Raw genomic sequence first — 57,671 nt, 5'->3', positions numbered from 1 at the left:
GGCTATATCAATTCAGTCATCTGTGCATTTTACGCCTTTGCCAAAGAGGCAAAGTTATTTGAGCTGGAAGAGCTTGGAGGTGAATATGAGTAAGCATTCACCCGCACCGAAAATCTACTTAATCAACTTAGATAAAAGCAAAGATCGGCTGCTCAATTGCCATACAATATTGGCAAGTCAACAGCTGTCATTTGAACGAATACCCGCCGTACTTGGTGATGCGCTGACAACAGCTCAAAAACACCAGCATTACAGTGAAACGTTAAATAACCGCAATTACTACCGACCGCTGAGTAACGGTGAAGTAGGTTGTTATTTGAGTCACCGAGCAGCATGGCAAAAAATTGCTGATGGCGATGCGCCATACGGCATAGTGCTAGAAGACGATATCGCTATTAACGGTAATATGCATCTGGCTATAGACACCCTAGATACACTGCACATGGACTGGCAGGTCATTAAATTATCAGCCTATCAAAGTAGAACAAGGCCAATTGTCTTTAGTCAGCCTATTGGCAACGGTTTTGATCTGGTGATACACAATAAACCGATGACAGGCTGTGCCGCGTCGGCCATCACCAAAGAAGCAGCTAAAAAATTGCTCGCACAGTCAACGAAATTCGGGCGACCTGTCGATGTTGATATTCAACATTTCTGGGAAAGTAATGTCGAAGTTTGCTCCTTGATGCCCTATCCCATATCGCAAGATATGTCTTACCAAAGCACGATAACACAGCGAAAAGGCAAAGCAGGTAAACGCTTTTGGCAGCGAAAAATACAGCAATTAACCACTTATTTTCTCAATAAAAGACACATCGCTCAGCAAGTTGCTATGGCAAAAAAATCCTGAGTTAAAAAGCTCAATAATTTTTAACAGCATTGGTTATTCAGCTAGTTCATTTAAGTAATTTCAGATTTAAATAACTCATGCACTAGCTGAGTAGCTGCTTACAAAACGCAAATTATTGCTTACATGCGCTTACGTAATCTACCAAGCCTTTACTCTATAGTGCTCACCGTCATTAGCTAAGTATTTTAGAGGTATATTAGAGATGTCCAGATTCAAAAAACTACAATGTGCAACCTTGGTAGCTGCCGCAACTTGCATAGGCCTAGCGGCCTGTGGCGGTAGCGGCAATGGCAATACCACGACGCCAGCTCCAGCACCGACACCAGCTCCTGCTCCTGCGCCAACACCGGCACCGACCGGGAATAGTGTTGAAAGTGTATTTCCAAAGTTTGTTAAAGTCTTTGGCGTTGAGGTACGGGCGTCTGCACAAGTACCTGATGCTAAACTGTTGCACGCGGCCACCATTATGGCGGAATACTTAGACAATGACGATGATGGCGTAGCCGACAACCAACAAGTGGTTGACGAATTAGTTCGCCGAAAAGCAACCATGATCATGTCGCGCGATGGAACCGAATCAGAGTCATTAGCTGAGCGTCTCGCTAATGTGGAAGATCAAGACAGATTTCAAGATTTACAAGCCACTGAAACCATCCCCAATGGCGCTGCCAATGGCCAGTTTGATGGCAGCTTGGAAGAAATTCTGCACTTGATAACGCATGTTGGCTACTCAGCCGTTTACCCTGAAATATTTGGTGAACGTGTTGACTCAGCGATTGCCGATGCTATGGATATTGCACGTGGTGGCCGCTTTGAAGCCGTACCTGCGCAATACCCAGAAGGTGCTTGGTATACCTACGACGACCAAACCTGTGACTATAGCTGCATGGTCACTGAGTACACCTACTGGGTACTTACCTCGATATTAGGTGGTCAGGAATTTAATGGCCGCTTAGCAGAAATTCAAACTGAGTGGCGCTTAAATACCCGAGAAAAAGTACGCTTGGGTGATCCTGCAGCATTCACCATACTAACCAATCAAGTGTATTTGCTGCCAACAACCTTACCTGATGGCACGTACAACTCGACGCAGTTTAGCGTTCAAAGTAGTGATACGGGCTCGACGCCAGCCCTAACACCAACGGCAGGGGTTATAGGTGCCACTTCGGAAGCTGCTTGTCGTCAAGCCGAAGAGAGCTTCAACGGCAGTGCCTGTTTTATTATCAATCAAGACAAAGCTGAAATGTACGGCGTTATCGGGCCAGGCATAGTGACTAAGGTCACTGAATTGACAAACAATTACCCTGCGGTAAAAAACATTGTGCTGATTAATGTGCCTGGCTCTGCTGATGACGACAGTAATCTACGCGCTGCGAAAATGGTTTACGACCGAGGCTTGAATACGGAATTACTATCAAACAGTGACATTGCCTCTGGCGGTGTTGATTTCTTCCTCGCCGGCAACCGTCGCGTAATTGCCGAAGGCGCCAGCATTGGCGTTCATTCATGGGGTACCGGCGATGGCACAGTAGCCGCGCAATTGCCTCGTGATCACGCTGACCACCGACCTTATATTGAGTTTTATCAACATATCCAATTAGCAGAGCCAACTGAATTCTACTTTTTTACCTTGAATGCAGCGCCCGCTGAAAGCATTCATATTATGACGCCAGAGGAAATTACTCGCTGGAAAATGGCGCGCTAATAACCAAGAGATTCACCGGGCGCTTAATTGGCACTGAGTCATGGATTTGCGTAGCACAGCGATATACCGATTACGAGCTTTAACGGTAACACGCTTTCGCGATCAATTGAGCTGTTCAGCTGCTCCTGTGCAACTCAATCACTCGTCGGTGAAGCGGTTAACACTTCTCAAATTTCAATGATCTGGTGGCCAATTTTCATTGGCCACTTCTAATATGTAGTTGTGTGATTACCAAGGGAGATTGAGGGTACAATTATCTAGCGATTTTGTAATAGCTACGTGACAGCCTCTGCCCAAGTTGGCAACACAGCTAGAGTGTTTCTATTTTTACCTGTACCACTAATTCAATTACTGTATTTTTATACCATTTTAATTAAATATCTGATCTAATAAGGGTTGTTATCATAATCTTCATTAACCGCCTTGAACTTAAAAACATCAAAACAGCTTTTAGCCCTCTCAAGAAAAGAGTCAAATGCACGAAAGCGTATACGCTTATTGGCAGTGTCATTATTTTTTGAAGGCGAAAATAGAGCCAATATCGCTCGAAGGCTAAATACAGCTAGAAGTAGCGTGAATAAATGGGTATCTAGTTATTTGGAAAAAGGGTTAACTGGCTTAGACAGCAAGCCTATTTCAGGTCGCCCAGCCAATTTAACTTTACATCAACAGCTTGAATTAAAAGCGTTCGTTTTAAAACACGCACAGTCCAGTGATGGAGGGCGACTGATTGCGGCTGATATTCAAACCTACATTAGCAACAACTTTAACGTTAACTATCAGATAGGCAATGTTTATCGGTTATTACACAGTCTTGAGCTAAGCTGGATAACGACTCGCTCCAAACACCCCAAGCAATCAGCAGAGGCTCAAGAAGTTTTTAAAAAAAGTTTCGCCTGTCAACGATCGTGAACACCCCATTTAATGTCATGCCTGAAGACATGGATATTTGGTTTCAAGATGAAGCAAGATTTGGGCAGCAGAACCAAACGACGCGAGTTTGGGCTGAATGTGGCACTCGACCTAGAGTGGTGAAACAGCAACAGTATGAATATGGGTACTTATTTGGGGCAGTTTGCCCAAGCAATGGAAAGACTGAAGCTTTAATAACACCGTGCGTTAACAAAGAAGCCATGACATTACATATGGAACAAATATCCAAGGCGACAGCGCCTGGCAGGCATGCAGTTGTTATTGTCGATGGTGCCGGGTGGCACACTGTTGATACTTCCGGCCATTTGACAACGTTACTCTTATCAAGCTCCCACCCTATTCTCCAGAGCTCAATCCAATTGAACAGGTATGGAGTTGGATACGCCAGCACTGTTTATCAAATCGAACATTTAAAGGTTATGACGATATTGTCGAGCAAGTATCAAAAGCATGGAACACATTTATATCAACTCCTAGCAGAGTGAAACAAATGTGCTCGAGAGGTTGGATTAAGGTGACTTAATACTTAATGAAATTGGTATTATAAGACTCTGTAACTAAATCTGTGTAACTGCCTATTATTAATACCCATATAGGGTTTAGGATAGGTAGTTATGAACAAGAAAGAACTTGAAGTCTTTGCCAAGCAAGCGGCTAAATCCATCAAAACGGAAGCAGATTTAACGAACTTTCGTAAAATGCTTACCAAGGTAACGGTTGAAGCTGCGCTTAATGCGGAGCTGGATGAACACCTTGGTTATGTTCGTCATGAGCAATCCATCAACGATAATTCACGCAATGGCTATTCGCCCAAAACTATACGAACAGAAGATGGCGAGATTGATTTAGATACACCTCGTGATAGAGATTCTAGTTTTGAGCCTCAACTGGTTAAAAAGAATCAAACCCGCTTTACGTCAATGGATGACAAGATTTTATATCTGTATTCCAAAGGCATGACGACTCGTGAAATCGTGTCCACATTCAAGGAAATGTACGATGCAGATGTTTCACCAACACTGATTTCTCGTGTGACTGATGCGGTTATCGCTCAAGTCGTCGAGTGGCAAGCCAGGCCGCTTGATGCTGTTTACCCAATCGTCTATCTCGACTGCTTGGTTGTAAAAATACGCCAAGATAAGCAAGTCATCAACAAAGCCATTTACTTAGCCTTAGGCGTGAATATCGAAGGCCATAAAGAACTTCTAGGTATGTGGATATCAGAAAACGAAGGCGCGAAGTTCTGGCTTAACGTATTAACGGAGCTTCAAAACCGTGGCGTCAAAGATATCCTTATCGCCTGTGTCGATGGCCTTAAAGGTTTCCCTGATGCAATTAATACCGTTTATCCTGACACACAAATTCAGCTTTGTATTGTTCATATGGTGCGTAATTCATTGAAGTTTGTGCCGTGGAAAGACTACAAAGCCATCACGGCTGATTTAAAGCGCATATACCAATCGGTAACTGAAGATGAAGCCTTAATGGCCTTAGAGCAGTTTGAGCAACGCTGGGACAGTAAATATCCCAATATCTCTCGCTCATGGCGAAATAACTGGCAAAACGTTAGTACCATCTTCAATTACCCTGAAGATATCAGAAAAGCTATTTACACCACCAACGCTATTGAATCGCTGAACTCAGTTATACGTAAAGCCATTAAGAAACGTAAGCTGTTCCCACATGACGATTCGGCGAAAAAGGTGGTTTACTTAGCTATTGAGCAGGCATCTAAAAAATGGACGATGCCGATAAGAAATTGGAAATCGGCCTTAAATCGATTTATGATCGAATTCGAAGACCGATTAAAAGATGTTATTTAAAACTGGCAGTTACACAAAATGTGTTACAGGGTCTATTATAACCAGTCAGGTACTCATCCTTTTGGCTTAAAATGCTTCTTCAAGTATCGTCGTTTGCAGTAGATATAACTTATCACCAATGCTGCTTTATGCTTATGGCTTTACACTGCGTTGTAGTGGGCTATGTACTACTCTTTATTTATCAACTTACCAGCCTAAAAGTATCGTTCGCTTTATTGAACTTTGTGGATATCAGTTATTTGCATTACAGGGCATTCATACAAAGGATTTATAATGATCAATAAATTAACTAAAAGAACAATATATATTGGGAGCTTTCTAAATGTAGTTCCCTTATGTGCAATGCTCCTCGTCAGTATCGGTATGGAATTTATTCCTTTTATAATTTTAATTTTGATCTGGGCTAACACTCCTTTTATGTTTGGCACAACTCAATTGTTTGGTTCGAACAACGTTTCCGTTCAAAAGTTCGGGGTTACAGATGCTTCATGGTCTGCCCAATTGTACTTGATTGCATTCTGGTTCCTAATTGGTTGGCTTGTAGCTTGTTGTTCAACCTTGTTTTCAAAATCGAAAAGCGATGCCAAAAAAGCTTCTCGCAAGTAGCTGTCAGCTCTGTGTTTGACAAAGCCATTACTTTGCGATTTAAAAAATTAAAAGGAAATTAACTATGAAAATGCTAAAAATCGAAGTTTTTGAAAACAATGTTAAGGACACAACGATTAAAATACCACTTGATGTGCTTAAAGCTATTTCTAGAGTATTCCCTAAAAAATATCTTTCTTTGCTAGAGGCCAAGTCTATGGGTATCGAAGACTTAATACTAGCCGCAACAAACCCAGATACATCAGGCACAATAGTTGAAATAGAAGATCATCAAGATAATGAACGTGTCATCATATCGGTAGAATAATCCACATAACCACACAAGCCAATATACTTGGAGATAAAGTCTTTATCACGCTAAATCTTAGCTAATTAATCTGATAATTTACGTCAACATGGCTGGTATCTTGTAAGCCCAAAATACGCTTTTGAGTGCTTTGAGTTCCAAACTATTTCTAGCCTTACAACTTGAGTGAAAAGGTAAATTTCGCACCTCCCCACCGTGATTCATCAACACGTAAACTGCCACCAATTTTGTGTGCTGAGGCTCTAGCAATCGCTAGCCCTAAGCCTAAGCCTCCGGTTTTTCTGTTGCGACTTTTATCTAGCCGATTAAACGGAATAAAAACCTTCTCGCGATCTGCAACTGCGATCCCTTCGCCATCGTCTTCTACTGACACGAAAAGCTCTCCGTCTTTTTCAGTTGCAAATACGCCGACCTTGTTGGCGGTATAGGCAAGCGCATTTTTTAACAGATTATCCATCAGCAGAATCAAGTGCACGGGATAGGCTGAAATTTTAATGGTGTTATCTACCTCAAAAAACATCTCATGCTTACGCTCCAGGTTTAACTGCTCCCCTCTTGAGCGAATAAAATGTTCAAGTTCGATAAGCTGGTGAGTATCATCTGAAAAGTGCTGGCCGTGATCCGTTAGCTTCATCAATTCCATCATTTGATTGATAAAGACATTGATATCTTCAATATAGTTGTCAATATCGTCAGCCAAATCTATGGTGTTAACCTCTTTAGAGCTTCGTTTGATAAGCCCTGAGGCTAGCTGTATTCTGCTCAACGGGGTGCGTATTTCATGTGGTATCGCTTGCGCAAAAACACTCCGCTCTTCAACGTTTTTTTCTATTGCATCAGCCATTTTATTGAAGCTAAGCGCAATTTCATTAAGCGGTTTGGGAATACTGTCACTTGCTCTTAATTGATGGTTGCCTCTGCCGTAATTGGCAAAACATTCCACCAGTGCTTTAATATCTGATTGCAATTGTCGAACCGGCCAGTACAACAAAGTGGCAATAATGACTAAGCAAAGCGATATCAGTAACAGAAAAGCGGCCTCTTCAACGTTAAGGTCAAACTCTTCATCCATGATGACCTCTAGCTTTTCGGTAATAATAAGCGTTGTATTTGGCCCATTTAGCGCAATAGCTGCATATCTCACACCTTGTTCGGTTTCGTAGTACGACGCCCTCTGAGCTTGACCTAACACAAGACATTGTACACACCCCATATCGGTATGGGGTATGTTAACGACCTTAGCTGAAAACCTATCTTCAAAATACGGGGACACTGTTAACGTAACATCAGCTGATACTGCACCTAACTGAATTTGGCTCATCAAACCTTTATGGATATAACTGATATCTTCTTTAAAGTCGTTAATCTCTTGTTTATAGTCATAAGACTCAATTATGACTAAGGTAAGAATGGTACTTATCAGTATTGCTGCACTGATGGAAAGGTACAGCCGAGTAAATAATGTCGTGGAAATGCTATTCATCTAATTCTATTCATGTAAGAGCTTATAGCCTTTGTTTCGGATGGTTGCGATGATTTTGTACGGTGCCTCTTCATCACCCAGTTTTTTCCGTAAACCGGAAATTCGCATATCGATAGACCGGTTAGAAAAGTCGTATTCTATGCCCCTTAGTGCCTGGCAACACTCCTCTCTAGAAACAATTCTGCCTTTATTGGTGTTGAGTATTTTCAGCATTTCCAACTCTGCGCTGGTCAACTGAATGCGCTTTCCTTTGAAAATCACTTGGCTTTTATCGTCAATCACCTCAATTAGCGATGGCGTAGATGGCATGGATGGCATAGTCGAATCATCAGCGCTCGTTTGAGTGCCAGCGCCAATTTCCGAACGCCTTAATAACGCCTCTATTCTTGCCACTAGCACATGAGGTTTAAGTGGTTTGGTTAGGTAGTCGTCAGCGCCCAACTTCAACAAGCTCACCTCAGTTACGTCATCATTAGGCGCCGTTAGAATAAGGATGGGTCGTGAAAAAAAACCTCTTATTTCTTTGCAAATTTCAATGCCACTTTTCCCCGGCAACATCAAATCCAAAATAACCAAGTCTGGATCGCGGTTTTTAATAATACCTGGTGCCAATTCGCCATCACTGACGACATCTACTTCGAAGCCCTCGGCATCAAGATAGAGCGCAGTGAGCCTTGAGATTTCTTCATCGTCTTAGACCAGTACTATGCTATTTTTTTTCATATAAATTCCTCTCAACGATGCCAATTTATCTAAAAAGTTCCGCAATTGATATACATGCTTACAGGGGCTTACAAAACGTCGAGCGCCTTACACCCTCTTACTTTGTAATCAATCGCTGGTTGATATTATGAGCAGGTAAACACAAACAAACGCCGACAGAACACGCTTAATGTAAATTTTCGGCACATTGTTAAAAACATTGTTAAAGACCTAGTGAATCAATTAGAGCGCCGAGGATAAAATGAACAAACTTGTCTATCGATTATGTTATGTCGCAGCCATGTTAATCGCTGTCACATCGCCAAGTGTCGCTGTCGAGCATATTGACACGTTAACAAAGACAAAAGCCAACTTATCGCCTTATCAAGTCGTTGAGATTACGGCTAAAAGTCTGTTTAACCGCCTAGACAAAAACAAGGACAACCTGACAAAATTTCCGGAACTGATGGAAACTATTGTGCAAGAGGAATTGTTGCCGATTATCGACCATCGCTATGTTGCCTACAAAGTGCTCGGCAAACACCTCAATAAATCGACAAAAGCACAGCGCGCAAAATTTACGCAAGCGATGAAACACAATATTGTCAGATCCTATACGGCTATTCTAAAGCAATACAATGGTCAAAAACTGGTATACGCTCAACCTAAACTGGTCAAGAACACAAAATTGGTGTCTGTACCGATGACTATAGTCGAACCAAGCAAACCTCCTATCGAACTAGTGTTTAGGCTCAGAAAACACAAAAAGACAGGGAATTGGTTGATATTTGATGTGCTGGCCTAAGGGATCTCAATGCTGGCAAGCAAACGTGCTCAAGTATCAGGCGCAATTCGCAAGGTAGGTATTGACCAAGTGACGATTGAGCTAGGCTATTTAGGCTAGCTCAGCCAATTTGCCAACAGCGCGAGCTAGCTAATCTGTAGAAGTTCAAACGCTAGCGAACACCCAGCGCCTTTTCAGCAGCGCTGACAACGGCTTCATCGAGAGGTGGAATACTGGTATCTACACCAGCCTCCATCGCATTCACAACAGCTTTGAGCACGGCAATGCGCGCGTACCATTTTTTATTACCGGCGATGACGCGCCAAGGCGCATGATCGGCATTGGTATACTTGAGCATGTCATTAATGGCAGCGTGATAATCGTCCCATTTTTCGCGATTGCGGATATCTTCTTGGGTCAACTTCCAGCGCTTGATGGGACTGTTTAAACGCTCCTTGAAACGCTTCAGTTGCTCATCACTGCTAATGTGCAAAAATACTTTAACGATACGGACATCATCATCAACTAACATGCGTTCAAATTCGTTAATTTCCTGATAGGCGCGTTGCCATTCCTGTGGCTTGGCAAATTGCTCAACCCGCTCAACGAGCACGCGACCATAGTAAGAGCGATCGAATATGGCGATACTGCCCGGCGCTGGTAACTTAGTTTGAAAGCGATATAAATAGTGTTTCGCTTGCTCGATAGGATCGGGAGCGGCAATGGGGTAAACGTTAAAACCTCTCGGGTCTAACTTTTCAGTTAAACGCCTAATCGCGCCGCCCTTACCACTGGCATCCCAACCTTCAAATACCAGAATTGCGCGTTTGCCTTGCCTAAAATAAGCTTGCTGAACTTGCAACATGCGCTGTTGCCACTTTTTTAATTGCTTTTCGTACTTTGCTTTATCTTCAATTGCTTGAGTCAAATCAACGGACTCAAGTAAATCGGCGGGTTGGAGCGTAATCGCAGAAGGTGAATGCATAGGGCTAGTCGTTAGTAAAAAGTTGTAAACCCACTATAGAAGATGGTTTTTGATGCCTCAAGTCTCAATCTTCTAATCTAGCCAATAACAGCTAAGCATTTGATATTTATCAAGCTTAATAAAAAACAAATCAATAGCAAAAGGCGAATGTTTAGCACTTAGTTGGTGTTTTTGATTGTCCTAAACACCGCCAATTACTTCCCTGAGCCAATACCAAAGCCAGAGCCAAAGCTAGCGGTTAACCCCTAAGTCTCAGTTGCCATGGCTAACTAGCTTTTCACAATTAGTGTTTGCGCTGCTGGCGACTATTGCGCGCATAGCTTTTTTGTTGGCGCTTGACGCTCTTTTTCGCAGAGCGGTTAACTGATTTGCTGTACGATTTTCGCTGGTTACCCTGCTTGTTCATCACCTTTGCGCGTTTATGTGTCGCATTGACATTGTTACGCTTACTGACCCGTTGGTATTTATCCCTGCTGCCAGACGCTTTTTGACGTAATTGGCTATTGATACTCGCCACGGGCTTTTTCTTGTTATGCGCGCTTGCGTAGTGTTTTTTCGATGCACTGGTGTAGCTTGTTTGAGGCTTAGTAGATTGTCGCTGTGGTGCATTAAATTTAACGCGATTTTGCGCGCTTTTTCTGTCACTCATTTGGTAGCGCTTAAATCCTTCTCGCTGACGAGCTTGTGCATCCAATTGACGCGCTTTATCACTTGCACTGGGAACGCGTTTAGCGCTATTACGCGTGTATTTATTTTGATATTTGTGCTGATTCAACTGCCCTTTTACACGCTTAAAACTGCTTGCTGTGCGTTTGAAATTGTGATGTTTTGCGCTGCGTTTTATCGCCTTGTCATGCGCAATTTTACCAGTGCGTACTTTATTGGCATAACGAACCGCATGGTTGCGTTGATGCGGATATTGGCTGCGGTACTTTTCTTTGACAAATGCAGTGCGATAAGCAACATTGCGGCGGTGATATGGCTTATGGTGCCAGCGCTTGCTATAGCCGCTGTACAAAATATGATGGCGCTTGCGATTGTGATAGCGATAATGGTTATGAAAGCCTCTGCGGTGATTCACGATCACATAGCCGCTATGCCAATGAAACGCGCTAAAAAAGAAACCAACACCAATATGAATACCGCGATGCCAGTTAATTAAGCCATAGTCGTGATAACCCGTATGGAACGCATAGCGATGTCGCCAATAAGCTGGCGGATAATGGTGCCAGCGCCAATGTCCGTATACGGCGCGCGCATCGTAATACGGTACATAAACCACCTCTGGCTGACGCGATACAATGACGATTTTCTCTTGCTCGTATTCAACATCAATTTTGTCAATGGCGTTTAAGCTGCCCGCCTCTTTAGCTTGTAATCGCAGAGCCTGAATACTGTCTAAGACATCTTGCTCTTGCGCTAAAAAAGCGTCACCAAGTTGGCGTAGCCAGCCTAAATCTTTGTTCATTTGCTCAAGCACAGTTTCAAACGGTACGATGGCTTTGACACTGGCATCCCAATCTTGATCTTCAAGCCGCTTCGCAATCTTTTCATCAGAGATACTGCCTTGAGATTCACGCCAGCGATGCGCTTCAATCACTTCTAATGGATAACTTGCCGCAATTAAGATATGGCTCAATAAACTGTCGGGGTACAAAGCGATGGGCGCCAATAGCTGAGCCAACTGTCCCTCGGTGAGCAATGCCTGTTCGGCTTCACTCCCTTGCTGCGAAGGTGTTGATTGGTAAGTGCTGCCACTGTAGTCAATAGCATTTGCACCATAGCTAGCCGTGACTGAACCAGTAGCCAATAGGGTTAACGCGATCAGCGCAGGGCTAAACAGGTGAGTTTTCATAGTAAATCCCTCTCTTGACGAGTTGCTTGTTACTATAAAAAAGGCAAACTGAATTAATGCTGAACGTTATTTAACCAGCCATACTTGGCCAAGCATCGAGTCGCTAATTGAATGTGCCAAAACAAATGGGCATAAGCGTTGTCGCCCAAACTTGATACAATAGAAGTTAGTGACTGAAAAACAGTGTGTGCCAAGATGAGCGAAATTAGTAATTTGAACATGGACTTTAACCAGCGAGTGGTTATTTCCAGTGAAAAGCAAGAGTGGCTTGCCAGTCCCAAAGCTGGAGTTTGGCGTAAACCCTTGGCGCGCGAACACGCAGAGCAAGGCCATGCGACCAGTATTGTAAAGTATGATGCTGGCGCGAGCTTTTCCGCACACAACCACCCACTCGGTGAAGAAATCTTGGTACTTGATGGCGTATTTTCCGATCAAACTGGCGATTACCCTGCTGGCACTTATATTCGTAACCCGAAAGGTTTTGTCCACGCCCCTTATTCGACGGATGGCTGTACTTTGTTGGTTAAGTTACACCAATTTCAAGCAGCAGACAGCGCGCAAATTCGCGTTGATACCAAGACCGCCGCTTGGCAGAGAACACCTGCTGGAAACTTCATTATGCCGCTACACAAGCACCAAAATGAATCTGTCGCATTGATAAAACTCTCTCCAGGGAGCACGTTTACGCCAGCCGATGAACTTATCGGTGGTCAAAACAGCAGGCCAGATACTGATACAAACGCAAACGGCGAAGAGATTTACATCCTATCAGGATCGTTAAAAAGTGCATTGGGCAGTCACGCTGCCGGAAGTTGGCTGCGCAGTCCGTATTTAAACGACGAGCCATATTTTGCTGAAGCTGACACTGTTATCTGGATAAAAAGCGGGCATTTACCCCAACATCAGATCTAGTGCGATAACATTAACTAACGGCCAAAATCACTGACAGCGCACTTAGCCACAAGAGTTTTATCCAATATGAAATTCGTTGATACAGACCAACATTGTGTTGTTGTTTCACCGCTTTAGTCATTTTCACTAAGTAATAAAAAGCAAGTACAACGCAGATGACTGAGGCCACCCTAAACCACATGGGCAAACCAATTGCATCGCCACCAATGGCAATGAGTAGTGGCGCAATCAAGAGCGCAAGTAACATAACAAAGCCTGCCCAAGAGTGAATTTTGCAGTGTGTACTTGGCGTTTTTGTGTATGGGTCTTTGTCCATCGGAAAGTAACCCGCAACCCAGGTACCAATACCGTGGATAATGACTAATACGCCTGCGCTGATGACGAAAATATCCGCCGCTGTTTGCGCAGTAATATAGCCACCGAACAAGCAAAACAATGCCCCTAATGGATAATTATTGATACGTGGTGACAATTTTTCTGTTGGGCTACCTGCGGCGCCCAGTTCGCTGCAAAATTGCTGATAATGGTCGTAATTGGGATAACGCTTAGCTGCAATACACACACCTAAAGTGATCCAAACTGTGGCAACTAGGCCCGATATACTCGCAACGGTTTCCATTATTTCTAACAATTTCATTCCCTTCTCTGGGTAATACCAATTGAATTAATTAATTGATCAATTCAGAGCGCTGTCAGCGGTGGGAGAACAAGCCAAATTTTTGTTGATATAGTTATTCTACATCTCATCAATTTGGCGCAATTATCGCGACGCTGACACGCTCCCAAAGGTCGAGTTTAAAAGGCTCATATGCTGCGTTATTGATTTTGCTTTCCATGCAAAAAAAGGGGAGCGACCATGCTCTGCAATCAATGCCTTGCCTACATGGATGTAGGTACTTAGGTTATACATGGAGCATATAACCTGTGCCTCTAAGCCTTTTAATTCTCGCTGAATGATTAAGTAGTTATTTCAATTGGTATAATAGTGTGTAAAAAGGCGCCTTAATTCCAGCTAACTACTTAGTGCGAAATAGCAACTCAAACAAAGCGCCGCCAAGCTTGTGATCTTGCTTAATGTGCACTTCACCTTGATAGCTGGTCACTAAATCTCGCACAATCGCGAGGCCAATACCGTGACCTTGCTCATAAGTGTCAACGCGCACGCCGCGCTGCATGATACTGTCTCGTTCATCCGCCGAAATGCCAACGCCATCGTCAGCAATCTGCATTATCACCTCGCTGCTACGACAAATCACCGTCACCGCCACTTGCGACTTAGCCGCTTTAAAAGCGTTGTCGATGAGGTTGCCTAATATTTCCATTAAATCGGCCCCGTCACCTTTAAATTTGGCATGTTCAGGAATATTAACGCTTGTTGCTATGGCTTTATCGCGATAGATCTTCGCCATTGCCGCTAACAGCTTTTCAACGCAAGGTTTAATATCAACGCTAAGTCGCCACGCCGATTGACCAGCACTTTGTGCGCGCTTGAGTTGATGCTCGACAATTTGGTTAATCTTATTCACTTCCTGCTGTACTTCAAAGGAAACCGCCTCGGCGCTAGTGATGGTTGCTAGTGGCGTTTTTAAACTATGGGCAAGATTAGCTAAAGCATTGCGATAGCGCAAGCGCTGCGTTTGTTCGTTACTCAATAAATTGTTTAACTGGTTAATGGCTGGCTGCACTTCCATGGGGTATTGGCCAGCAACTGACTCACTATCCCCTTGCTCGATGGTTTTTAGCTCTGTGGTTAGTTGCTTGAGTGGCTTTAGCGTCCAACTCAGCCACCACCACATTATCGCTGCAAAGACAACGGCAATAATCACCAACCAAACGAGCAATTGCTGACGGAACGCTTTTTGCGCCGCCATAAAGTCTTGCTGGCTTTTGGCAATGTGCAGCGTTACCGGCATATCTTGGTCGAGGTCGGCGAAATTTACCGAAAAACTCGACACAAACATCGCCTGCCCAGCAAAGTTTACTAGATAGAAGGTTCGCTCCCCTTGTGGCGGGTAATGCAGTGAGTTGATCGCGGTGATGTTAAGCGCAGAGTCAGAGTGCCAAATAAGGCCGCTTTGTTCCTCCGCTTGAGCAGCGCTTAGCGTCTCAATTTCAACAGTGGAATTTAGCTCGGTGATCAGCGCGTACAAACCTGAATCAATCACATTAAACTGACTTTCCAGAAAGTTAGTGGGGGTCAGTAACTCACCATCGATGTAATCCGTTTCCGCCAAGATACTGTAACTGTGTGCGGTTAGCTCTTGCTCAACGGCTTTTAATAAATGCTTGCCAAACGCATTGTCCAGCGTCAGTCCGATGGCCGGTAACAGCACGAATAGCATGACCATGGCACTGATCACTAATCGAGACTTTAACGAAGGGACTTTTAACGTTCGAGTTTTTTCCGCTGAGGCGTTTAACGAAGAATCAGTCATCAAGTAGTTAAACCGTCTTACCTTGCAAACTAAGCCTAATCAACTAAACCTACTCAGCCACACGCAAACGGTAACCTTGCCCGCGCAGAGTTTCGATAAAGTTATGCTCGCCATCTGGATCGAGCTTTTTACGTAAACGACGGACAAAGACTTCAATCACATTAGAGTCCAAATCAAAATCCTGATCGTACAAGTGCTCGGTTAAACTGGTTTTAGACACCACTTTACCCTGCTGTAGCATTAAATAAGCAATCAATCGGTACTCATAACTGCTCAGTGATACTTCGTGGTCATTAACTAAGACTTGATGACTGGCGGTATTAATGCTCAGTGCGCCACTAGTTAGCACAGGGCTCGCTTGGCCGGCGCTGCGACGGATCAAGGCATTTAGTCTGGCGTGTAATTCTTCGTACTGAAAGGGCTTGGTTAAGTAATCATCTGCGCCAGCATCTAAACCTTGCACTTTATCTTGCCAGCGATCACGAGCAGTGAGCACGATAATGGGAAATTTAAAGTCGAGCCTGCGTAGCTCAGTGATCAAGGAAATGCCATCTCTTTTTGGTAGGCCAATATCAATTACCGCCGCGTCGTAAGGATGCTCGCTACCAAGGTATAAGCCTTCTTCACCGTCGAATGCGGAATCAATACTAAACCCTTGATTGGTTAGTGAGGTTTTTAAATTTTCGTGCAGTTGTTGATCGTCTTCAACAAGTAATAAACGCATCTGTCACTCCTGTATAACGTTATGCGACCTTAGGTTTTAGGGCTAGCCCTTAATTCGGCCACTGCCATCGACAAAAACACTGACGATACGACCGTCTTTTTTGATCAACTTAACGCGATAACCATTACCTGAGCGCTGCACTTTGAGCACCTTACCGCCGTAGCGCGATTGTACTTTTTGTGCTGCCTGCGAAGCGCTAATGCCCTTTGCACGCGCCTGCCCTGCCTGCTTGTCCGTCTGTTTGTCATAGTAGGGCTGTGCGACAACCGCTGGCGCTGCTGCCAACAGTAAACACAATGAAATTACCAGTAACGCCAACCTAGTCATAACAGCCTTATTTTATTGCTTTATTTTCCACTAACCACTTTAGTGTAAAAGAATGCAATCGCAGATGAAATGTTTTTGCCGAATTTGCCACAGGTTAGGCGGCATTAACTGAACATTTGCTGAATTAAAAGTTCAGTCACGATTCAGTTGACACTTGTTTTAATAAGCCTCAATTGCAACAGGAGGCATATGATGAACATTCAAATCAGCACTAAACACTCTGACCGACAATCTGCCGCAGGAACTCGCGACAACAAACATACGGGCGTGCAGCAGTTGCGTCGCGCTAAGCGCGTCGAAATTCGTTGGTTTAAACTCGTTGCCTGTATTTGGTGCCTCGTTTTTCTGCTACTTACCGCCAATGAAAGTATGGCAAACGATATTAACGCCAACGTTGAAAACGATACGGCGAACGCCTTGGCAAATCAATTACTCAATGCACCGGCTCCTGTCGTCACAAGCGGACGGCAAATTAAAGCGATCAGCGGCTATAAGCGTGAGCTGCACTCAACCGATAACACTGGCGTTGAAACACTATCGGAAAATGCCAAGCGACAGCTCTTAGCCACGGAGCTTTTACCTACAGTTGCGAAAATGACGCGTGCTGACCATCAAGCCAAGAAAAGTCTGGCGCAATTGCCTAGCAGCAAGCAACAGAGCAAGCAAAAAATTGAAGTCAAAGCCGCCCGTAGCTTTCGTCAAGAGTTCAGTATTTTTGACGGTTTTACGCAATTATTTGACGACATTGACGCCGACGGTTTCTTCCGTACCTTCAGCGTGACCTTTGATGCCGATGTATACACTTACAATGGCGTAAACGAAGCGCTGGTTTATGCCGATATCTATTTGCGCCGTGATGGTGGTGCTTGGGAGTATTTCTATACGACTGATGACTTTTTGATTGTCGGCGAATCAACAGCAGATGAATACCAAGTATTAAGCACGCTAGCAACTGGCTACCAGCCCGATCACTACGACGTGCTAATTGACTTATATCAAGTAGGCTACAGCGATATTGTTGCCACCTACAGCAGTGACGAAAGCAGCAGCTTATACGCCCTGCCGCTGGAAAGTGAAAACTTTGACATTTACTACGAGGAAGAAATTCACGTTCACGGGGGAAGTCTTAACTGGCAGGGCTTGATAATACTGGTTTTCCTACCGTTATTGAGAAGTTCTTTATCAGTTGCCAAGTAGTAATCTAAGTTGCGAAGTAGTTACCGGGTCGATACATTTGAGCCGCCAGCTTAACCGCCGCACTATCAAACGGCGCGCGCCATTATCTGCGTAAAAAAATCTGCGCAAAAAAGCAGTGCAAAAAAGTAATGTAAGAACAGCGGTGCAACCAGCAGATTCTAAAAGCTTTAGTGGATAAGGATGCGGCGTCTATTCGCGACAACAATGAAGCCTGTCAAGGTATTGGAAACCAGGTAACAAAGCTAGCGAGGCCGCGTAAAGGCGAGCTTTACGCTTCCCAGTCAACCCAAGAGGGTATCGCTAAGCGGGTAATTTATACCAACTCAACGCCCGGCAAAGTAATTTCAAAGCGCACCCCAATAGGTGAGGTTTGCAGCTGAATTCGACCGTTTAAGACATTACTTAACAAACTACCAACCGTTGTTAAACCTAGGCCAATTTTGTCGCTATTGCGCTGTGTCGTATAAAAAGGTTCAAAAATTTTGTCGGTGTTTTCCGCGTCAATTCCACAGCCGTCATCTTGGTAGTTAATGACAATTTCATTACCTTTGCGCATGGCGCTGATATGGATTTTACCTTGGCGCTTGTCGTCAAAACCATGGGCGATTGAGTTTTCAATCAACTGGTAGAAAACTTGCCACAAACATTCTTTTACGCAAGTGACGGGTAACTCTTGCGAGTCGATAAACAATTGATGATCACCGAGCACGCCACGCAAGCTCGCCTTGACCTCAGCAAAGAAGGTACTCAATTCAAAAGCCTGTTGTACGTCATTTACTTGCTTTGCGTCCATTTGCTGGAACTGACTGAGCAACGTATCAGCCTTTATTAAGTTACTTTTGTTAATCTCAGAAAGTTGATGCAGCTGCGTTAGTTGCTGCTCAAACGTTTTCTTGGAAACGGTTCCCTCTTCAAGCGCGGCAAACAACCAGTCAAGCTTATCGACAATGGCACTTACCGTCGTTAAGCTGTTGCCAATCGGCGTGCTAATTTCATGTGCGAAACCGCACAGCAGTGCATTGGTCGTGATCATTTTCTCTTCTTCAATACGCGCAATTTGTTGACGTGCCTGACGCTCTATGCGATTGGCAAGTGCTTTGTTAGTCGCTTCTAGCTCGCTAGTGCGTTCATCAATGGTTAGGCTTAGTTTAGTATTCGCGTCTAGTAACTGCTGGCGGTTGTAGTCATTTTCAAAAACAACTGCGGCGAGATTAGCACTGAGCTCGATAAACTTGATATCTTCTTCGTTTGGCTTACTTGGCGTGCTGTAGTACATGGCAAAGGTGCCATAAACACGGCCATCTTGCCCAATAATAGGTTCAGACCAGCACGCTTGCAGGCCTGCTTCTAGCGCCAGCCCTTTAAATTGTACCCAGTAAGGGTGAGTATTGATGTCTTCAACAATCACGCGCTGCTGCATAAACGCTGCAGTGCCACACGAGCCAACCCCCATACCAATGGCTGTGCCATTGAGCGCTTGGCAATAAAAATCAGGCAGTGAAGAAGAAGCAATGGAATGCAAGGTGTTCGCGTCATTATCAAGCAGTAATACCGAGCAGTACATTTCAGGGTTGTAGAGTTGTGCTCGCTGGCACAAGGTATTAAGTACAGATTCGAGTGAATTGCCAGAGGCCACCATACGCAATACTTCATTGCGCCCCTCTTCTAGCTCCATAGCACGTTGCCAGTAAGCGACTTGTTCGTTTAATGAAATAGAGGTGAGCGAGATTGGATTTTGGGTCATGACTACTACTTAATATAACTACTTGATGCCAGCTGAAATAACTATATAACACTTAGGCAAGTGCCTTATTGCCATCGTAGCACTTTAGCGGATTTTAAATCTACCTTCATTATCAATTGATTGATAATTTGATATATATCAATCGATTAACAAACTAATTTAAGACGTTTTTCGTTTACACACTGGATCGCGCCCAAAAGCAAAACAAGCGATTTACTTCTCTTGCTTATCACTTGGGTGATTGCGGCGATTTTCACGAGTTACCAGTAAAAACGTGAGATACATTTTAGTGGGAAGACTGAAAATCAGCCCCAAAGCAACGCAAGCTGCGCTAAGTATCATACCGGCAATCCCCATCGACTGCGTGATATTGGTGTAGCTAATTAAATAATGACCAAGCAGTAACAAGCATATGCCAATCAAGATGCAGATTTTTAGTACTTTGATCGTTTGCTGCTCTGACATTTTACCCCCTACCTTTGTCTAACACTTTATCTGGTGGCTAGCACCTAACTAGGTTATCAGACGAGACAAGAGATACTTTGATACATGTCACAGCATTGATCTTTTATAAAAGCGCGCCATATTACTATCAGGTCAACAACAACTAGCACATCACTAAATAACAGATAAGTAGGCACCGAGGGCAAGCATGTTAAATTTTACCTATAGCAATACCACCGCAATTCATTTTGGTAACGAGCAAATCGCAAAATTAGCTAAAGCAATTGATAAAAATCATAAAGTGCTGCTGGCATACGGCGGTGGCAGCATTAAAAGTAATGGCGTCTACCAACAGGTCTGCGATGCGCTAGCAGAGCACCAAGTTGTTGAATTTTCAGGTATTGAACCAAACCCAAGTTATGAAACGACCATGCAAGCCGTCGAACTGGTTAAAAACGAACAAGTAGACTTTATTTTGGCCGTGGGCGGTGGCTCAGTGATCGATGGCTGCAAATTTATCGCCGCGGCCGCTAAATTTGATGGCGAGCCTTGGGATATTTTAGCGAAAAACGCCAAAGTCACTAATGCTGTGCCACTGGGCGTTGTCTTGACACTGCCAGCCACAGGTTCGGAGTCCAACAGCTTTGCCGTGGTGTCAAAACTTGCCACTAAAGACAAGTTCGCTTTTGGCTCACCATTGGTACAACCTAAATTTGCAATTTTAGACCCTAGCGTCATGGCCAGCTTACCAGCGCGCCAAATCACGAATGGCATTGTCGACGCCTTTGTTCATGTGATGGAGCAATACCTCACTTACAGCGTTAATGCCAAGGTTCAAGACCGATTCGCCGAAGGCATTTTGCAAACACTGATTGAAGAAGGACCTAAGATGTTTGCCGAGCCAGACAGTGATGCTCGCGCCAATGTTATGTGGAGCGCGACCATGGCGCTTAATGGCTTAATTGGCGCAGGCGTACCGCAAGATTGGTCAACGCATGGTATCGGCCATGAAATTACCGCGCTCTACGGTTTAGATCACGCGCAAACGCTTGCCATTATCTTGCCAAGAATGATGTGGGAAATGCGCGAAGAAAAGCAGGAAAAGTTACTGCAATACGCCAAACGTATCTGGCAAATTGAAGAGTCGAACGCGGAAGATGCCATTCGTCTAGCCATCGCTAAAACAGAGCAATTCTTCCAGCGCGTTAACATGAAAACCCGATTAAGTGATTATCAATTAGCAAGCGATGCCGTTGATGCCTTAGTTGCCCAGCTAGAGCGCCACGGTCAAACCGCGATGGGTGAAAGCAAGAAAGTAACCATTGAGCGTAGTCGCCGAGTTATTGAGTCCAGTCTGTAAAACTATGTTAGCTTTTTTAGTTTTTTGAGCTTTTTAACCCCAAAAACAAAACAGCCTGCGGCGGATAACGACAGGCTGTTTTTTATTATTACTGCTTTAACTAACTATCAAAGGTTTTAGCAGACTATAAGCAATTACCCACATCACAATGGCAATGGTAAAGTTAATTCCGCGTTGCACGTTAGCCTGCGCTAACCAAGGGGATAGTTTCGCCGCGCCCAATGACAATACGTAAAACCAAGTGAGCGACGCCAAAATCGTACCCGCCCAAAACACATACTTGTCATCTCCTTGGTATTGCCCGCTAATGCTACCAATAATCACCACCGTATCTAAATAAACATGAGGATTTAACAAAGTAACCGCTAACGCTGTAAAAATAACAACTTTACGTCTACTCGGGCTGGCTTGCTTTGCCGTTTCTCCTGCCTGCCCGTTAATCGCATCACGGAAAAACAAAATGCCGTAGAACGTAAGAAAAGCAACGCCCCCCCAAGTAATAATGACATAGGCTAAATCGTTGCTGGCAATGAGCGCACCACCGCCAAAGACACCGAGTGACATCAGCAGAAAATCACAGATAAAACATACCGTGGCAGCCGTTAAGTGGTGATTTTTTTTAATCGATTGGCTCAACACATAAGAGTTTTGCGCCCCAAGCGGCATAATAAGACCAAGCGAAATAACAAAGCCTTTGGTCAATGTGGCTAGCATCGTCACTCCAAATAAATTCACAACATCTCAGAATAGCCAGCAATTTACGCCCCCATTAAAGTTAAGTAAAATTAATAATTTTAATTATTCATTAATTTAATTAATTCAGCGTCGGATTAAAGCGCTGATGGTACCTAAGCCTAAATAAGCAAGAAGATGTTACGCTAATGAAACTACTATTTGATTACAAACTGCTCGCCGCACTTGACGCAGTGATTGCCGAGCAAAGCTTTGATAAAGCGGCTGATAAATTAGCCATCACGCAATCGGCAATTTCGCAACGCATCAAGCAATTAGAGCAACAGGTAGCTCAGCCAGTCATCGTGAGAACCACACCGCCTGCTGCCACAACTATGGGTGAGAAGCTGTTAAAACACTACAAACAAGTCAGCTTGCTCGCGCAAGAGTTAGCACAGGAAATTTTACCTAACGAACAGCAGGAAGCCTTGAGTATTTCTATCGCCATTAATGCCGACACGCTCGCAAGTTGGTTTATTCCGGCGATAACACCGCTGCTAAAACAAGACGCCATCGTGCTTGATTTACACGTTGCCAATGAAGCTGATACGCAGTCGCTACTGGCAAAAGGAAAAGTGTTCGCTGCGATCAGTAATCAACAGAAAAGCGTGGCAGGCTGTAAGGTGCAACATTTAGGGCAATTGAATTATTTACTGTGTGCCAGTCCAGAATTTACCCAGCGCTACTTTAAAGACGGTTTGACGACCGACTCGCTTGCCAAAGCACCTGCCGTGACTTTTGATGCTAGCGACAATATGCACCATCAATACCTGAGTGATCACTTCGGTATGAATAAAGGCCAGTACCCTTGTCATCGCGTTGGTTCATCTGAAGCATTTGTTCATTTTACCTTGGCTGGGCTTGCCTACTCACTGTTGCCCATCACTCAAGCAAGTCATTATTTGGCAAGTGGTGAGCTTATTAGCCTAGCGCCAAAAGCTCAGTTAATTCAGCAGCTATACTGGCACAGTTGGGTATTAGAGCGTGGCAGTTATAAAAAAATCACTGAGCATGTCGTTGATTACGCAACAAAGTTATTAACCGTTAAGTCGTTACCCCCTAATTAGCTCTAGTTAACCTTAGTTACTGCGCACCTCTTAAACAGGGAATGAAAAGGGAGCGAAACGTAATTTTATGTAAAGCTTGAATAACTTTTTGTGCAAACGAGGTCTTTAACTCAAACTTTTTACCTCGTGATTAAAATGACCAGCGATACGCCAAACAAATTGATTTACATTTTCCTGCTTATTGCCGCCTCGTTAATGGCTGCAAGTACTTTGATGATTGGAAGTGATGCGAGCATTACTCGCGTGACCGACTTTTATGGCCTGTCTGGCGGCGTTGTCTCTGAAAACGGGCATATTATCGCCGCGCTCACATTTGCCCTAGTGGCGGTTTTATCTGCACTGGTGCTTATCAAATCAAATACGCAAACACTAAAACAAGCACTTGGTCTTGCACTAATGGTGGCAAGCGCAGTGCCGTTAATCACACTATTTAGCGAACAACGCTGGATTGCATCACTGGGGGGCTTCCCGGCAATTGGCTCTGGCCAAGGCATCATTAAATACTTTGCCCTGTTAGCACTGGGAGTTCATTTTATTGCCGCTGATCGATTATCGATAACACAGCAGCGCTTGCTCCAAATGCTGCCCGTTGTTCTAGTGTTGTTGTGGATTGGTGGTATGAAATTTACCGAGCTAGAAGCTAAAGGGATTGAACCTCTGGTGGCTAGCTCACCATTGATGAGCTGGATGTATCAACTTTGGTCGGTGCAAGCCACGTCTAATCTTATCGGTATTTATGACTTGATTGCACTTGCTGCCCTGCTTTTATCACTGCGTATTGACGTGCTATTTGTTCCCGCACTGCTAATGTCTGGCGCAGTTATGCTAACTACACAAAGCTTTTTATTTACCTGGTCAGATGCCCTGTCAGCTGAAACGCTTTTATCTTCAGGCGGGCAGTTTCTGATTAAGGATCTGTGGTATTTGGCGAATTTAGTATTTTACTACCAGCTAACGAAATTAGCGCGAATTATGCAGTAAATACTTGCTCCTACCATGTAGAAAATGTCTTAAAAAAGGCTTAGTTTATAAGTAACAAACACTTATAAACTAAGCCTTTTATTTATTGACTTGAGAGCTTATTTGAACGTTTATAAGAACATCGCATAAACGCAACTCAACACATAATTACCTTAACCAAACATACCTTTAAGGCTATCTGCGAACGCGACGAAGCGCTCTTTCAGTGACTTTTTCAGTTTGATATCCAGACCACCGAATATCACCAGTCCTTCAATCACTAGGGTTGGGCCATCTTTTGAAACCATAGTATTCGATTTGTTATCAATGCCGCCAAAAATGCAAAACGCTTTGGTCACTACGTTAACACCCTCTGGAATGTAGATATCATCACCGCTAAACAAACTGAATATTTTGACATGGGTTTGTTTGTAGCTAAATTGTGCTTGGCTAAAGTCGATATCTGAGCCTGAAAATACGCTTAATACGCGAATTTCCTTGGCGACCTTCCAAGCACCAGAGCGATCACTGCCACCAAATATACTGACTAAGGTATCGCGATCAGCGGCGGGATCATTGTCAAAGTTAAAGGTTAAATCTTGCTTTTTCGAGGCGACATATGCTTGATCGACAGCTAAATCGAGATCCGCAGCTTGCGCTAGTATTTCGTGATTGTCTTCACTTTCCATTGCAATATCTAAACGGCGCTCAAATGCTTCATAACTCAGCTCACCGTGGCTGTAATTCATAATCAACTTATCAATTACTTCATCACGAACGGTTTGTGTCGGTCTGTCTTGAATGGCAACGGGCATAATAAATCCTTTACTTATTTAGGCTTGCGCTAGCATTAGTGCCTTCATCATTAATCAATATAGCTAGTGGTTACAAGATAGGAATAGTAGCAACACTTAGACCAAAATATTAAATCAATAATTTTCAAAAGGTTACAATTAAACACTGACTAAACACTAGCATTAAACCGACTAAACTTGGTCAATTTGACCACTTTTCCCCCTTATTCACCGACTTACCTAGCAGGTAGAAGTTGGCACGGTTTGTGTCTTTTTGATTTAGCCAGCCTCTGCCGTCATAAGTGCAATTAACCCTTGTTTAAAACGAGGAAAAATAGTCTCACTGGCGATCCCCTCTTGCTCTTCAATGCAAATAACGCCAATACCTAAATCATTTGCGCCATACTCGCCTAAACTGCCGGGTGTTGGGTAGCCAATATCGGGTTGCAGTGGGTAGTTTGATGCGTTAGCCAAGAAACTTGCTGCCTCTTTGGCACTTTCCCCCGAATAAACAACCGATGGTTGCCAGCTGTGAAAATGTATAATGAGCCTTGGCTCAGTCTGTGCTATCAAGTTCACCAGTGCACTAATCTCAGGCTCAGAAGCCGGGGCGCTGCCGGGGAAGTAGCGTTTGTCTTGATACTCAGGACGCCAGCATTTGGAGGGGTAATTGCGATTTAAGTCGACCCCTCGGCCATTAGTGCGTTCATTTCGCTGATAGCCATCAGGGTTTAAACAGGGAATAAGTAGCCAAGCTTGCGCGGTGTTTGCCGCTCTCAGCCAGCCAAGCCATTCGTTGGCAAGCACTACGCCCTCTGGTTCATCGCCATGTACACCACCTATAAAGAGCACGGACGCTAAGCCATTGAGGTGTTCCGGCGGGTGACTCGCATAAAGGGAAATCGATTGCCCCAAGGCCGAGCTTGCCCAATCGGCTTGGTGCCACAGGGGATTTTCTTGGCTCCCTGCTTGCGCTTTTAGTTGCTCTGGGGCTTGCGTTGAAGACTCGGCCATCAAACACTCCTTTTAGCTCGCATTATTGCAACAGAGGGTGATTATCGGGTAGTTGGTGCATTATCCACTTAACAAGGCGTTTTTTAATGTTAAGCAGGTTTTCCTCTTGCTTGGGAAGTGGGATCACTAATTTGTCGTTTACCAGCAAGCGATAAATACACTCAATCTTTATGTCGTGTGAGTCAGACGGGCTAAAGTGCTGATAGCCTCGCTTATTCGCGTATGTTTCTCCAACCGATAGCGCTTTTTTCAGTAGCTCTTTCTCATTCTTTATTTTTTTCATAATGACCCTTTATCTCCCTTTGCCTAGACGTCTGCGTGCTCTTGGGCTTTTCGCGCTGTTACCACCAATCGCGCGGCGCTTTTTCACGGCACTTTACGCAAGTAAGAGGAAAGCCGAGCCGACTCGCACGCCCTTGCGCGGTAACGACCCACTCACGCACTGTCCACGGTGGCTGATGGCGCACATGTTGATTATGCCCACACGCTAAACGGGCAACCCAATGTTGCTCTTCGTCTTGATGATAGCCGACGATTTTTTGTTGCATTATTTTGGTTGCACTTTTTATTGCGCTGCTGGCGCTAAATTCAGACAGCATATTTATACAATATATTTATGAATAAACGATAACAGCAGAAAAGCAAAAATAAAAAGGAATTGGCAACGATTGTTAAGAGGGATTTGAAAAGAGTATTGAGAGGGTGTGCTCCTTGCCCATCCTTGGGCAATTAACTCCTGTTGGAGCACGGGGTCGCTAGTAAATTGGTAATACTAATGCCGTAAAAGTAGGCTAAAAACTGTAGCTCACTTGCGCTGATACATTACGGCCAGCTTGCGTGTATTGGCTCAAGTTTGCGTTGGCAGCTTGGCCAGCGATACTGCTGTATGGCGTGTATTCTTTGTCAAACGCATTGGTCACCGCCATATCCACAGTCCAATTCGCCATTTGATAGCGCGCAAATAAATCCACTAAGCCATAACCCGCAGCCGTTGCTAACTCATTACCTTGGCTATCGGTTGGCAAGTCTGTCATGCGTTTCGCTACTCGCCATGCCGCGGTAAATTGCCAATCATCTAAATCGTAATTAACGCGAATATTGCCGTTGAGTGGGTTAACTGTGGTCAGTGCTTGGTCAGTCTCTTTGTTTTCGCCATCGGCATACGCTGCGCTCATCGCTACTGACAGGCTATCGTTAAACCAGTACTCCCCTTCAAGCTCAATACCTTGAATTTCAGTTTCACTGACGTTTTGGTACTGGAATAAACTCTTATTTACGCCGGGAATAAAGGTTGGCTCTGTGCCAACCAGTTTTGTCTCGATAAAGTTATCGAACTGGCTGTAAAAGCCAATAGCATTAAAGCGCCAATCATCACTGCTGGCGCGTAAGCCAAGCTCAAACGAGTCGCTTTCTTCTGCGTCTAAATCATTATTCGGTAAAATTTGGTAGAAAGGCTCGACACCATGGCTTTGATACGCTTGATCGTGTGGTGGAATTTTAAAACCAGCAACGTATTGCGCATAAACCGAAAACTGCTCATTCAGTTGATAAATAGCCGCCAACTTAGGTGACAATGCCGTTTCGCTGTAATCGTCTAACTCAGCGGTATTAAAGAACTCATTGCTCTTCGCTTCTAAGCTGTAGTAATCAAAACGCGCACCAGCAACAAGCGATAAGCCAGAGTCATTAAACTCGAGCGTGTCTTGAACAAAGACCCCCGCTAACGTGGTATCAGCGCCGGGGAAAGCTTTTTGCGGTGCATTGCTAAACTCAGTGCTGCCATCTGCCGCCACGCGGGTTTTAAAGCGTGGTCTCAGGGTATCGTATTGGTCGTAATCAAGGCCATAAACCAATTGGTGGTTAACAGTTTGACCGCTAATGTTTTTGGCGAATACATTGCGCAAGCCAATAATGTCTTGTTCAAAGTCGTAATCGTTGTAATCAAGTGATGCACTGCCACGCACAGCTCTTACTTGTTCGCTTTCTTGCTGATAACGACTGAAATAGGCTTGGCTTTGCCAGCTGTCATACCAGGCTGTTTTGGCGGTTGAATTAAAATCAATACTCACCGCCCAGCTCGTGTCTTCGTTCTCAGTGCTGCTTGCCGCACTAATAAACTGATCAACCTCTTGCTGATAATAGTCTAAGGTAAACTTAATGCTGTTGTCCTTATCCAATTGCTTGAACGTTTTTAACAGTAGTGAGTGACCATCACTGTCATAGCCCGGCAGCTCTTCATCAAAGTTCTGTACTTCACTGCCACTTTGAATACCAAGTACCGCGCTAGTTGCCCAGTCGCCGAGGTAAGTTGCCCCCGTAAGATTAAACTCGGTTTGCTCATTTTCACCTTGATAACCTGCGCTCAAGGCTAAGTGTTGCTTGTCATTACCGAGATAATCTAATGGGTCTTTGGTGCTGACGACGACAATACCGCCTAAGCCATCAGAGCCATATAATGAAGAGGCGGCTCCCTTAGCAACCTCTACCTGCTTAATGCTGTAACTGTCAAAATAGCCACGACCAACAATAAGTGAGCCACCACCTGCATAGCCGTCATTAGTACGACGACCATCTTTGATGTACACCAAGCGGTTGCCGCCGACACCGCGCACCGTAATACCTTGCGCTTGTGCACCATTACCTTCAACGCTAATGCTTGGGTCGTAGCGGAACATGGTGGTTAGGTTGGTAATTAACTGGCGCTCAATATCTTCGTCGGTGACAACGGTTACACTACCGGCGATATCGCCTAAGTTTTGCTCGATACGCGCACCAGAGACGACAATATGCTCAACGATATCTTCATCGCCTTCTGCAAGTGCTTGTGGCGCTAACATGCTCGTTGCACCAGCTAACGCCAGTGCTAACGGTGAGAGTGAAAAAAGTGACTTATGTTTTTGTGGTTTCATGATGATTCATTAGTTTTTGTTGTTATCGCGTCTGGTGTTTGAGTCTTAGCGTGTTTGCAGTTGTAGCGCTGCAGACTTCTAAGCAGCTCACTGCAAGCCATCCGGCCATGGTGGTTTAAGCCATACTTAATTGAGCTAGCCATAAATCCATATAAATTAAACACTTGAGCGATTTAGTTACTGTCTTTTTACTTAGATGATTAATTAGGTGACAGTTGTCGTAAGTGCTTCCCGTCACCAATTAATCGTGCTTAGCACTCCATGTGCGGTGTTTGCGAAAGTGCTTTGTCAGAGCTGGGTCAGCACCGACCTAACTGCTACATTTGTATCTCACCAGCACTTGTTGCAAATAATTCTCATTCCTTAAACTGGGCGCTACCATAGCAATGAAATAAAAACAGATCAAATAAAAATCATTATCATTTGCGATAATTTGTTTTTGCTGTGATAATTCGCCCTATTAAGCCTGCCCATTACGACAAAAATTCAGCAAGGAGGTTTTGTGCACTTCTTTCAACACAACACTCATCACACAGTTAAATCGAGCATTGCTAGCCAGCTAAAACAACTGCAGCGATTAATCGTAGGAAAAACAGCGCGCCAAAAAGTAGGGCGTCAAACAACGCGAAGGTTCAGTCGTCAAATCACAGTCACCAGTTTATTGATTGGCTTACTCATTAGCTTACCGAGCGCAGCACAGCGCCTTATCACCGCAGGCGGTACAATTACCGAAATCGTTTACGCGCTCGGCGCGGGTGAGGACATTGTCGCGGTTGATCAATCTAGTACTTATCCGTTTGCGGCGACTAAACTGCCGATGATTGGCTACTACCGCGATCTCGCCGCCGAAGGTGTGTTAGCACAAAATGCTGATATGCTGCTGGCAATTGAAGGGGTTGGTCGTGCCAATGTGCTCAAGCAAATTGACAGCGTTGGCGTTGAAGTAAAGGTGCTCAACAAACCGGAATCAGTAGACGAGCTTTATGCGCTTATCGACGAGCTTGCTCACATTCTCAACAAAGTTGATGAAGCCAAAGTGTTGAAAAACAAAATTGCCGCCTCACTCCCAGCCAAGCAACAATTAGGCGGCAATGCCGTATTTTTACTCTCGGTTGGTAATCGCGGGCTAGTTGCGGCGGGTCAAGGTACTGTCCCTGATCTGTTGTTTGAGTATTTAGGCATTAATAATATTGCCAGCGAGCACAAGGGCTATAAAACCCTTGGCCGAGAAGCCTTGTTAACAGCAGACCCCGATTTTATTGTGGCAGCCTCACACAGTGTCGTCACACTTGGTGGTAAAGAAGCATTTTGCCAGCAAGCGGCACTGGCACTAGTGCCTGCAGCAGAAAATTGTCGATTACTCGTTGTCGATGGCCTAAAAGTACTCGGCATGACCACTCGACTAGCCGAAGCGTTGGCAGAGGTGCAAGACTATGCACTATTCCTGCGCCAGCAAAAGCCAAATAGCGTTTTTGCCAGCTCCGAGAGTAGCCACTAGTGAATACAGTCACCCAAGTATTAGCCAAGCAGCAACATCACAGCTTCGTCTGGCAAGCGGCCATTGTCGCTTTAATAATAGTGCTTGCCGTGATTGCGCTTGCTTATGGCCCCGCTGGCTGGGATTGGCGACTGGCGATTGCTTGGCCGTTTAGCTCAGAAACCTTTGGTTTTACTGAGCTACAGCTACAAGTGGTCATGCAAATTCGCTTGCCGCGTTTGTGTATCGCTATGTTGATTGGTGCGGTACTGGCGCAATCTGGGACAGCAACCCAAAGCTTATGCCGAAACCCCTTGGCGGAGCCGGGTATTATCGGCATTAGCGCAGGTGCCGCCGTTTTCGCTGTTGCGGTGATCGCTTTCGCGCCGCGTTTTGGCTACTCACCGGATTATATCTTGCCTTATGCCGCCTTTGCTGGCGCACTGTTAACGACTTATGTGGTTTATACCTTGGCGAATCGCAATGGCGATATGCAAGTGATCACGCTTATTTTGGTGGGTGTCGCCGTTAATGCACTGGCTATGGCATTAATTGGCCTATTTAGCTTCTACGCAGATGATAATGCCTTGCGCTTGATCAACTATTGGACGCTCGGCTCGCTGGCTGGCGCAACTTGGCCAAGTATTTTTCAAGCCCTACCCTTGCTACTACTGAGCTTAGGCGGCTTGTACTGGCGACAATCACAAATCAATATTCTGCTGCTTGGCGAGTCAGAAGCAAAATACTTAGGCATAGACACCGTTCGCCTCAAGCGTGAAATTATCATCTGGGTAGCACTCGGCATAGGTGCAGCCGTTGCATTAGCGGGGATGATTGGCTTTGTTGGTTTAGTCATGCCGCACATCGCTCGCCTATTGGTCGGGCCAAACCTTAAACAAATGCTGCCACTGGCGATGTTACTGGGCGCTTTAATGCTATTACTTGCTGATTGGCTCGCCAAAGTACTGGTTGCACCAGCCGAGCTGCCAATTGGTATTATCACTGCCATGATTGGCGCCCCACTCTTTGTTTACCTGCTACTAGAGCAACAAAGGAGTAAACATGACTAATCAAGAAAAGACAGCATTTGAGCCTCACCTACAGGTATTAAGCTTTGACGGCTTAACCATCAAGCGTTCAAAGCACAAAATTATCGGCGATGCCACAGGTCAAATATTTCGTGGCGAATTAGTGGCGCTGATTGGAGAAAATGGCGCAGGTAAGTCGACTTTACTGCATGCATTGGCGGGGCAAATACCGTCAACTGGCTCGATTGAGCTACTGGATAAACCCCTTAGCGCGTGGGCGATTTCAGAGCTTGCGATGTGCCGTGCGGTGTTAACTCAACACAACAGTTTACCTTTTGCGTTTTCGGTACCTGAATTGGTTGCCATGGGGCGCTATCAAATCGTTGAAACTAATGCCCAGCGTAGCCAAAAAGTGGCAGCTTACCTGTCTGAGGTTGAACTACTGCACAAAGTTGATCGCAAAGTCAACCAGCTTTCCGGGGGAGAATTACAGCGTTTGCAATTCGCGCGCTGTTTGGCACAGCTTGACACTCAGACATCCGATGAAGCCAGCGCCGTACAACAAGCCAAGCTGATGCTCTTGGATGAGCCGACGGCTGCACTTGATCTACGCCACCAGCACAGCTTACTCAGATCGGTAAAGCGCTTTACTGAACAAGGGAATAGCGCCATTGTCGCCATACATGATCTTAATTTAGCGGCGTTATACGCGGATAAAGTTATGCTGATTAAAGACGGGCAATTAGCCTATCAAGGTAGCCCACAAGCGGTGCTGACGAGCGACATTCTCAGCAACACTTATCAAACCCCGATAAATGTGATGCCTTATCCGCAAGCGAATGTGCCTATGGTGTATTCGGCGGTAAGCGCTTAACAAAATAATAGATAACCAAAAATTAAAAACGCTGGCTCGTCACCAATACCACGGAAGCCTGCGACGATTTCGGAGAATAACATGCGAAAACAAGCTTTATATGAAGCAAAACAATTAGTCAGAAGCACAGGCGTTGGCGTTATTGCCACCCATTCCAATAATTTAAAAGGCTACCCATTTGGTTCGGTTAGCCCTTATTTGTGCGATAGCGATGGCAGTTTGTACTTTTACATTAGCGATATTGCTCAGCACGCTAAAAACCTAACTTTAGATCCTAAAATGTCGATCACTATTTTTAATCAGGCAGACCAAGGGGATCAGAACACCCAAGGGCGTGTCACCATCGTTGGTGATACCACGCCAGTAGACGCAGAGTTGCAAGCAGCGTTGATTGACAAGTACGTGCGCCTGTATCCTGCCGCAGAAAGCTACAAGCAGGCGCACGACTTTAAGTTGTGGCAACTAACAGTAAAGCGCGTTCGCTATATTGGTGGTTTTGGTAAAATTTTCTGGTTAGAAAAAGACGAATGGCAAGCGCCGCAAAGCCCTTGGGACAATGCCAGCGAACAGCATATGATTGAGCATATGAACGAAGATCATCAAGATGCAATGGCGCTGATGCTCAAACAACACTTTAATATTGATGACGAGCAACCCACCATGGCGGGAGTACTTGCTGACGGCTGTTTTCTGCAAAGCAAGGAGCGTAACTTCTGGCTTGATTTTGAGCAGCCTTGCGAAACCGCCACGGATGTTCGCAAAGCACTGGTTAAATTAACCCACGATGCCCGTGAAGCTTTAGCGTAAGCTCTGGCATTGTCGCTAATACTGGCAGGCCAACTTAGCGATTTTATCTAAGCGTTTTTCTATGTGTTTTTCGTAGGCGCTTTTTCTGGCTGTTTTTTATAGCGAAGAAGATAAATAACAGTTAAGTGCCTGCCCTTGCCAGGCGCTTTGAGATGCCTGATATTTGTTGAGGCAAATTGAGCTCATCCGACCAGAAATTGATGTTTACTGCGGTTTTCGATAATAATATCGAGATAATTACAAGTTCCAAAAAGCAACGAGCTTATGATGACAGCAACCGCACCAGCTCTAGAAAACCCTGCTCTTGTCAGCACCAAAGTGCTGTCTGATAACACGACAGTATTCGAATTAACGGGCTATATTCAGTCAATTTATTTGGTCAAACAAGCAGACAAACTCCTCTTGCTTGATGGTTGTTGTCGTGCCGATATAAGCGCGATTCAGGGTTTTATTGAGCAATCGTTAACCTTGCCTTTTTCAGCGTTAAAGCTTGTCGTTGTTACGCATATGCACCCAGATCACGCAGGCGCCGCTCATAAGCTGCGTAAACTTACCGGGTGTAAAATCGCAGCAGCTAATGTTGATGGCCATTGGTACAGTGGCCTTGACGGGAAACTGATGCATTTGGCTGATATCGCGCTTGCAAACTGGGTTGGGCAACGCAAAGGCAAAGGCAAGCGCAACCTGTGGTACAACCCAAAACTCTCGCCAGATATCAAATTAGATGACGGGCAAACACTGCCAATGTTTAGCGATTGGCAGGCACTGTTTACACAGGGACATACTGACCGAGACTTGTCGCTTTATCATCAACCGACGGGCAAGGTCTACGTTGCCGATCTAATGGTCACGGTAAAAGGTCGCTACATTCCGCCATTCCCCTTGTTCTACCCCAATCGCTATCAAGCTTCATTGCACCGTATTAAAGCGCTGTCCCCCAGCGGCATTATGCTGGCGCATGGAGGCGAGGTGCACCCGAGTGATGATGATTACCAGCACTTATTTGAGCGCGCCCCTAAAGTACCATTAACGCATTGGCGCTCAGTAAAAATAAAACTTAGAAAAGTGCTATTTGGCCGCTAAGCTATTGCTTAATATCACGAGTTAAATGTTACACGCTAAACGTTAAGTGGTAAGTGTTAAGCGTTAACCACTAACTGCTTAGCTAAATAATTTAGGTACTTGTTTTCAAGTATTAAGGAAATGTGTTTTATGGATCGCAGTGTTTTTCTCCGCCAATGTTTACAACAAACCGACAACGCTTTACCAAGCGAAGGTATCGATAAGCACAAAAAAATGGCGACTAGCCCATTTGTTTTCTTTCGCGGCTCGGCGCCTTTGTTTTATGCGGATATTCAAGCAGGTACACTAACGCTGCCAGCGCCTTTAAATACGCTACCACTGACCACTATTATGGGAGATTGCCACGCTGCTAACTTTGGCTTTTTAACCGAAGAAGGCGCGCACGGCGATACCGTTATTTTTAGCCCTAATGATTTTGACGATGCTTGTCTCGGTCACGCCAGCTGGGATCTCGCCCGATTTATTACCAGCTTATTTTTGACGCAGCACCATTGCCAAGGCGTAAAAGCTGCCGAGATTGGTGCGGAAAAAGACTATTCATCCAAACCCGTCGTAAGCTCAGCAGCTGCCACAGCCGCTGCGAGTGCATTTTTAACCCGTTATCTTGAAACCTGCCAACAATGCCTTGCTAGTCCACAAACTCGTTATCAAGCACTTACCGAATTCGACGAGCAACATCTACTGCATAAACATTTAGTTAAAGCCCAGTCGCGAGCTGCTAATGGCGCAACATTTTACAGCAAAAGTGCCTTGGCTAAGGCGGTTGATTTAACCGACGAAGGGATTTGTTTTGCGCACTTACCTGAAAAGTTCGAGAGGTTAACTGATGATGAATATCAGGCGATACATACCAAGTTCCGCCCTTATGTTGATGATCATATTCACGATATTGTTGCCCGCTTAAACGCAGGCACAGGCTCTGTCAATATGGGGCGCTACTATTTGCTTGTTGGCCCCCAAGAGGCAGCCCAAAGCCACTTATCGCTATGCCATATCGTTGAAGTTAAACAGCAGCGCCACGCTGCCCCGCTTGCCTACTTCCCCAAATTGTCCCCGATTAATCAATTAAATGCTGCGCACCTAACGGTGAATTGTCAGCGCCGTATGCAGCGCAGTCCAGACTTGGTGTTAGATGAAGTGGAGTGGCGAGGACAACATTGGTTAGTGCGCTCTCGCCATCATGCGAAGGTAGGTATTAAGCCTGAGCACATTGGCCTTGGGAAAAAAGCCGTGCACAAGCATGGTTTTAGTCAATATGCGCAAGCCTGTGGTCAAAGCCTAGCGCTTGCGCATTGCCGTGGCGATCGCCGCTCAACGTTATTTGAACAAGCGGTTGTTGAAGTGCTCCCCAGTGCTCAGGGCGAACTTATTGACGTTTGCCAGCGCTACGCACAGCAAGTTCAAGCAGACACTAAAGCGCTTGAGACGATGCTTGCTGGTTAATGACGTAATCTAAACCACTGGTAATCGCGGCAACCTGCGCCAAAATACAGTTTTCATCGTCCACCTTTGGGCTATCTGGGTAAACTTCTGTGGTGGTAGTAAACCTCGCATTAGAAAGCCCGGCACATAAGCCTAACGGTTTATACGCGTAGTTAATCACGCCGTGTTGCTCAACTGGTGCCCCAATAATTTCACCATTTTCATCGGCAGGGGCAATATGCGTGATCTTAGCGACAGCTTCAATCATCGCGAGTTGAAACGCTGGCTGTGGGTTTTCGCTGTCACCCACCAAGTAAAAGCCATCGGGAATATTCCAGTTGTTTTGGGTAATACCATCTCGTGCGGCAAGGGCTGGTCGAAACTCACTGTTGTCAGTATCTGTGGTTTCGTGCAGGTCAATATGAATATCAATATCATCACCTAAGCCAGCAACATAAGCCATTGCTAAGACTGACTCTTGCGCTGGACTATTGGCATAGAAGGAGCGGTTAGGATCAATTGCCTCGGGGTTCCAACGATTGATAGTTTCATAGCCCCATGGGCTCAAACATGGTAACACCAAGATATTAACATGTTGGGCATACGCCGACATTTTCGTTTGAGCGAAACGTATTGCTCCTTGCACGCCGCTGGTTTCATAACCGTGAACACCACCCGTGACCAGTAAGGTTTGTTTGGTATTGCTCCAATTAGGACTTTTTATTGCCCAAAGCTGGTAGTCGCCTGTTTCATAAGCCAATGTGCCATAGTTTTCGACAATAAAATCGCTCGCTAGCAGCTCAATTTTTGCCTCAACTTCTGCGTGATAAGAGCGTTTAACTGATTGGTTTGCCAGCCATAAAGCACGCTCTTTTTCGCCCCACTTCTGGCCAGACGTGCCAATTGGATACTGTGACATGATCAATTACCTTTTTGTCTTGTTTGCGCCACGAACATTAGCGCATGTTGTTTTAGGCAAGAAAAAGCGAGCACATGGCTCGCTACCTAATGTCTTACCGTGATGGCTGCTTGATTACTTATCAGCGCGGCTCATAAAGCGTTTCTCTTCCGTGTTCACCTTAATGCGATCACCGTTAGAAATGTGCTCAGGCACTTGTACAATCAAGCCGGTAGATAAGGTGGCAGGTTTCGTACGAGAAGTGGCTGAAGCGCCTTTAATTGATGGGTCAGTTTCAACAATATCAAGCTCTACGCTTGAAGGTAGGTCAAGACCAACTGGGCTACCATCCACCAAAATCACTTGCAAACCTTGCGTGCTTTCGTCAATAAATAAGACTTCGTCGGCAATGGATTCTTTGTTCATGTTGTATGGGGTGTAGTCTTCATTGTCCATAAACACGTACTCGTCACCATCAAGGTAAGAGAACATCGCTGGACGGCGAACAAGATCGGCTAAATTTAGCATGTCGACATCTTTAAAGGTTTCATCAACTTTTTGCCCCGTCACCACATTGTACATACGCATGCGGTACAAGCTGCCACCTGCACGGCCCTGCGGGACAGAGCGCTCAATATCTTTAACAAAATAAACGCCGCCGTTATATTCAATTGCGGCATTTTTCTTAATATCACTTGCCTTTGGCATAAGTAAGCTTCCTTATAAAATTAACGGCGAAACGTTAGCATAAAAATCAATGGAATACAGCCGCTGGTGATATCAAAAATAAAGCGCAATTCGACGCTATACGCATCGAACTGTGCTGTGCGTTTTACTATTAGAAGACACAATATAAGCGACTGAAACGGCGAGCCAGGCAATAAAACCACTGCTTATTCATTACCCTTCATCAACTAACAAATTAATAAAAAACAACGTGTTAGTTTATGTTAATTTGCAAATTAATAAAAAATCATTCGCCAAAAGCTCAAAATTTACAAATCAAGATTCTTTTGCATTAGACAACTTTTATCTTGTTAATGGCGGTAAATAGTAGCAGCCATTGACGGTGATATTATTCCCGCTTTCTTACTCAATCGCTAACAAAAATAAGACAGAGAGAATCATGATCAGACCAAAATTTTTAGTTGCTAGCATAGCCACCGCATTAAGCGCTGCCGCTATTGCTCAAGACGAAGCTGCCCCGCCCCTCGATGCATCCACACAAGAACCAGAGGTTATTACCGTTACCGCGCAAAAAAGGGTTGAGCGGTTAATTGAAGTACCTATTGCCATGACCAATATTCGCGCAGAAGATATGCACCAAACGGGTGTTCAACAACTTAAAGATGTGGCCCAGTATATTCCGAATTTTACGATGAGTGATGGCTCTGACTTTACCGCTCGCGTATCGATTCGAGGTGTTGGCTCAAACAGCCGCAATATTGGCTTTGATTCACGCGTGGGGGTTTATCTTGACGGCGTTTATTTAGGGCAATCACCGGCGTTAAACCAAGCACTCCTTGATTTAGAGCGCATTGAAGTTCTGCGCGGGCCACAAGGCACTTTATTTGGTAAAAATACCGTTGCCGGAGCCGTTAACTTAATTTCCACCAAACCCCATGACGAATTCACTGGCAAGATTAACACCTCATTTGGTAATTACGGCGCGAAAGAAGTTGCCTTACTTGCCAATATACCGCTAACCGACAACTTATTTTCAAAAGTCTCCATCAGTAAACAACAACGTGATGGCTTTGTTGAAAACCAGATCACCGGGGATGATATCAATGAGCTTGACGATAGCTCAATTCGGGCGCAGCTGTTGTACGTTGCTGATGACGAGCGTTTTGAAGCCCGCTTATCGGTTGATGCACTAACCGGTGATCGACTCTCTTACACCGGAGAAGCTGTCACCGATCCTTTTGGTGTAACCTCACCAGCCATTGAATTGGGTGAATTTGAAACGGCAACAGGCACAAACCCCTATGAAGATCGCGACATCAAAGGGGGCTCGTTATCCCTTGATTGGGAACTCGATAGTGGCTTTGCCGTGCGCAGTATTACCGCCCAACGCGATAGCGATATTGAATATATTAACGATACCGATTACTCCCCTATCGACTTAGTGACCATTAATTATCAAGATAGCTATGAGCAGTTTAGTCAGGAGCTACAATTAATTTCGCCAGATAGCGGAGATGTTAAGTACGTTCTCGGCCTGTATTATTATGATCAAGCGGCAACCAGCACTCGAGCCGTTATCGGAGGTGAGCAAGGCGGTTTGCTCGGTGTCTCAGCGCCGGTGATCACCGACGGTGATGTTGATACCACCAGTTACGCTGCGTTTATCAATGGTAGCTATCAATTGTCTGAGGTTTGGAAATTAGGTTTTGGTATACGCTACTCAACCGAAGAAAAAGAGGTTGATTGGTTGATTGACGGCGCTGGTGCTCCGGCATTTGGTGTCGCAACGGGAACTGTTGTAGATAGTAGAAAGGATGTGCATTTAGCGCCTACTTTGAGCATTAATTATGAATTTAACCGCTATTTATATGCTTACTTTAGATACGGTAACGCTTATAAAAGCGGTGGCTATAACCTAGATTTTTTAACGGCTGACACCCTAAGCCAAGGGATTGAATTTGACAAAGAAACCGTTGATAACTACGAATTAGGGCTAAAAGGTCATTTATTGGGCGGTGACTTGAACTTTACGCTCGCGGCTTTCCAAACCTTTTACGACGACTACCAAGTGAACCAATTTATTGAGCTGGACAATGGTGGTACGTCGATCAGTATTGAGAATGCTGCCGAGGTGAAAACCCAAGGTATTGAAGCAGAGCTAACTTACAATATTGACGATCACTGGGTAACCTTTGCCTCACTTGGCTTACTCGATGGTGAGTTTGAAAGCTTTCCCGGCGGTGGACCAAATGGCTCAGACGCGTCTGGCAATGACTTACCCTTTGTTTCTGACGTTACTTTTAGCCTAGGAGCACAGTACCATCACTATATTCAAGCCTTGGATGCACAATTATTAGCTCGCCTCGACTATGCTTATCGCTCAGACTTCTATGATACCGTTGATAATATCAGCAGCCGTGATTTAGTTGATGGCACACAAGTCCGCTTTGGTGAAGTCGACAGCTATAACACCATCAATGCTCGCCTTAGCCTAACCAGTGAACAAGATACTTGGGAAGTGGCGTTGTGGGTTAAAAACTTAACGGATGAGAGTTATCTGACTCGCACTGGCAGAGATTTTCTCGGCACGATCAGACACTTTAGAGGCGCGCCTCGCACCTATGGTGTCGAGTTTAACTACCAGTTTTAAATTATTAATCACAAATTTCCTTTGTCAGTAATAAGCCAGTGCATTGCATAATGCGCCGGCTTATTTTTATCTGACCAATGAGCGCTGTAACTCGCAGCTTCCTCTTTTATTCCCCAGCTCATACGCCAATTAACTTTTACTATAACAACGATGCTCAGCGCAAAAACATTGACAATATTTAAGCCTTAGTAACCGCGAGCTCCAATAAGAAATAGTGCATGCCAAACCAATTGATAAACTGACTATTATAAGTTGCTGCTAGCCTAGAGTTATTGCTGGAGCATGTTGAATTGACGCGTTAGTCGCCGCTGTCAATTCAACGCCCTGGTATTACTGATTAAAAATCGTGTAATAAAACATGATCGACTTATGCAGGTTATCAGTGCTGATGCGTTCGTTTAAGCCGTGAAAGCCCGCCAATTCTTTTTTTGATAACAGGATAGGATTAAAACGATAACTATTTTGTGCCACTTGGCTGTAATACCGACTGTCTGTTGCGGCGACCGTCAAGCCCGGAATGACCACTGGGTTATCAAATACAGTGCGAGTGGTTTTTGCCAGCAGCTTAAAGCTCTTACTTTGGTAATCGGCAACTTTAGAAGCCTCCATCTCACGCATCACATTCACACTAACACGCTTATCGTTAATGGCTGTAGAAAGGTGTTCAACCACTTGCGCTACGGTCTGCTTGGGGTGAATACGCAAGTTAATCACTGCCTCGGCAGTTTGCGGCAAGACATTAGGTTTAATACTGCCGCTTAGCATAGTCGGCGCTACTGTGGTATTGGTTAACGCATTGGTGATTGGGTTCGCCGCTAGACGGTTTTCCAGCAGGCCACCAAATAACCATTGATTGGCAAACACCAACTGTTTATCAAACGACATGTAAGGCGCTAACTGCTTAAACATGGCATTGGTCAGCTCATCAATGTTGTTGTCCATTGGCATATGGCGAATATTTACCAGTGCTGAGGCCAAAATATCAACGGCTGTGGCTTGTGGTGGAATAGAGGAATGGCCGGCTTCTGCATGTGCGGTTAACGTCACATTAAGGTAGCCTTTCTCGGAAAGATTGATGGACGCGACGGCCTCATCAACGCCGGGAAACATTCCGGTAAAGACAAAGGAGCCTTCATCCAATGACCAGGCTAACGCTATCTCACGCTCGGTAAAGTACTGGCTGACTCCTTGCGCACCATCAAGGCTACCGATTTCTTCGTCATGAGTAAACGCTATATACAAATCGTGCTGAGGCACAATCCCTTGCGCTAGCGCTAGCTCGATAGCTTCTGCAATCGCAATAACAGCGCCCTTGTTATCCAGCGCACCACGCCCCCAAATATAGCCATCGGCAATCTGCCCCGAAAATGGTGGGTATTGCCATTGCTGGGCATTCGGTGTTGGCACGACATCATAGTGTGCTGATATCAGTGCTGATTGCTCACTGCTTTGGCCCTGCCAATGAAACAGCATGGTATGATCAGCAATCACCGTACGCGCTAACTGTTGATGTAATCGTGGGTAACGTTGAGCAAACCACAATTGAAAATCGATAAACGGCTGATAATCTCTCTGTGCCGGTTGAAAATGTGAAATCGTTTTAAAGCGCAACGCTTCAGCCAAATGGCGCTGTGCTTGGCCAACATCAATCGATAGTTGACTCGTACTACCTGATACTGCCTGTGCGCCAGCAGATTGTTTTTTATCGTTTTGCGCCTCGGTGACATAAATCACAGTGCGGGTGCATAATGCTGAAACGAAAATCAGCAGTACCAAAAATACATTTAATCCAAATTGCTTAACCATAGTCCATCTTTTTTAGTGCGGTTCAAAGTATGGCTATCTAAACGAATATTTACCTCTATTTCTTCTGACTCTGTAAATTAGGAGTTTTTTGTCTTGTTAAATAGGATTAATCGGTTGTTTTAATCGCAGTATTTTCGCCTGAATCGGCGCTTAGTGCTTGCTGACGGTATTTTTTGGGTGTTTGTGCAAAGTGTTTTTTAAAGTGCGTAAAGAAGGTTGAGGTTGAATTGAAGCCAACGTCATAACCAATTTCTGTGACTGATTTTTCAGAGTGATGGCGCAAGTATTTAGCCGCTTCAACAATGCGGTAACGATTAATAAGATCGTAAAACGACAAACCTGCGTAGCCGTTAATAGTTTCTGAAATATGGTGAACAGGATGTTCTAATGCATTCGCGATATCGACAATTTTCAGACCCGGGGTTAGAAATGCTTTATCGCGCTCAACATACTGGGTAATTTTATGCCAAAGTTGTGCAGCCGCGTGAGTGGTTAGACTACTGGTGCGGTATTTTCCCTCAACCTCAGGTTCTTTATCATCGTTATCACTTGAGCCATCAGCAACTGGCTTGTCTAGAGCACTGGCTGAAACTGCATGCTGGTGATTTAGCTCCTGCTCTGCAGGCGATTTTTCCGTTAATACCGTGTTACTCACCGGTGTTTTTAACGCTATCAGCTCTTCTTTTAGTTGTTCAATTGCCGGTTTAGTTTGGTGGCTACTGAAAAAGGCAAAAAGCAGTAGGATCACAGTTGGTGTAATCGCAAATAACAGGTTTTGACTATATCGCGGTACCAAAGCAAAATAACTGAGCAGCTCATAACTGATTGACGCTAGCATACTAACAATTGCACAGTATGCTACGACCGACAGCCAGCGCAATTGAATATCTTCAATCGCCGAAAAATAGTCTCTAATGTTAACCTGATGAGACTTGAGCCTTGCTAAAACCAATAGCCCGTAACCAAACATCGACGTATAAGCCAACCATTTGTGCAATGTTCTACTGGCAGCAAGCGGCTGACAATTGGGGTTTACCCAACAATCCAATGCCAACCACGATGTTTGACTCACGGGAAGTTGCCACCACCAGAGCAACATTAACAAAGGCGCAGGTACAAAATGTAGCAGGTAGCCCATTCGCCAACGATGATGACTTGTCGTTAAATTGCAGGTATATAAATACAGTAACGGACCGAAACACATTTGCAGTGAAGAAAAATAAAAACGCTCCTGTGCCAGCCAATGATGGTTGACATCGAACAAGACAAAGTTGAAGGCAAATGCACTACTGAGCACCAACAAGGTAGCGGCGTAAAAACGGCTTACACGGTCAAGCACTGAATTGCAGCAAACGGTAGCGGCAATACTAACGGCCATCGAGGCACAAATAATAACAACGAGATGATAAAGCGCTAATGAATGCGGCTTAACAAACCAATCGACGAGGTTTTCTACGGCCATAATTTCCATTGATGGTTACTTATCCTTCTATCTTGCCTTATGCTCCTGCTCGTTGCCTGTTTGATATCAACATTAGGTGAGATTGCTAAATGCACATGCTGAGTGAACTCTATGACAAAACAAACGAAGAAACATTAGCATAAAAAATCAACGGAATACATCCGAAATAGCGCCAAGCAACGGGCGCTATCATTATCCGACTTCAAGCACTAACCCGTAAACTTGGTGAGCTAAGCATTTAGCGATGCTGAACGTTGGCCAATGCCTTCGCTTGTTGTGCGGCATTGGCCACGTTTTCAGTCATTTCGCTATCTGACGAACAACTTGCACCACGTTTGTATAAAAACGTTGGTATTTCGATCTATCTCATCAAGACAGTAAGCTATCTGCGCACGCGGGTAATAAACTCAAGACGATTGCCGCTTGGCTCGCGGATCATCATATGCTGTGTGGGGCCTCGACCTAGGTTTTCAGGTGCAAATTCAATGGTTACACTAGCGGTAGCTTTTAGCTTGTCATGTAACTGGTTTAGCTTTTCCAGCGTTTCCACTTGGAACGCTAAATGATGCAAACCGACATTAGTTTTGCGGTTAAACGGCGTTGCCTTATCACCATTAGTGGTTTGCCAAAGGGTGACGGTAATTGCGCCGTTATTGAGAAAGTAAGCGGGATAATCACCGTCTTTACCCAGCACTTTAAAACCTAACGTCTCAGTGAAAAACGTTTTAGAGTTTTCTAAATTCGACACGGCAAGGCCGACATGATCGACGCCGCCAATCAGGCTTTGTTGTTTGGCTGTTTGCGGGTTAGTTGCCTGTGATGGTGAATTAGCAGCATAAGCTGTTGTGCTGCAAACTACAGCAACGGCTGCATTGATTAACCCCGCTGTCACTGCGCTAGTAAACAAGCCAGTGCGCACGGCACCTTTATTGTTAAGTAATTTTGTTTTCATTGCCGATCTCATTGTCATAATTTTTCGATTAGAACGGCTAACCACCAAAATCTATTCACCTAAATGAGCGCTAAGTAGACGGTATGCGACAACTGGCCAACTTTTGTCGACCAATGACGGAGCTATAATCAATCGATAATTAAACTGGCTACTTAATAAAGTAACCTATTGCCCGCCATTGACCACTTTGTTTGCTTAGGGTTAACGTTTCGACAGCCTTGGCTTTGTGCTCGAACTCAGTGCTAAAGGTAAGCACTAAATATTCACCATCGGGCGCTCCCGGTAATGAGGTAAGGGCTTGGCTTGATTTCTGATGACGCGTTAACACTTTACCCAACGGTGCTCTTGTACCGCCGAGTGCATGCTGCCAAGTATCACTGGAGAGCTGGGCTTTAAAGAAAGCATCAGCTTGTTGCCAGCTCTTATCATAGTGGCCTTGATCAATGAGCTGTAGCCAGCTTGCTCCCGTGCTTTTCGCAAGAGATAATCCTTGCTCAGCAGCTGTAACAGGTGCTGCCCAGAGTAAGACGATTAAGATAAGTAAGGTTTTCATCATGTCGTTCCTTTTGTTGATGTAAAACTTGATTTAAAAACTTGATGTGAAAAGAAAACACTGTTTATTCACTTACAACAGTTCAAGTGTTGTGTGATGTGTTGTCACTCATTGATAAAGCTCAGTGAGAGAAGGCATAGTGATTACCACCTACTCTTCTAAAATTGTCTTTAGATTATTTAGGCCAAACTGTAAATCGTCACCAATCACTTGCTTAAAGTCGACAAACAGAAACATCAAATTCATCGGGTAATCTAATTGCCCCTGAAAGCCCCAACGCACTAATGTCTGTGAATTGGTCACTGACTCTGTTGCCATATAGGCAGGTGATATTGCCTCGAACGGCTTGATAAACCTCAACTCGTAATCAATGCGTTCACCGTCTTGCATCGCGATAATTTCTTGCTCTCCGGTGCCAACATCAGGATGTTCAGACTCCCAGCGAGAAACAAAGCCGACTTGTCCGTCAGTGCCGCGAAAACTTTTTACCATATCGGGGTCGATTTGCGCCCACTTACTGTATAAGTTTTGGTTTTTTAATGACTTTATATAGGCATAAACATCAGCCTTGGGTTTGTTGATGGTAACCTGTCGCTCTACTTCATAACTATCCGGCAAAAACAAAGCGACTATCAAAGGTAGCGCAATAATGACAACAATTACTAAGGCAACTTTTTTCAACATGGTTAATGTCCTTTTTTATCATTGTCTTCGCAGTGTGGTTTAGCATTGATAGATTTGCAAATTGGTGGATAGGTACTTGTGGAGATGAGTGATACGCAAGCTTGTTTAAAAAATTGGCTTCATCCATGAAGCACAAAGGAAGTGCGAAAAAGATATTAAAAAACGCACTAGGAAGAGGGAGCGAGCAATGCTGCGTTAACAGCAACAAACTCGATGATTAATGGTATTGACCACCACTATGTGAAATTACTTTCACATTTTTTATTTTCTTTTAAAAAAAAGTTAAAGAAGCACTAGTAGTAACACCATTAGGCTACTGGCTTGGCTGAATTGACGAGCTTGAGTGATGGGCTTTTGCGAAGGGTTTTGTATTAATATTCAGAAAGTTAACATTAGAAGTTCAGTAACTAACGATTGTCTCACTTGTTGATTAAGGCAGTGTTAGCCACTGAACTTTTTAGAGATTTAGCTCAGGTTTAACTTAGATTTAGCTTGGGTTTAGCAAAGCTATGGCTGTTACGACAATAACCGCTCTAAGTATGGGCGCACATCATTAATGGTTGTACAGTGGTTCGGAATAGAAACGCTGCGATAGCCATCACCTAAGAAAGCACGATCAATTTCAATTAACACACCGGTTTCACTGCCGTTATCAACAAAGGTGACTTCCAGCTCTCTCGCGCCAAATAACGAACGATCTTGCGGTTTAAATTCATACTCTTGGTAACAAGGCAAGTGTGAACTGAAGCCTTGGCCGCGCACACCGCCCGCTTCGATATCCACTTTAAACAAGGTGTAACCACTGTGCTCCACCATATCCAAAACCGCAAGTTGCGTCGCAGAAGGTCGAATGTAAAGGCTATCTTTATCTGAGCCGTCGATACCGTTTTTAATGTCTAACCCAGTCTGTAACCACACTTTAGATATTTGCTGACCAAATAACTCTGTCGCTGGCGTTTCAGGGTGTAAAGTCAACGTAAATTGGCGCGTAATCACCTCGCCCGGTGCGACAGTGACGTTTAATGTTTGCTGCCAATGCTGCAAGACCACACTTTTGTTGTAGGTGATTTCATTATCGCCAACATCCGCCTCGGTTTTCGCTTGCGCCATTACCGCCAGCTCAATCGCATTGAGCTCTTGCGCAACGTCACCGCCCGTGATAACCACTTCGACATCAAAATCATCGCCGGCACGCAAACTATCAGATAATAAAATCGCATCGACCGTTGCCTTGCCAATGCCCACACTGGCTAGTAGTTTCTTTAACACAACTTCCCCTTAAACCTGTTGTATCGTATTCTTTTTGTTGGCCGTTAATCTAATCGTCCCAAATGATAATTGCAAAACAATATCTACTACAGGATTTGTCAATCCAGTAAAGATTGTCAGATTTGCATTACAAGTATCCATTACAGCCCCCTTTGCAACTATGCACTACAACTTCACGCAGCCAAACCAATGCCCAATTGAGTAGGTAGGCTGGGTCATGTGAAATGGATAAAGGCCGTTCCGTTGCGATTATTCGCTGAACGCGCCACACAATAACTTTTTATTTCACGCCGTAATCGTTAGAATTAGCGGCTTTGTGAACGATTTTTTGTCTAGTTTTGTGAGTTTTTCTTTGTTAGCGTCTGTTTTCTCTACTTTTTCACTCCCTAACCGCTTGGTTAAAGCAAAAGCAAGTAAAGTCATTTCATCGGCTATTGGGCTGTCTTGCGTGTGGAGCCTTAGCCTTGGGGCGGTGCAGGCTAAGCAACAAAGTTCTTACCACCCCCAGCAAATAGGCAAATTTAATCAGCAATTAGCTAAAAAAGTTAGACAAACGCTCAACCATTACAGTATTCCCGGTGGCGCTTACGCGATCATCAAAGGCGATCGCATTGCTGCGATAGAGACCTTTGGTCATATTGATAAAGCAAAAAGCCAAAAGGTAAATTACAGCACAGTGTTTAGGCTGGCTTCGGTGTCTAAACCCTTTGCCGCCACGTTAACCACTATGCTGGCACAAGAGCAAAAGCTATCGCTGAACGATCCAATCACCAAATACGTTCCCCACTTTCGGCTAAAAACAGCTGGCAAAGCAGAAAAAATAAAGCTCAAACACATTCTCAGCCATACCAGCGGCTTAATGCCAAACACTTATGATAACTTGCTGCACGAAAAGTGGAGTATGGACAAAGTGATTGGCCGTTTTGATCGCCTTGACCCCATATGCGAACCCGAAAAGTGTTACGGCTATCAAAATATTGCGTACGGTTTTTTGCAGCCAGCCATTGAAGCAAGCCAACACAAAAGCTATGGCGAGTTATTGGGCGAGCGAGTATTTAAGCCTCTCAATATGGTCAATGCCAGCGTTGGCATTGACGTGTATCGCGATAATAGCAATACCGCAAAGCCTCATATCTTGCGAAAACGCATTAACACAGGCAAAAAAGATAAGAACGGCAAGACCATTCGCCGCTATGTTTGGCGTGAGGTTTACGTATCACCTGACTACTACAAAGTTGCCCCCGCTGCGGGTGTAAACGCGAGCATTACCGACTTAGCCAATTGGTTAATTGCTAATTTAGGACATAAACCGCAAGTGCTCTCGCCAGCGCTACTTGCTGAGCTAACAACACCGCGTATTCGCACGCGCAAAGATTTAAAACGCAGGCATTGGCGCTCGCACCTAAAAGATGCCCACTATGGTTATGGCTGGCGTATTTACAAGTTTGACGACTATCCAATTATTTACCATTCAGGCTGGGTCGAAGGCTTTCGCGCGGATATTGGCTACTCACCAGCATTGGGCATAGGTTTTGCTCTATTGATTAACGCAGAATCAAATGCGATCAATAAAATTTCGAGTGATTTTTGGGCAAGTGCACATCGTATAGCTGAGCCACGCCAAATTGCCAGCAGCAGTAACCAAGTGCTACCAACTCAGCCTGCAAAGCGCGAAGGTAAAGTGTTTGCGAATCATTTCTAACCAACACTTGCACGCGATTTTAGCCACTGAAATAACACAGTAATTTAGCTATTTTTGATTAGCTGACAGTGAATTACCCTTTAACAAGTAATTTATCTAGCCAGCGTGTTGGCAGCAGACGTTTGAGATAAGCAAAAAGATACGTTGGGAAGGTGACGCGGTAGCGAACTTTCGGACGTTTGCTTTCCAGCGCCTGAATCAGCGCTTTAGTGACCGCAATTGGCTCTAAAGCAAATTTTGCGTTCGACTCTTCTGCCGCTAAGCGCGCTAGCTGCTGTTCATAGCTAGCTCGGTGAATGCTGCTCTCAATATCAATATTGGCCTTAAAGGCTTTTAGGGCATTGGCGCGAAACGCTGTGTTAATTGGTCCTGGCTCAATCAATACGACGTCAATACCAGTGCCCATCAGCTCTAAACGCAATGTGTCGGTTAACCCTTCTAGCGCATATTTTGACGCGTTGTAAGCGCCGCGATAAGGCATAGAAACAAAGCCAAGCACTGAGCTACATTGAATAATACGACCATGCCCTTGCGCGCGCATGATTGGCAACACTTGTTTGGTTAGCTCGTGCCAGCCGAAGACATTGGCATCAAATTGCGCTTTTAATGCGTCTGTTGGTAAATCTTCTAACGCCCCAGGTTGGCCGTAAGCGCCATTGTTAAACACATAATCAAGCGTGCCGCCGGTTAGCGCTAACACCGCACCTAGTGCGCGCGTAATTGAGTCTGTGTCTGTGTAATCCAGATGAAAGGCGTTCAGCCCTTTTGCGGTCAGGGTTTCAACATCTTCTGGACTGCGCACCGCAGCAAACACTTGATAACCACGAGCATCTAACGTTAACGCAGCATGCAAGCCAATACCCGAAGAGCAACCCGTAATGAGAATTGATTTAGCCATAGCTTTTATCAGTTACTTTATTTAAATAATGAAGACTAGCTCTAGCCTACCCTAAAACACCGCTAAAGTAAGTGCTGATATCAGTTTCTGTATGGATAGTTGCACGACAACCGCTTAACACTCGGTGCTAGTAGCGACTAGCGAGCCACTTGTGTCATTTGATCAACCGTGAACGACTCAATCGCCCCATCCACTTCGACGAGATACGTTTTTAACGCTTCTGCTTCCATGTGTGCATGCCAACTTGGCGTGTCTTGCCACACTTCGTACATCATAAAATGCGCGGGGTTTTCATTGTTTTGGTGCAAGTCATATTGCACACAGCCGGGCTCTTCTCTGGTTGCTGGCACCAATTTATTCAATGCGGTTTTAACTTGTTCCACATTATCTGGTTTTGCATAAATATTGGCGACAATCGTTAACGGTTGTGCAGTGCTATTTGTCATAGTCTGTTTCCTATTGGGCGATGTTGATGTTAATTACGTGGTGTCTTTGCCAGACAATGCAATGCACCAGCAGTTAGGCTGTTACGAGGTTTTCTGCGAGCAACATGCAGCGAACAGCTCATTGCATTAGTCGATAGAAACTTTCTCCCTCGCATGTTTTAGCTCATTGCTAGCATACTTTGCAGCTTTAGTCCTTGATAGCGTCTGCGCCAAAGACGCGATAATGGGGGTCGCTAAACCATTTCACTTGGGTAGCGTCCAGCTGGAAAGCCCCACAAATATCGTCACACACCCCACGGCTGAAAATGGATTTGTCGATAAATACCTTTGCTCGGTTGTCTTTGGTATCAAAAACAACACGCCCTCTTGGATATTGCTGATATTCAGTCTCTTCGAGTGACAGCGAAAACTTGCGGTATAGCTTTTGCTCTTCCCATTCCTCAAGATGAGTAAAAGGCGCATCGATCAAGCCTAACTCATCTGCCACTTGTGACGAAGCCAAAGTGCACTTATAGATCAGCTTGCGCTGAACATACCAAAAGATGCCAACTTTACTCATGGCAAACCACCTTCATGGGCAAAAACGAACAACGCGATTCTTATCAGCTAATGGCAGTCATTATCTGGCAAGTATAGCGTCGCCGCTCAACAAACAATTGGGGCCAATTATCAACCAAAACGCGTTTGTAAATAGCCAAACACAGCGCGAATACCAAAGGCTTCACCACCTTTCGGGCGACCCGGTAAGGCACGTACGTTATACGCCATCACGTCAAAATGGCACCAATCAGACTCCTGCGGCAAAAACTCTTGCAAGTAAAGCGCAGCGGTAATTGCGCCGCCAAACGGGCCATTGGCGCAATTAGTCATATCGGCAATATCACTGTTTAGCATATCGCGATACGCTTGATGCAGTGGCATACGCCACACGGGATCTTGCACACCTTCACCGGCTTTACTAATGCCGTTTGCCGTTTCATCGTTAGTGGCGAAAAAGCCCGGTAATTCAGTGCCTAAAGCGACACGCATTGCACCTGTCAAGGTCGCAAAGTCGATGATCAGCTCAGGCTTTTCATCGGCGGCATCGGCTAATGCGTCACAAAGTACTAAGCGCCCTTCTGCATCTGTGTTGTCAATTTCAACATTTAAGCCAGTGCGCGTGGTGATCACATCGCCCGGTCTAAAGGCATTGCCAGCAATGGCATTTTCGACAGCTGGAATCATCACACGTAGTTGAATATTTAAGCCAAACGCCATGATCATACGCGCTAAGCCAAGTACATGCGCTGCACCGCCCATGTCTTTTTTCATCAAGCGCATGCCCGATGCAGGTTTTACGTCTAAACCACCGCTATCAAAACATACGCCTTTACCGACTAGCGTGACCTTAGGGGCCTTGCTATCCCCCCAACGTAAATCCAATAAACGCGGGGCATGACAGCTGGCACGGCCAACCGCATGAATAGTCGGGTAGTTTTCTGTTAATAAGTCATCACCGACAATTTCGCTAAATGATGCCCCAAACTCATCCGCTAACGCTTGGCAGGTCTGGGCTAAGTGCTGTGGCATCATATCGGCAGCTGGGGTATTGATTAAATCGCGCACCAAAGCCGTTGCTTCGCTCAGCTTATTCGCCTCATCAGCCAGTGCCTGATCGGCAATCGCCAGTACAGGGAGTGTTTTCCCCTCAGATCTTGATAAATAGCGATCAAATCGATAACCGCCAACACACCAACCAAATGCCACAGCAGACTTGTTGGCGTCATCCGTTACCAATAAATACTGACCCGCAGGCAGTTTGTTGACTAAATCACCACAGGCGAAATATTCGCTCGCATTAGCAACAACCATGACTGCCGCCGCAAGGCTGCCGCTTTCATCAGGTAAAGTAGCAACGCCTTTTCCTTGAAAGCCAGTATTGGCTAGCCACGCTTGTGCAGCTGCGCTCTGCTTGCCAAGCCAAATATCATATTCTTCTGTGGTTAGCACGTATAACGGAATGCCCGTGCTTTGTGCGTTAATTAGTTGTGTCATCACTATGCTCAAAAGGGTTATCTAGGAGAATTTAGTGCAACGTTAAACAAATTAACGGGCAAGGTAAACGGTTTGCCAGCTTTTACAGCTTAATCCCACTAAAGAAAGTACTAAATTGCATTTTAAACGCAGTATGTTAGCCTCATGAAGTACAAATTGAACAATTGAATGTTCTATATCATTTACTCAAAAAAGGAATTTAGTGATGAATGACCATATCGCAGTAAAAAATGCAATCAACGCTTTCTACAGTGGAGCAGGCTTAAATCTGACCTTTAAGGGCAGTGTGAATGAAAAAGTCGCTCAAGTCTTCGGTGAAATGATAATAGCAACCCAGCAATGCTCAGATGCACTAAATTGGGTTCCTAGACCAACAGGTGGTAAAGCTACAATTAGTTGGATTGTTAAGCACTTCACTAAAAGTTCACTCAGACAAATAAGCACAAAGCAGTCTCTCACTTGTGCCAAGGAAGTTGTCAGAAATTACAAGACCAAGATACAACTTGCGGCAATGGGGATTTAAATATGAAAGCTATAATCTCGCTGCTACTGGCAATTATACCTAGTACTGCTTCTTCACATGATTTGGCTGAATACCCAAAATCAATCTGCACTGAAAGTGACCTGACATTAAAAATTGTAGACGTATCTTATTGTGTACCAAAGAACACGCTAGATAAGGTTGATTTTCTTGGTTTAAATTCTCACACTGTCACCATTTCTAATGGCGAAGATGAGCTGACTATCGGCCTTAACCCGCCAAATATTGCTATTTCTAACCTCCATAAAAAGTTCAATGTCTCTGTGCATGATTTTTTCTTGGGCTTGTATCGTAACACCTTAAAAACTGAAAAATTAGCACTCATAAAGCAGGCATTTGATATCAACGAATCGAATAAAATGAAGGTCTATAAAAAAGGCAATTTGTTTGCGTTTACGATAACAGGAAGCAATATTGATTACGATAGAGTGTACTTAAACAAAATAGGCAGTGACATCATTTACCAAATTACTGGCGAATATGATGACAAACAACTTTTAGAAATATTGGCAAGAATAACCTACTAGTAACCTAGAACAAAAGGAGCTAGTTAGTTATTAGCTCCTTTCTTGTTTAGCGACCTTGTTTAGGCTTTAGCCATGATTAAAACGATTTCCTAAACGTGACACCAAAAGTGCGTGGCTGATTGGTACTAAAACCCAAACGTGCACGGCCACCGCGTTCGCGATCAAGTGCAAGGTTAGCGTTTTCATCCGTTAGGTTGTTGACGTACGCCACTAACTCCCAGTCTTCGTAGATTAAGCCTGTGCTGACGTTTAGCACTTGGTAATCATCAAGCTCTAAGTCTAGTTCCGTCACTTCGGTGCCTGTTGCACCAGCAAATGCTAGGCCAGAGACAAAGTTACCCGCCCCTGCAACTTGGTCGCTTGGCTGCGTAATGCGATCGCCAACATATTGCAGTGACGCCGACAGGTAAGTGTAATCAGAGCCAAATAATGGTTTAGCGAAATCATAGGTGCCCGCAATCGAGAATTGAACCTCAGGCACTGATGCCAAGCGGTTACCATCTTGCACGCCACCTAAGACATTGCCACCCGAATCTAGCACAGTAGAGTCAAACTCGGCTTCTAAAATAGAGCCTGATAGTGTTAAGTACAGCTGCTCAGTTGCTTGGCGCGTCACTTCAAATTCTACCCCAGTGGTATGGGCTTTGGGCACGTTGAATGAAATACGCGACGAACATGAACCCGCATCTAAGGTCACTTGCAAATCATCAATGTCGGTGTGGAATAGCGCAACGTTAGCGCTCCAATTTTTGCTTTGTGCTTTCGCGCCGACTTCATAGTTGATCAGCTCTTCGTCGTCATATGCTTGAAAATCGCCAAACACGGCCAAGTCTTGGCTGTCACATAAGCTGCGATTCAGTGGATCGTTAACACCACCTAAACGGAAACCTTGTGAGATTTGAGCGTTTAAGTTTACTGTTTCGTTTAACGTGTAATTAGCGATAATTCTTGAGGTGAAACCATCCGATTCAGTGGCATCAACTTGGTCGTCACCATTAGAGAATACACCGCCCGTGGTGAAGCGACGGGTTTCTTCATAGTCATAGAAACGGCTGCCTACAGTTAACACTAAGCGATCAGTGACGTCGTAATTTAACTCAGTGAAAATCGCAATTTGCTCGAGGTCATACGGCAGTCTGGCATTGTATGGCGAATCACTTGGGAAACCATTGGCAGTCGCTGCCGCCACGCCAGCCCCTAAGGTGCGATCAGTGAAGGCATCATAGCCCGGTGTTGGTAAAAACTGATTGTATTCGCGCTGGGTGTCTGAGTAGAACGCGCCGACTAACCACTGGAATGCACTGTCGGTATTCGAACTAAATCGCAATTCAAAAGTGTCTTGCTCAATGTCAGTGCGGTCTTGTAAGTTAGACGGCAGCACAAACGCTGCTTCTGGGAAACCTAAATCAATACTGATACTGCCAGTTAACGCACTGGCATCACGGCTCACCAGTATTTCGCGATCTGTATAACTGTAAACAAAAGTCGCATCGAAAGTAGCTAAATTTAACTCGGCAGTAACATCTGCAATCGTGGTATCGTCTTCGAAGCTTTCATCCAGCAATAAATATTGCTCGCGTTCGTTAAAATCAATCGCTGGACGTGTTGTCGTATACGGGTTAGCATATAAGTTAAATGCTTCTTGGCGATTAAAGCCATCGGTTTCAATTGATTGAAATACAACGCGCGGCGTAATGGTCAAGTTATCCAGTGGTTGCCATTTTAATGCCACGCGGCCACCAGTGCGATTACCGCTATTCACATCTTCTTTTTTGCCATTTGGCGTGAAAGCATCAATAAAACCAGCATATTCTGTTGAATAAGCGACGGCGCGCAGTGCCAAGGTGTCGTCTACTAACGGGATATTGATCATCCCTTTTAAATGACCACCCGCTTCACCATCGGTGAGTTGATTGACGTTACCTTCGAATGAGCCTTCGAAGGTGTCTAATTCTGGTTGGTTAGTAATGTAACGCACTGTGCCGCCAATGGAGCCAGAGCCAAACAAGGTACCTTGTGGGCCACGTAAGGTTTCCACTCGGTTTAAGTCGTATAAGTCGATATCAGGGGTAAATAGCGATAGCGAGATGACACTCTCGTCAAGATACACACCTACTTGCTCTTTTACACCCGGTTGGTCGCGAACAATTTGACCCGCAGAGACACCACGCAGAGCGACTTGGCTTTGACCTGGCCCTAAGTTTTGAATCGTTAAACCAGCAACGTTGCGTGATAATTCTTCCAGGTTGGTGGCACCTGCGCGTTCAATATCGGCTTGTGATTGTGCATTGACTGAAAATGGAACTTCTTTAATGCTGGCAGCTCGTTTGGTGGCGGTAACGACGATTTTTTCAACTTCATCGTTGTCAGTTTCTTGAGCATACACTGGAGCGGCCAATGTTCCCAATACCGCGCTGATTAGCGCCGGTAACTTGGCTTTTTTATACATGTTTCTTTTTTCCTTCAAAGGTTTCTAAGGACAACCTTTCAGATCTGTGTTTAATACTCCCCTGAAAAGTCTTTACGCCATCGCCTGATTATTGTTGTTATTGTGTTGATTTTGACCATTAGAGCGAAAATTCTAATTTTGAGCGCTGAATATGTATAAATGAAAAAAATTCACCTTGCAATCATTTTTGGCAATTCTTTTTATCGCTAAGTTACTGATTATTAGTTGTAAATTTTGATTCACAAAAATAGACGAGTGAGTCAGAAAACAACTGCCAATACCTAAAGTGTGGTATTTACGAGCGACAAGTTTTACCCCAAATAAATCGTTTTTAAACTTGGTGTGATGGCCGTTAGGCATGAGCTGATTTTGCGCGCTTTAGCCGGATTTTTCCGCATAATAATGAGACTCGGTGATTTGGCTCACGAGCGCTTGTAACCCCTTTCCTTTGTTTACCACTTTCCAAGCCATATAAAATACGGCCTCTATCGGTGGCGTCTCAGTGGGAATAACGGATACCACCTTATCTGCCAGCAAGTGGGCTACTCTTGCCTTAGGTAAAAAGCCAACGCCAATGCCGGCTTGTATCGCGGCTATTTTTTGGCTCACGCTGGTCACGTAAAAATGCTGGCTTTGCTCAATTACATTACTTGTCCAAGGGACGGCATTGCGCGCCGAGTCATGCACAATGATGGTGCGATAATCTTCGATATCAGCTTTGGTAACTGGACTTGGCAAACGCGAAATCGGGTGGTTTGGCGCAGCCACTAAGACCTGCGATAAGCTGCCCAATGCAACTGTTCGAATACCTTGATGATTTGGCACTGGCGATGGCGCGCCAATCACCATATCCACCCTGTCTTCCTGTAAGGCTTCCCACGTGCCACTCATGACGTGCTCACTGATATCGACTTCAACATTTGGATAGTCTGACAAGAACTTCGCCAGTACTTCCATGAGTGGCTGGTTGTCTACAATCGAGTCGATACCAATACGAAACTTTGGCTCCCAGCCATGGGCGATAGTTTGTGCTTGCTCACTAATTTTACTGACGGCGCCCAGCACCTTTCGCCCCTCTTCCAGTAAATGTCGGCCAGCTGGGGTCAATACGGAGCGACGCCCTTGACGAACAAATAAGGTGATTGAAAGCTGCTCTTCCAGCTTTTGTACGATGTAAGACAATGCCGAGGGCACTTTATTAAGCTGCTCAGCGGCGGCCGCAAAACTGCCGCGATTATCGATCGCATCAAGCACTAACAAGGCTTCTAATGTAATTGGACTTTTGTACATCACAGCTCCTCAACATGAGCAAAATAAACCATTCAAATTTTTTGAACATATTAGTCAAACAATGACGGTTATTCCAGCCAATTTAAGCTCGTAGAATACCCTCAACGTTTCAGGAAGTATTCAGTAAACACCTTAAACGACCGTAAAACATTTGAACAAATACAAGAGGAATCACCAATGAACACAGCAACCATTAAAACGCTATTAACTTCGCAACAAACGCTTTCAGCCTTACCACTACGCTTAGTTGCCGGCATTATTTTTGCCGCCCATGGCGCCCAAAAGCTATTCGCTTGGTTTGGTGGCTATGGCCTTGATGGCACCGGCCAGTGGATGGAATCAATTGGCTTAGCACCGGGCTATTTCATGGCACTTATGGCAGGCAGCGCTGAGTTCTTTGGCGGCTTATTGTTAATTGCAGGCTTATTAACTCGCCCGGCAGCACTGGCACTTGCGGTAACTATGGTGGTGGCGATATTCAGTGTACACCTTCAAAACGGCCTATTTATGAGCAACAACGGCTATGAATTTGGTTTATCACTACTGGCGATTAGCCTGGCATTGGTATGCCAAGGCGGTGGCCGCTTTTCACTCGATAACCTAATCGCTAAGCGTATTAACTAAATTTTTGTCAATACAATTAAACAATTAACACGGTGCGCCAGTTAGCGACCCAACACCCAAATGGCGCACAATCAACTAGTGCAAAGTGTTAAGCACAACAGAGTTAAAGCAGAGGAGCAAGATCATGGGTTTATTAGTTAACGGTAAATGGCAAGACAAGTGGTACGACACTAAAAACAGTAAAGGCGCATTCGAACGTCAAGAGAGCCGCTTTCGCCATCAAATCAGTGATGCACCAGATGCACAATATCAACCCGAAGCGGGGCGTTATCACCTGTACGTATCACTCGCGTGTCCATGGGCACATCGCACGCTTATTTTTCGTGAATTAAAGGGCTTGCAAGACATTATCAGCATTAGTGTGGTAGCAGCGGAAATGCTCGAAAATGGCTGGGAATTTGGCGAGCAAGGCAGCGCAACAGCAGATCCACTCTTTGGCTTTGACTACCTGTATCAAGTGTATTTAAAAGCCGCGCCGGATTATGAAGGCCGTGTAACCGTTCCGGTATTGTGGGATAAGAAAACGCACACTATTGTCAACAACGAATCTAGTGAGATCATCCGTATTTTTAACACCGCCTTTAATTCGCTGACCGGAAACCAGAATAATTATTACCCAGCCGAGTTACAAGCGCGTATTGACGAGGTTAATAACCAAATTTACGACACCATTAATAATGGCGTGTATCGCGCTGGCTTTGCCACCACACAAGCTGCTTATGAACAGGCCTATTTTACGCTATTTGATAGTCTTGACTGGCTAGAGCAGCATTTAAGTGTGAATCGTTACTTAGTCGGCGATACGCTAACCGAAGCCGATTGGCGCTTGTTTACCACGCTGATCCGTTTTGATGCC

The 57,671-nt window shown here is 44.8% G+C and carries 54 protein-coding genes and 1 pseudogene (2 of these 55 only partly in view); 25 read left to right on the top strand and 30 right to left on the bottom strand.

The window, feature by feature from the left end:
• The 7 genes and pseudogenes from DXX93_RS20935 to DXX93_RS06645 all read left to right on the top strand — a co-directional run.
• Positions 1-93 carry the 3' portion of a hypothetical protein gene (locus DXX93_RS20935; RefSeq protein ID WP_258872605.1) on the top strand. The gene continues 135 nt to the left of window position 1, outside the view, so only the last 93 of its 228 coding nucleotides appear in the window; the start codon falls outside the window, past its left edge; its stop codon occupies positions 91-93.
• A complete protein-coding gene (locus DXX93_RS06670; RefSeq protein WP_116007416.1) occupies positions 86-850 on the top strand; it encodes a glycosyltransferase family 25 protein in 765 nt (254 codons plus the stop codon). Before DXX93_RS20935 ends, DXX93_RS06670 begins: the two co-directional genes overlap by 8 nt.
• A 202-nt stretch (positions 851-1,052) precedes the next feature.
• Positions 1,053-2,555, top strand: a complete 1,503-nt coding sequence (locus tag DXX93_RS06665; RefSeq protein ID WP_116007415.1) for a hypothetical protein — start codon at positions 1,053-1,055, stop codon at positions 2,553-2,555.
• Positions 2,556-2,978: 423 nt separating this feature from the next.
• Positions 2,979-4,011, top strand: a pseudogene (locus tag DXX93_RS06660) (IS630 family transposase).
• Positions 4,012-4,102: 91 nt separating this feature from the next.
• Positions 4,103-5,311, top strand: a complete 1,209-nt coding sequence (locus DXX93_RS06655) for an IS256 family transposase (protein WP_116007348.1) — start codon at positions 4,103-4,105, stop codon at positions 5,309-5,311.
• Positions 5,312-5,584: 273 nt separating this feature from the next.
• A complete protein-coding gene (locus DXX93_RS06650) occupies positions 5,585-5,917 on the top strand; it encodes a hypothetical protein (protein ID WP_116007414.1) in 333 nt (110 codons plus the stop codon).
• Between the two features lie 64 nt (positions 5,918-5,981).
• A complete protein-coding gene (locus tag DXX93_RS06645) occupies positions 5,982-6,224 on the top strand; it encodes a hypothetical protein (protein WP_116007413.1) in 243 nt (80 codons plus the stop codon).
• A 154-nt stretch (positions 6,225-6,378) separates the two neighbouring features.
• Here the strand turns inward: DXX93_RS06645 and DXX93_RS06640 are convergent, their stop codons facing one another.
• Together DXX93_RS06640 and DXX93_RS06635 are read right to left on the bottom strand one after the other, a co-directional pair.
• Entirely contained in the window at positions 6,379-7,707 is a 1,329-nt protein-coding gene (locus DXX93_RS06640; RefSeq protein WP_116007412.1) for a sensor histidine kinase, read from the bottom strand.
• A 6-nt stretch (positions 7,708-7,713) separates the two neighbouring features.
• The gene (locus DXX93_RS06635; RefSeq protein WP_258872753.1) at positions 7,714-8,388 is read right to left on the bottom strand and encodes a response regulator transcription factor; all 675 of its coding nucleotides are present in this window, start codon (positions 8,386-8,388) and stop codon (positions 7,714-7,716) included.
• Positions 8,389-8,671: 283 nt separating this feature from the next.
• Here DXX93_RS06635 and DXX93_RS06630 point away from each other — a divergent pair, with 283 nt between their 5' ends.
• On the top strand, positions 8,672-9,214 hold the full coding sequence (locus tag DXX93_RS06630) for an MlaC/ttg2D family ABC transporter substrate-binding protein (protein WP_116007411.1): 543 nt from the start codon (positions 8,672-8,674) through the stop codon (positions 9,212-9,214).
• 151 nt (positions 9,215-9,365) lie between these two features.
• On the opposite strand, the gene DXX93_RS06625 is transcribed toward DXX93_RS06630, so the two are convergent.
• Both DXX93_RS06625 and DXX93_RS06620 read right to left on the bottom strand, forming a co-directional pair.
• Positions 9,366-10,178 carry a polyphosphate kinase 2 family protein gene (locus tag DXX93_RS06625; RefSeq protein ID WP_116007410.1) on the bottom strand — a complete coding sequence of 271 codons (813 nt, stop codon included), beginning with the start codon at positions 10,176-10,178 and terminating at the stop codon, positions 9,366-9,368.
• 283 nt (positions 10,179-10,461) lie between these two features.
• Positions 10,462-12,033, bottom strand: a complete 1,572-nt coding sequence (locus DXX93_RS06620) for a DUF3300 domain-containing protein (RefSeq protein WP_116007409.1) — start codon at positions 12,031-12,033, stop codon at positions 10,462-10,464.
• A gap of 195 nt (positions 12,034-12,228) precedes the next feature.
• Here DXX93_RS06620 and DXX93_RS06615 point away from each other — a divergent pair, with 195 nt between their 5' ends.
• The gene (locus DXX93_RS06615) at positions 12,229-12,945 is read left to right on the top strand and encodes a cupin domain-containing protein (RefSeq protein WP_258872604.1); all 717 of its coding nucleotides are present in this window, start codon (positions 12,229-12,231) and stop codon (positions 12,943-12,945) included.
• Positions 12,946-12,955: 10 nt separating this feature from the next.
• On the opposite strand, the gene DXX93_RS06610 is transcribed toward DXX93_RS06615, so the two are convergent.
• The 4 genes from DXX93_RS06610 to DXX93_RS06595 all read right to left on the bottom strand — a co-directional run bounded on the left by DXX93_RS06610 (position 12,956) and on the right by DXX93_RS06595 (position 16,431).
• On the bottom strand, positions 12,956-13,567 hold the full coding sequence (locus tag DXX93_RS06610) for a DUF998 domain-containing protein (RefSeq protein WP_116009857.1): 612 nt from the start codon (positions 13,565-13,567) through the stop codon (positions 12,956-12,958).
• 394 nt (positions 13,568-13,961) lie between these two features.
• Entirely contained in the window at positions 13,962-15,380 is a 1,419-nt protein-coding gene (locus DXX93_RS06605) for an ATP-binding protein (RefSeq protein WP_116007407.1), read from the bottom strand.
• Between the two features lie 49 nt (positions 15,381-15,429).
• Positions 15,430-16,104 carry a response regulator transcription factor gene (locus tag DXX93_RS06600; protein WP_116007406.1) on the bottom strand — a complete coding sequence of 225 codons (675 nt, stop codon included), beginning with the start codon at positions 16,102-16,104 and terminating at the stop codon, positions 15,430-15,432.
• A gap of 42 nt (positions 16,105-16,146) precedes the next feature.
• A complete protein-coding gene (locus tag DXX93_RS06595; protein WP_116007405.1) occupies positions 16,147-16,431 on the bottom strand; it encodes a PepSY domain-containing protein in 285 nt (94 codons plus the stop codon).
• A gap of 189 nt (positions 16,432-16,620) precedes the next feature.
• On the opposite strand from DXX93_RS06595, the gene DXX93_RS06590 reads away from it, so the two are divergent.
• A complete protein-coding gene (locus DXX93_RS06590; protein ID WP_147302648.1) occupies positions 16,621-17,628 on the top strand; it encodes a choice-of-anchor H family protein in 1,008 nt (335 codons plus the stop codon).
• A 313-nt stretch (positions 17,629-17,941) separates the two neighbouring features.
• Here DXX93_RS06590 and DXX93_RS06585 read toward each other — a convergent pair whose 3' ends face one another.
• Together DXX93_RS06585 and DXX93_RS06580 are read right to left on the bottom strand one after the other, a co-directional pair.
• Positions 17,942-19,372, bottom strand: coding sequence for a GAF domain-containing sensor histidine kinase (locus tag DXX93_RS06585; protein WP_116007403.1), 1,431 nt, complete (start codon positions 19,370-19,372; stop codon positions 17,942-17,944).
• 213 nt (positions 19,373-19,585) lie between these two features.
• Positions 19,586-19,837, bottom strand: a complete 252-nt coding sequence (locus tag DXX93_RS06580; RefSeq protein WP_116007402.1) for a hypothetical protein — start codon at positions 19,835-19,837, stop codon at positions 19,586-19,588.
• Between the two features lie 187 nt (positions 19,838-20,024).
• Between DXX93_RS06580 and DXX93_RS06575 the strand changes: the two genes are divergently transcribed.
• Positions 20,025-21,176, top strand: a complete 1,152-nt coding sequence (locus DXX93_RS06575; protein WP_116007401.1) for an iron-containing alcohol dehydrogenase — start codon at positions 20,025-20,027, stop codon at positions 21,174-21,176.
• Between the two features lie 96 nt (positions 21,177-21,272).
• On the opposite strand, the gene DXX93_RS06570 is transcribed toward DXX93_RS06575, so the two are convergent.
• Entirely contained in the window at positions 21,273-21,890 is a 618-nt protein-coding gene (locus DXX93_RS06570; RefSeq protein WP_116007400.1) for a LysE/ArgO family amino acid transporter, read from the bottom strand.
• A gap of 167 nt (positions 21,891-22,057) precedes the next feature.
• Here DXX93_RS06570 and DXX93_RS06565 point away from each other — a divergent pair, with 167 nt between their 5' ends.
• On the top strand, positions 22,058-22,975 hold the full coding sequence (locus DXX93_RS06565; protein WP_116007399.1) for a LysR family transcriptional regulator ArgP: 918 nt from the start codon (positions 22,058-22,060) through the stop codon (positions 22,973-22,975).
• Positions 22,976-23,110: 135 nt separating this feature from the next.
• Positions 23,111-23,956 carry a DUF417 family protein gene (locus tag DXX93_RS06560; RefSeq protein ID WP_116009856.1) on the top strand — a complete coding sequence of 282 codons (846 nt, stop codon included), beginning with the start codon at positions 23,111-23,113 and terminating at the stop codon, positions 23,954-23,956.
• 152 nt (positions 23,957-24,108) lie between these two features.
• Here the strand turns inward: DXX93_RS06560 and DXX93_RS06555 are convergent, their stop codons facing one another.
• The 5 genes from DXX93_RS06555 to DXX93_RS06535 form a co-directional block, all read right to left on the bottom strand.
• Positions 24,109-24,750 (bottom strand): LiaF domain-containing protein, encoded by a 642-nt coding sequence (locus DXX93_RS06555; protein WP_116007398.1) that lies wholly within the window; start codon positions 24,748-24,750, stop codon positions 24,109-24,111.
• A 258-nt stretch (positions 24,751-25,008) separates the two neighbouring features.
• The gene (locus tag DXX93_RS06550) at positions 25,009-25,743 is read right to left on the bottom strand and encodes a M14 family zinc carboxypeptidase (RefSeq protein ID WP_116007397.1); all 735 of its coding nucleotides are present in this window, start codon (positions 25,741-25,743) and stop codon (positions 25,009-25,011) included.
• Positions 25,744-25,765: 22 nt separating this feature from the next.
• Positions 25,766-26,026: a DUF5062 family protein gene (locus DXX93_RS06545; RefSeq protein ID WP_116007396.1), complete on the bottom strand. Its 261-nt coding sequence runs from the start codon at positions 26,024-26,026 to the stop codon at positions 25,766-25,768.
• A 58-nt stretch (positions 26,027-26,084) separates the two neighbouring features.
• Entirely contained in the window at positions 26,085-26,291 is a 207-nt protein-coding gene (locus DXX93_RS06540; protein ID WP_116009855.1) for a DUF3565 domain-containing protein, read from the bottom strand.
• Positions 26,292-26,534: 243 nt separating this feature from the next.
• Entirely contained in the window at positions 26,535-28,652 is a 2,118-nt protein-coding gene (locus DXX93_RS06535) for a TonB-dependent hemoglobin/transferrin/lactoferrin family receptor (protein WP_116007395.1), read from the bottom strand.
• A 502-nt stretch (positions 28,653-29,154) separates the two neighbouring features.
• Here DXX93_RS06535 and DXX93_RS06530 point away from each other — a divergent pair.
• From DXX93_RS06530 to DXX93_RS06505, 6 genes are all read left to right on the top strand, one after another.
• Positions 29,155-30,150 carry a heme/hemin ABC transporter substrate-binding protein gene (locus DXX93_RS06530; RefSeq protein ID WP_258872603.1) on the top strand — a complete coding sequence of 332 codons (996 nt, stop codon included), beginning with the start codon at positions 29,155-29,157 and terminating at the stop codon, positions 30,148-30,150.
• The gene (locus DXX93_RS06525; RefSeq protein WP_181902162.1) at positions 30,150-31,199 is read left to right on the top strand and encodes a FecCD family ABC transporter permease; all 1,050 of its coding nucleotides are present in this window, start codon (positions 30,150-30,152) and stop codon (positions 31,197-31,199) included. The genes DXX93_RS06530 and DXX93_RS06525 overlap by 1 nt, the downstream gene beginning before the upstream one ends.
• Entirely contained in the window at positions 31,192-32,031 is an 840-nt protein-coding gene (locus tag DXX93_RS06520; RefSeq protein ID WP_116007394.1) for a heme ABC transporter ATP-binding protein, read from the top strand. Before DXX93_RS06525 ends, DXX93_RS06520 begins: the two co-directional genes overlap by 8 nt.
• Before the next feature lie 81 nt (positions 32,032-32,112).
• Positions 32,113-32,838 (top strand): HugZ family pyridoxamine 5'-phosphate oxidase, encoded by a 726-nt coding sequence (locus DXX93_RS06515; RefSeq protein ID WP_116007393.1) that lies wholly within the window; start codon positions 32,113-32,115, stop codon positions 32,836-32,838.
• A 267-nt stretch (positions 32,839-33,105) separates the two neighbouring features.
• Entirely contained in the window at positions 33,106-33,921 is an 816-nt protein-coding gene (locus DXX93_RS06510) for an MBL fold metallo-hydrolase (RefSeq protein WP_116009852.1), read from the top strand.
• A gap of 129 nt (positions 33,922-34,050) precedes the next feature.
• Positions 34,051-35,364: a DUF2252 family protein gene (locus DXX93_RS06505; protein ID WP_116007392.1), complete on the top strand. Its 1,314-nt coding sequence runs from the start codon at positions 34,051-34,053 to the stop codon at positions 35,362-35,364.
• On the opposite strand, the gene DXX93_RS06500 is transcribed toward DXX93_RS06505, so the two are convergent.
• Together DXX93_RS06500 and efpL are read right to left on the bottom strand one after the other, a co-directional pair.
• The gene (locus DXX93_RS06500; RefSeq protein ID WP_374188925.1) at positions 35,333-36,262 is read right to left on the bottom strand and encodes a M14 family metallopeptidase; all 930 of its coding nucleotides are present in this window, start codon (positions 36,260-36,262) and stop codon (positions 35,333-35,335) included. The genes DXX93_RS06505 and DXX93_RS06500 overlap by 32 nt on opposite strands.
• A gap of 114 nt (positions 36,263-36,376) precedes the next feature.
• Positions 36,377-36,949 (bottom strand): elongation factor P-like protein EfpL, encoded by a 573-nt coding sequence (gene efpL / locus DXX93_RS06495; RefSeq protein ID WP_116007390.1) that lies wholly within the window; start codon positions 36,947-36,949, stop codon positions 36,377-36,379.
• 418 nt (positions 36,950-37,367) lie between these two features.
• Here efpL and DXX93_RS06490 point away from each other — a divergent pair, with 418 nt between their 5' ends.
• The gene (locus DXX93_RS06490; RefSeq protein ID WP_116007389.1) at positions 37,368-39,578 is read left to right on the top strand and encodes a TonB-dependent receptor; all 2,211 of its coding nucleotides are present in this window, start codon (positions 37,368-37,370) and stop codon (positions 39,576-39,578) included.
• A 330-nt stretch (positions 39,579-39,908) separates the two neighbouring features.
• Here the strand turns inward: DXX93_RS06490 and DXX93_RS06485 are convergent, their stop codons facing one another.
• The 6 genes from DXX93_RS06485 to DXX93_RS06460 form a co-directional block, all read right to left on the bottom strand.
• On the bottom strand, positions 39,909-41,384 hold the full coding sequence (locus DXX93_RS06485) for a M20/M25/M40 family metallo-hydrolase (protein WP_116007388.1): 1,476 nt from the start codon (positions 41,382-41,384) through the stop codon (positions 39,909-39,911).
• Positions 41,385-41,490: 106 nt separating this feature from the next.
• The gene (locus DXX93_RS06480; protein WP_116007387.1) at positions 41,491-42,855 is read right to left on the bottom strand and encodes a helix-turn-helix domain-containing protein; all 1,365 of its coding nucleotides are present in this window, start codon (positions 42,853-42,855) and stop codon (positions 41,491-41,493) included.
• A 373-nt stretch (positions 42,856-43,228) separates the two neighbouring features.
• Complete coding sequence (locus DXX93_RS06475; protein ID WP_116007386.1) at positions 43,229-43,798, bottom strand: VOC family protein; 570 nt, start codon at positions 43,796-43,798, stop codon at positions 43,229-43,231.
• Positions 43,799-43,946: 148 nt separating this feature from the next.
• Positions 43,947-44,354, bottom strand: a complete 408-nt coding sequence (locus tag DXX93_RS06470) for a DUF4019 domain-containing protein (protein WP_258872601.1) — start codon at positions 44,352-44,354, stop codon at positions 43,947-43,949.
• A 147-nt stretch (positions 44,355-44,501) separates the two neighbouring features.
• Positions 44,502-45,035, bottom strand: a complete 534-nt coding sequence (locus tag DXX93_RS06465) for an SRPBCC family protein (protein ID WP_116007384.1) — start codon at positions 45,033-45,035, stop codon at positions 44,502-44,504.
• A gap of 516 nt (positions 45,036-45,551) precedes the next feature.
• Complete coding sequence (locus DXX93_RS06460; RefSeq protein ID WP_116007383.1) at positions 45,552-46,304, bottom strand: sporulation protein; 753 nt, start codon at positions 46,302-46,304, stop codon at positions 45,552-45,554.
• A 352-nt stretch (positions 46,305-46,656) separates the two neighbouring features.
• Here DXX93_RS06460 and DXX93_RS06455 point away from each other — a divergent pair, with 352 nt between their 5' ends.
• Positions 46,657-48,006, top strand: a complete 1,350-nt coding sequence (locus tag DXX93_RS06455) for a serine hydrolase domain-containing protein (RefSeq protein WP_258872600.1) — start codon at positions 46,657-46,659, stop codon at positions 48,004-48,006.
• A gap of 73 nt (positions 48,007-48,079) precedes the next feature.
• Here DXX93_RS06455 and DXX93_RS06450 read toward each other — a convergent pair whose 3' ends face one another.
• The 4 genes from DXX93_RS06450 to DXX93_RS06435 form a co-directional block, all read right to left on the bottom strand.
• Positions 48,080-48,904, bottom strand: a complete 825-nt coding sequence (locus DXX93_RS06450; protein WP_116007381.1) for an SDR family oxidoreductase — start codon at positions 48,902-48,904, stop codon at positions 48,080-48,082.
• A 137-nt stretch (positions 48,905-49,041) separates the two neighbouring features.
• Positions 49,042-49,350 carry a putative quinol monooxygenase gene (locus DXX93_RS06445; protein ID WP_116007380.1) on the bottom strand — a complete coding sequence of 103 codons (309 nt, stop codon included), beginning with the start codon at positions 49,348-49,350 and terminating at the stop codon, positions 49,042-49,044.
• A 187-nt stretch (positions 49,351-49,537) separates the two neighbouring features.
• Entirely contained in the window at positions 49,538-49,909 is a 372-nt protein-coding gene (locus tag DXX93_RS06440; protein ID WP_116007379.1) for a hypothetical protein, read from the bottom strand.
• A 110-nt stretch (positions 49,910-50,019) separates the two neighbouring features.
• Complete coding sequence (locus DXX93_RS06435; RefSeq protein ID WP_116007378.1) at positions 50,020-51,384, bottom strand: leucyl aminopeptidase family protein; 1,365 nt, start codon at positions 51,382-51,384, stop codon at positions 50,020-50,022.
• 205 nt (positions 51,385-51,589) lie between these two features.
• On the opposite strand from DXX93_RS06435, the gene DXX93_RS06430 reads away from it, so the two are divergent.
• The gene (locus DXX93_RS06430; RefSeq protein WP_116007377.1) at positions 51,590-51,907 is read left to right on the top strand and encodes a hypothetical protein; all 318 of its coding nucleotides are present in this window, start codon (positions 51,590-51,592) and stop codon (positions 51,905-51,907) included.
• Between the two features lie 2 nt (positions 51,908-51,909).
• Positions 51,910-52,452 carry a hypothetical protein gene (locus DXX93_RS06425; RefSeq protein ID WP_116007376.1) on the top strand — a complete coding sequence of 181 codons (543 nt, stop codon included), beginning with the start codon at positions 51,910-51,912 and terminating at the stop codon, positions 52,450-52,452.
• Positions 52,453-52,528: 76 nt separating this feature from the next.
• Here DXX93_RS06425 and DXX93_RS06420 read toward each other — a convergent pair whose 3' ends face one another.
• Together DXX93_RS06420 and DXX93_RS06410 are read right to left on the bottom strand one after the other, a co-directional pair.
• Entirely contained in the window at positions 52,529-54,901 is a 2,373-nt protein-coding gene (locus DXX93_RS06420) for a TonB-dependent receptor (protein WP_116007375.1), read from the bottom strand.
• Positions 54,902-55,279: 378 nt separating this feature from the next.
• Positions 55,280-56,191 (bottom strand): LysR substrate-binding domain-containing protein, encoded by a 912-nt coding sequence (locus DXX93_RS06410; protein WP_116007373.1) that lies wholly within the window; start codon positions 56,189-56,191, stop codon positions 55,280-55,282.
• A gap of 177 nt (positions 56,192-56,368) precedes the next feature.
• Between DXX93_RS06410 and DXX93_RS06405 the strand changes: the two genes are divergently transcribed.
• Complete coding sequence (locus tag DXX93_RS06405; protein ID WP_116007372.1) at positions 56,369-56,815, top strand: DoxX family protein; 447 nt, start codon at positions 56,369-56,371, stop codon at positions 56,813-56,815.
• Between the two features lie 124 nt (positions 56,816-56,939).
• Positions 56,940-57,671 carry the 5' portion of a glutathione S-transferase family protein gene (locus DXX93_RS06400; RefSeq protein WP_116007371.1) on the top strand. It continues 234 nt past the right edge of the window, so only the first 732 of its 966 coding nucleotides appear in the window; its start codon is at positions 56,940-56,942; its stop codon lies off the right edge, out of view.

The sequence above is a fragment of the Thalassotalea euphylliae genome (genome assembly GCF_003390335.1).
GTDB classification, from domain to species: Bacteria; Pseudomonadota; Gammaproteobacteria; order Enterobacterales; family Alteromonadaceae; genus Thalassotalea_F; species Thalassotalea_F euphylliae_B.
Note: the sequence above shows the minus strand (reverse complement) of the source record. Positions and strands in the feature narration are given on the sequence as shown.

Coding starts and splice junctions, on each gene's coding strand:
- DXX93_RS06670 (WP_116007416.1), top strand. CDS start 86: ATGAGTAAGCATTCACCCGCACCGAAAATCTACTTAATCAACTTAGAT.
- DXX93_RS06665 (WP_116007415.1), top strand. CDS start 1,053: ATGTCCAGATTCAAAAAACTACAATGTGCAACCTTGGTAGCTGCCGCA.
- DXX93_RS06655 (WP_116007348.1), top strand. CDS start 4,103: ATGAACAAGAAAGAACTTGAAGTCTTTGCCAAGCAAGCGGCTAAATCC.
- DXX93_RS06650 (WP_116007414.1), top strand. CDS start 5,585: ATGATCAATAAATTAACTAAAAGAACAATATATATTGGGAGCTTTCTA.
- DXX93_RS06645 (WP_116007413.1), top strand. CDS start 5,982: ATGAAAATGCTAAAAATCGAAGTTTTTGAAAACAATGTTAAGGACACA.
- DXX93_RS06640 (WP_116007412.1), bottom strand. CDS start 7,707: ATGAATAGCATTTCCACGACATTATTTACTCGGCTGTACCTTTCCATC.
- DXX93_RS06630 (WP_116007411.1), top strand. CDS start 8,672: ATGAACAAACTTGTCTATCGATTATGTTATGTCGCAGCCATGTTAATC.
- DXX93_RS06625 (WP_116007410.1), bottom strand. CDS start 10,178: ATGCATTCACCTTCTGCGATTACGCTCCAACCCGCCGATTTACTTGAG.
- DXX93_RS06620 (WP_116007409.1), bottom strand. CDS start 12,033: ATGAAAACTCACCTGTTTAGCCCTGCGCTGATCGCGTTAACCCTATTG.
- DXX93_RS06615 (WP_258872604.1), top strand. CDS start 12,229: ATGAGCGAAATTAGTAATTTGAACATGGACTTTAACCAGCGAGTGGTT.
- DXX93_RS06605 (WP_116007407.1), bottom strand. CDS start 15,380: ATGACTGATTCTTCGTTAAACGCCTCAGCGGAAAAAACTCGAACGTTA.
- DXX93_RS06600 (WP_116007406.1), bottom strand. CDS start 16,104: ATGCGTTTATTACTTGTTGAAGACGATCAACAACTGCACGAAAATTTA.
- DXX93_RS06595 (WP_116007405.1), bottom strand. CDS start 16,431: ATGACTAGGTTGGCGTTACTGGTAATTTCATTGTGTTTACTGTTGGCA.
- DXX93_RS06590 (WP_147302648.1), top strand. CDS start 16,621: ATGATGAACATTCAAATCAGCACTAAACACTCTGACCGACAATCTGCC.
- DXX93_RS06585 (WP_116007403.1), bottom strand. CDS start 19,372: ATGACCCAAAATCCAATCTCGCTCACCTCTATTTCATTAAACGAACAA.
- DXX93_RS06580 (WP_116007402.1), bottom strand. CDS start 19,837: ATGTCAGAGCAGCAAACGATCAAAGTACTAAAAATCTGCATCTTGATT.
- DXX93_RS06575 (WP_116007401.1), top strand. CDS start 20,025: ATGTTAAATTTTACCTATAGCAATACCACCGCAATTCATTTTGGTAAC.
- DXX93_RS06570 (WP_116007400.1), bottom strand. CDS start 21,890: ATGCTAGCCACATTGACCAAAGGCTTTGTTATTTCGCTTGGTCTTATT.
- DXX93_RS06565 (WP_116007399.1), top strand. CDS start 22,058: ATGAAACTACTATTTGATTACAAACTGCTCGCCGCACTTGACGCAGTG.
- DXX93_RS06560 (WP_116009856.1), top strand. CDS start 23,111: ATGACCAGCGATACGCCAAACAAATTGATTTACATTTTCCTGCTTATT.
- DXX93_RS06555 (WP_116007398.1), bottom strand. CDS start 24,750: ATGCCCGTTGCCATTCAAGACAGACCGACACAAACCGTTCGTGATGAA.
- DXX93_RS06550 (WP_116007397.1), bottom strand. CDS start 25,743: ATGGCCGAGTCTTCAACGCAAGCCCCAGAGCAACTAAAAGCGCAAGCA.
- DXX93_RS06545 (WP_116007396.1), bottom strand. CDS start 26,026: ATGAAAAAAATAAAGAATGAGAAAGAGCTACTGAAAAAAGCGCTATCG.
- DXX93_RS06540 (WP_116009855.1), bottom strand. CDS start 26,291: ATGCAACAAAAAATCGTCGGCTATCATCAAGACGAAGAGCAACATTGG.
- DXX93_RS06535 (WP_116007395.1), bottom strand. CDS start 28,652: ATGAAACCACAAAAACATAAGTCACTTTTTTCACTCTCACCGTTAGCA.
- DXX93_RS06520 (WP_116007394.1), top strand. CDS start 31,192: ATGACTAATCAAGAAAAGACAGCATTTGAGCCTCACCTACAGGTATTA.
- DXX93_RS06515 (WP_116007393.1), top strand. CDS start 32,113: ATGCGAAAACAAGCTTTATATGAAGCAAAACAATTAGTCAGAAGCACA.
- DXX93_RS06510 (WP_116009852.1), top strand. CDS start 33,106: ATGACAGCAACCGCACCAGCTCTAGAAAACCCTGCTCTTGTCAGCACC.
- DXX93_RS06505 (WP_116007392.1), top strand. CDS start 34,051: ATGGATCGCAGTGTTTTTCTCCGCCAATGTTTACAACAAACCGACAAC.
- DXX93_RS06500 (WP_374188925.1), bottom strand. CDS start 36,262: ATGTCACAGTATCCAATTGGCACGTCTGGCCAGAAGTGGGGCGAAAAA.
- efpL (WP_116007390.1), bottom strand. CDS start 36,949: ATGCCAAAGGCAAGTGATATTAAGAAAAATGCCGCAATTGAATATAAC.
- DXX93_RS06490 (WP_116007389.1), top strand. CDS start 37,368: ATGATCAGACCAAAATTTTTAGTTGCTAGCATAGCCACCGCATTAAGC.
- DXX93_RS06485 (WP_116007388.1), bottom strand. CDS start 41,384: ATGGTTAAGCAATTTGGATTAAATGTATTTTTGGTACTGCTGATTTTC.
- DXX93_RS06480 (WP_116007387.1), bottom strand. CDS start 42,855: ATGGAAATTATGGCCGTAGAAAACCTCGTCGATTGGTTTGTTAAGCCG.
- DXX93_RS06475 (WP_116007386.1), bottom strand. CDS start 43,798: ATGAAAACAAAATTACTTAACAATAAAGGTGCCGTGCGCACTGGCTTG.
- DXX93_RS06470 (WP_258872601.1), bottom strand. CDS start 44,354: ATGATGAAAACCTTACTTATCTTAATCGTCTTACTCTGGGCAGCACCT.
- DXX93_RS06465 (WP_116007384.1), bottom strand. CDS start 45,035: ATGTTGAAAAAAGTTGCCTTAGTAATTGTTGTCATTATTGCGCTACCT.
- DXX93_RS06450 (WP_116007381.1), bottom strand. CDS start 48,904: ATGGCTAAATCAATTCTCATTACGGGTTGCTCTTCGGGTATTGGCTTG.
- DXX93_RS06445 (WP_116007380.1), bottom strand. CDS start 49,350: ATGACAAATAGCACTGCACAACCGTTAACGATTGTCGCCAATATTTAT.
- DXX93_RS06440 (WP_116007379.1), bottom strand. CDS start 49,909: ATGAGTAAAGTTGGCATCTTTTGGTATGTTCAGCGCAAGCTGATCTAT.
- DXX93_RS06435 (WP_116007378.1), bottom strand. CDS start 51,384: ATGACACAACTAATTAACGCACAAAGCACGGGCATTCCGTTATACGTG.
- DXX93_RS06430 (WP_116007377.1), top strand. CDS start 51,590: ATGAATGACCATATCGCAGTAAAAAATGCAATCAACGCTTTCTACAGT.
- DXX93_RS06425 (WP_116007376.1), top strand. CDS start 51,910: ATGAAAGCTATAATCTCGCTGCTACTGGCAATTATACCTAGTACTGCT.
- DXX93_RS06420 (WP_116007375.1), bottom strand. CDS start 54,901: ATGTATAAAAAAGCCAAGTTACCGGCGCTAATCAGCGCGGTATTGGGA.
- DXX93_RS06410 (WP_116007373.1), bottom strand. CDS start 56,191: ATGTACAAAAGTCCAATTACATTAGAAGCCTTGTTAGTGCTTGATGCG.
- DXX93_RS06405 (WP_116007372.1), top strand. CDS start 56,369: ATGAACACAGCAACCATTAAAACGCTATTAACTTCGCAACAAACGCTT.